The sequence below is a fragment of the Martinezella rhizogenes genome (assembly GCF_000799715.1).
GTDB lineage: Bacteria > Pseudomonadota > Alphaproteobacteria > Rhizobiales > Rhizobiaceae > Rhizobium > Rhizobium rhizogenes_C.
The window spans coordinates 572564-630234 of the sequence record NZ_JUHG01000013.1; the positions used below are offsets into that span (position 1 = coordinate 572564).

The 57671-nt window shown below is 59.1% G+C and carries 52 protein-coding genes (2 of these 52 running past the window's edge); 34 read left to right on the plus strand and 18 right to left on the minus strand.

Translation table 11 applies throughout. The features are described from left to right. Together EX00_RS14585 and EX00_RS30815 are read left to right on the plus strand one after the other, a co-directional pair. On the plus strand, positions 1-1970 hold the 3' portion of the coding sequence (locus EX00_RS14585; protein ID WP_052210742.1) for a glycosyltransferase. The gene continues 1003 nt to the left of window position 1, outside the view; the window shows 1970 of its 2973 coding nt (coding positions 1004-2973); its start codon lies beyond the left edge, outside the window; the stop codon is at positions 1968-1970. 35 nt (positions 1971-2005) lie between these two features. Then, positions 2006-3910: a class I SAM-dependent methyltransferase gene (locus EX00_RS30815; protein ID WP_202903714.1), complete on the plus strand. Its 1905-nt coding sequence runs from the start codon at positions 2006-2008 to the stop codon at positions 3908-3910. A gap of 273 nt (positions 3911-4183) precedes the next feature. Here the strand turns inward: EX00_RS30815 and EX00_RS14595 are convergent, their stop codons facing one another. The 4 genes from EX00_RS14595 to EX00_RS14610 form a co-directional block, all read right to left on the minus strand. Then, a complete protein-coding gene (locus EX00_RS14595) occupies positions 4184-5053 on the minus strand; it encodes a shikimate dehydrogenase (protein WP_080761248.1) in 870 nt (289 codons plus the stop codon). Between the two features lie 126 nt (positions 5054-5179). Next, entirely contained in the window at positions 5180-5848 is a 669-nt protein-coding gene (locus tag EX00_RS14600; RefSeq protein ID WP_047458972.1) for a TetR/AcrR family transcriptional regulator, read from the minus strand. Positions 5849-5925: 77 nt separating this feature from the next. Next, positions 5926-7815 (minus strand): bifunctional sugar phosphate isomerase/epimerase/4-hydroxyphenylpyruvate dioxygenase family protein, encoded by a 1890-nt coding sequence (locus EX00_RS14605; protein ID WP_047458975.1) that lies wholly within the window; start codon positions 7813-7815, stop codon positions 5926-5928. 110 nt (positions 7816-7925) lie between these two features. Beyond that, positions 7926-9263 (minus strand): MFS transporter, encoded by a 1338-nt coding sequence (locus EX00_RS14610; protein WP_047458978.1) that lies wholly within the window; start codon positions 9261-9263, stop codon positions 7926-7928. A gap of 477 nt (positions 9264-9740) precedes the next feature. On the opposite strand from EX00_RS14610, the gene EX00_RS14615 reads away from it, so the two are divergent. The 9 genes from EX00_RS14615 (at position 9741) to EX00_RS14650 (ending at position 16838) form a co-directional block, all read left to right on the plus strand. Next, positions 9741-10019, plus strand: coding sequence for a DUF982 domain-containing protein (locus EX00_RS14615; protein WP_047458981.1), 279 nt, complete (start codon positions 9741-9743; stop codon positions 10017-10019). Positions 10020-10192: 173 nt separating this feature from the next. Continuing rightward, positions 10193-11200 (plus strand): sugar ABC transporter substrate-binding protein, encoded by a 1008-nt coding sequence (locus EX00_RS14620; protein WP_047458984.1) that lies wholly within the window; start codon positions 10193-10195, stop codon positions 11198-11200. Between the two features lie 59 nt (positions 11201-11259). Next, on the plus strand, positions 11260-12810 hold the full coding sequence (locus EX00_RS14625) for a sugar ABC transporter ATP-binding protein (protein WP_047458987.1): 1551 nt from the start codon (positions 11260-11262) through the stop codon (positions 12808-12810). Further along, positions 12800-13822, plus strand: coding sequence for an ABC transporter permease (locus EX00_RS14630; RefSeq protein WP_047458990.1), 1023 nt, complete (start codon positions 12800-12802; stop codon positions 13820-13822). Before EX00_RS14625 ends, EX00_RS14630 begins: the two co-directional genes overlap by 11 nt. A 2-nt stretch (positions 13823-13824) precedes the next feature. Further along, complete coding sequence (locus tag EX00_RS14635; RefSeq protein ID WP_047458993.1) at positions 13825-14823, plus strand: ABC transporter permease; 999 nt, start codon at positions 13825-13827, stop codon at positions 14821-14823. Between the two features lie 77 nt (positions 14824-14900). Then, positions 14901-15122: a YjiS-like domain-containing protein gene (locus EX00_RS14640; RefSeq protein WP_047458994.1), complete on the plus strand. Its 222-nt coding sequence runs from the start codon at positions 14901-14903 to the stop codon at positions 15120-15122. 57 nt (positions 15123-15179) lie between these two features. Further along, positions 15180-16016: a helix-turn-helix transcriptional regulator gene (locus EX00_RS14645; protein ID WP_047458996.1), complete on the plus strand. Its 837-nt coding sequence runs from the start codon at positions 15180-15182 to the stop codon at positions 16014-16016. Between the two features lie 88 nt (positions 16017-16104). Beyond that, entirely contained in the window at positions 16105-16266 is a 162-nt protein-coding gene (locus tag EX00_RS31735; RefSeq protein ID WP_202903715.1) for a hypothetical protein, read from the plus strand. Positions 16267-16430: 164 nt separating this feature from the next. Beyond that, a complete protein-coding gene (locus EX00_RS14650) occupies positions 16431-16838 on the plus strand; it encodes a lysozyme inhibitor LprI family protein (protein ID WP_047458998.1) in 408 nt (135 codons plus the stop codon). A 79-nt stretch (positions 16839-16917) separates the two neighbouring features. Here the strand turns inward: EX00_RS14650 and EX00_RS14655 are convergent, their stop codons facing one another. Continuing rightward, complete coding sequence (locus EX00_RS14655) at positions 16918-17721, minus strand: class I SAM-dependent methyltransferase (protein ID WP_047459001.1); 804 nt, start codon at positions 17719-17721, stop codon at positions 16918-16920. Between the two features lie 176 nt (positions 17722-17897). On the opposite strand from EX00_RS14655, the gene EX00_RS14660 reads away from it, so the two are divergent. Continuing rightward, on the plus strand, positions 17898-18977 hold the full coding sequence (locus tag EX00_RS14660) for an ABC transporter substrate-binding protein (RefSeq protein WP_234709039.1): 1080 nt from the start codon (positions 17898-17900) through the stop codon (positions 18975-18977). Between the two features lie 349 nt (positions 18978-19326). Further along, on the plus strand, positions 19327-20316 hold the full coding sequence (locus tag EX00_RS14665; RefSeq protein ID WP_234709019.1) for an EF-hand domain-containing protein: 990 nt from the start codon (positions 19327-19329) through the stop codon (positions 20314-20316). 172 nt (positions 20317-20488) lie between these two features. On the opposite strand, the gene EX00_RS14670 is transcribed toward EX00_RS14665, so the two are convergent. Next, positions 20489-20710, minus strand: a complete 222-nt coding sequence (locus EX00_RS14670; protein WP_234709020.1) for a hypothetical protein — start codon at positions 20708-20710, stop codon at positions 20489-20491. A gap of 381 nt (positions 20711-21091) precedes the next feature. On the opposite strand from EX00_RS14670, the gene EX00_RS14675 reads away from it, so the two are divergent. Then, a complete protein-coding gene (locus tag EX00_RS14675; protein ID WP_047459011.1) occupies positions 21092-23179 on the plus strand; it encodes a putative bifunctional diguanylate cyclase/phosphodiesterase in 2088 nt (695 codons plus the stop codon). Positions 23180-23210: 31 nt separating this feature from the next. On the opposite strand, the gene EX00_RS14680 is transcribed toward EX00_RS14675, so the two are convergent. Further along, complete coding sequence (locus tag EX00_RS14680; RefSeq protein WP_047459013.1) at positions 23211-24359, minus strand: ROK family transcriptional regulator; 1149 nt, start codon at positions 24357-24359, stop codon at positions 23211-23213. Positions 24360-24546: 187 nt separating this feature from the next. Here EX00_RS14680 and EX00_RS14685 point away from each other — a divergent pair, with 187 nt between their 5' ends. Further along, positions 24547-25428, plus strand: a complete 882-nt coding sequence (locus EX00_RS14685; protein WP_047459016.1) for a glycerophosphodiester phosphodiesterase family protein — start codon at positions 24547-24549, stop codon at positions 25426-25428. After that, positions 25428-26216: an inositol monophosphatase family protein gene (locus EX00_RS14690; protein ID WP_047459018.1), complete on the plus strand. Its 789-nt coding sequence runs from the start codon at positions 25428-25430 to the stop codon at positions 26214-26216. Before EX00_RS14685 ends, EX00_RS14690 begins: the two co-directional genes overlap by 1 nt. A gap of 72 nt (positions 26217-26288) precedes the next feature. Here EX00_RS14690 and EX00_RS14695 read toward each other — a convergent pair whose 3' ends face one another. The 8 genes from EX00_RS14695 to EX00_RS14730 all read right to left on the minus strand — a co-directional run bounded on the left by EX00_RS14695 (position 26289) and on the right by EX00_RS14730 (position 33632). After that, positions 26289-26528, minus strand: a complete 240-nt coding sequence (locus EX00_RS14695) for a ribbon-helix-helix domain-containing protein (protein ID WP_047460331.1) — start codon at positions 26526-26528, stop codon at positions 26289-26291. 78 nt (positions 26529-26606) lie between these two features. Then, entirely contained in the window at positions 26607-27365 is a 759-nt protein-coding gene (locus tag EX00_RS14700; protein ID WP_047459021.1) for an ABC transporter ATP-binding protein, read from the minus strand. Then, a complete protein-coding gene (locus EX00_RS14705) occupies positions 27362-28219 on the minus strand; it encodes an ABC transporter ATP-binding protein (RefSeq protein ID WP_047459024.1) in 858 nt (285 codons plus the stop codon). The genes EX00_RS14700 and EX00_RS14705 overlap by 4 nt, the downstream gene beginning before the upstream one ends. Next, positions 28216-29151 (minus strand): ABC transporter permease, encoded by a 936-nt coding sequence (locus EX00_RS14710; RefSeq protein ID WP_047459027.1) that lies wholly within the window; start codon positions 29149-29151, stop codon positions 28216-28218. Before EX00_RS14710 ends, EX00_RS14705 begins: the two co-directional genes overlap by 4 nt. 5 nt (positions 29152-29156) lie before the next feature. After that, positions 29157-30248: an ABC transporter permease gene (locus EX00_RS14715; RefSeq protein WP_047459030.1), complete on the minus strand. Its 1092-nt coding sequence runs from the start codon at positions 30246-30248 to the stop codon at positions 29157-29159. Positions 30249-30254: 6 nt separating this feature from the next. Next, complete coding sequence (locus EX00_RS14720; protein ID WP_047459031.1) at positions 30255-31841, minus strand: ABC transporter substrate-binding protein; 1587 nt, start codon at positions 31839-31841, stop codon at positions 30255-30257. Positions 31842-31920: 79 nt separating this feature from the next. After that, positions 31921-32820 (minus strand): dihydrodipicolinate synthase family protein, encoded by a 900-nt coding sequence (locus EX00_RS14725; protein ID WP_047459034.1) that lies wholly within the window; start codon positions 32818-32820, stop codon positions 31921-31923. Between the two features lie 98 nt (positions 32821-32918). Beyond that, positions 32919-33632, minus strand: coding sequence for a FadR/GntR family transcriptional regulator (locus EX00_RS14730; RefSeq protein WP_047460333.1), 714 nt, complete (start codon positions 33630-33632; stop codon positions 32919-32921). 213 nt (positions 33633-33845) lie between these two features. Here EX00_RS14730 and EX00_RS14735 point away from each other — a divergent pair, with 213 nt between their 5' ends. The 8 genes from EX00_RS14735 to EX00_RS14770 all read left to right on the plus strand — a co-directional run bounded on the left by EX00_RS14735 (position 33846) and on the right by EX00_RS14770 (position 42975). Further along, positions 33846-35786, plus strand: a complete 1941-nt coding sequence (locus tag EX00_RS14735) for an ABC transporter substrate-binding protein (RefSeq protein WP_047459037.1) — start codon at positions 33846-33848, stop codon at positions 35784-35786. A gap of 128 nt (positions 35787-35914) precedes the next feature. Then, positions 35915-36901: an ABC transporter permease gene (locus EX00_RS14740; RefSeq protein WP_047460337.1), complete on the plus strand. Its 987-nt coding sequence runs from the start codon at positions 35915-35917 to the stop codon at positions 36899-36901. 9 nt (positions 36902-36910) lie between these two features. Then, a complete protein-coding gene (locus tag EX00_RS14745; RefSeq protein WP_047459039.1) occupies positions 36911-38032 on the plus strand; it encodes an ABC transporter permease in 1122 nt (373 codons plus the stop codon). Between the two features lie 7 nt (positions 38033-38039). Then, complete coding sequence (locus EX00_RS14750; RefSeq protein ID WP_047459042.1) at positions 38040-39761, plus strand: ABC transporter ATP-binding protein; 1722 nt, start codon at positions 38040-38042, stop codon at positions 39759-39761. Between the two features lie 79 nt (positions 39762-39840). After that, on the plus strand, positions 39841-41028 hold the full coding sequence (locus tag EX00_RS14755; protein ID WP_047459044.1) for a galactarate dehydratase: 1188 nt from the start codon (positions 39841-39843) through the stop codon (positions 41026-41028). A gap of 181 nt (positions 41029-41209) precedes the next feature. Continuing rightward, positions 41210-42235: a glycoside hydrolase family 25 protein gene (locus EX00_RS14760; protein WP_047459047.1), complete on the plus strand. Its 1026-nt coding sequence runs from the start codon at positions 41210-41212 to the stop codon at positions 42233-42235. Positions 42236-42358: 123 nt separating this feature from the next. Further along, positions 42359-42616 carry a ribbon-helix-helix domain-containing protein gene (locus tag EX00_RS14765; protein ID WP_047460340.1) on the plus strand — a complete coding sequence of 86 codons (258 nt, stop codon included), beginning with the start codon at positions 42359-42361 and terminating at the stop codon, positions 42614-42616. A gap of 2 nt (positions 42617-42618) precedes the next feature. Further along, positions 42619-42975, plus strand: coding sequence for a type II toxin-antitoxin system RelE/ParE family toxin (locus tag EX00_RS14770; RefSeq protein WP_047459050.1), 357 nt, complete (start codon positions 42619-42621; stop codon positions 42973-42975). Positions 42976-43013: 38 nt separating this feature from the next. Here EX00_RS14770 and EX00_RS14775 read toward each other — a convergent pair whose 3' ends face one another. Beyond that, positions 43014-43766, minus strand: a complete 753-nt coding sequence (locus tag EX00_RS14775) for a GntR family transcriptional regulator (protein WP_034522229.1) — start codon at positions 43764-43766, stop codon at positions 43014-43016. 207 nt (positions 43767-43973) lie between these two features. Here EX00_RS14775 and EX00_RS14785 point away from each other — a divergent pair, with 207 nt between their 5' ends. From EX00_RS14785 to EX00_RS14805, 5 genes are all read left to right on the plus strand, one after another. Continuing rightward, complete coding sequence (locus tag EX00_RS14785) at positions 43974-45230, plus strand: ABC transporter substrate-binding protein (RefSeq protein ID WP_047459059.1); 1257 nt, start codon at positions 43974-43976, stop codon at positions 45228-45230. 114 nt (positions 45231-45344) lie between these two features. Next, complete coding sequence (locus tag EX00_RS14790) at positions 45345-46445, plus strand: ABC transporter ATP-binding protein (RefSeq protein ID WP_047459062.1); 1101 nt, start codon at positions 45345-45347, stop codon at positions 46443-46445. Further along, complete coding sequence (locus EX00_RS14795; RefSeq protein WP_047459064.1) at positions 46442-47332, plus strand: carbohydrate ABC transporter permease; 891 nt, start codon at positions 46442-46444, stop codon at positions 47330-47332. The genes EX00_RS14790 and EX00_RS14795 overlap by 4 nt, the downstream gene beginning before the upstream one ends. 5 nt (positions 47333-47337) lie before the next feature. After that, entirely contained in the window at positions 47338-48231 is an 894-nt protein-coding gene (locus EX00_RS14800) for a carbohydrate ABC transporter permease (protein WP_155294070.1), read from the plus strand. 19 nt (positions 48232-48250) lie between these two features. Beyond that, positions 48251-48751, plus strand: a complete 501-nt coding sequence (locus EX00_RS14805) for a GNAT family N-acetyltransferase (RefSeq protein ID WP_047459066.1) — start codon at positions 48251-48253, stop codon at positions 48749-48751. Positions 48752-48858: 107 nt separating this feature from the next. On the opposite strand, the gene EX00_RS14810 is transcribed toward EX00_RS14805, so the two are convergent. Continuing rightward, positions 48859-51420 carry a GcvT family protein gene (locus EX00_RS14810; protein WP_047459068.1) on the minus strand — a complete coding sequence of 854 codons (2562 nt, stop codon included), beginning with the start codon at positions 51418-51420 and terminating at the stop codon, positions 48859-48861. A 480-nt stretch (positions 51421-51900) separates the two neighbouring features. Here EX00_RS14810 and EX00_RS14815 point away from each other — a divergent pair, with 480 nt between their 5' ends. From EX00_RS14815 to EX00_RS14830, 4 genes are read left to right on the plus strand one after another with little or no spacing between them, the layout of a single operon-like run. Further along, complete coding sequence (locus tag EX00_RS14815) at positions 51901-52398, plus strand: Csu type fimbrial protein (protein WP_047459071.1); 498 nt, start codon at positions 51901-51903, stop codon at positions 52396-52398. Positions 52399-52419: 21 nt separating this feature from the next. Then, the gene (locus tag EX00_RS14820) at positions 52420-53139 is read left to right on the plus strand and encodes a fimbrial biogenesis chaperone (RefSeq protein WP_047459073.1); all 720 of its coding nucleotides are present in this window, start codon (positions 52420-52422) and stop codon (positions 53137-53139) included. Next, a complete protein-coding gene (locus EX00_RS14825) occupies positions 53111-55525 on the plus strand; it encodes a fimbria/pilus outer membrane usher protein (RefSeq protein ID WP_047459076.1) in 2415 nt (804 codons plus the stop codon). Before EX00_RS14820 ends, EX00_RS14825 begins: the two co-directional genes overlap by 29 nt. Positions 55526-55540: 15 nt before the next feature. Beyond that, positions 55541-56488: a Csu type fimbrial protein gene (locus EX00_RS14830; protein WP_047459079.1), complete on the plus strand. Its 948-nt coding sequence runs from the start codon at positions 55541-55543 to the stop codon at positions 56486-56488. 127 nt (positions 56489-56615) lie between these two features. Here the strand turns inward: EX00_RS14830 and EX00_RS14835 are convergent, their stop codons facing one another. Further along, the gene (locus EX00_RS14835; protein ID WP_047459082.1) at positions 56616-57383 is read right to left on the minus strand and encodes a 5-oxoprolinase subunit PxpA; all 768 of its coding nucleotides are present in this window, start codon (positions 57381-57383) and stop codon (positions 56616-56618) included. A gap of 233 nt (positions 57384-57616) precedes the next feature. On the opposite strand from EX00_RS14835, the gene EX00_RS14840 reads away from it, so the two are divergent. Then, positions 57617-57671, plus strand: the 5' end (the start) of a protein-coding gene (locus EX00_RS14840; protein WP_047459085.1) for a DMT family transporter. The gene runs 890 nt beyond the window's last position; only the first 55 of its 945 coding nucleotides appear in the window; its start codon is at positions 57617-57619; the stop codon falls past the right edge of the window.

Below are 57671 nucleotides of genomic sequence, written 5' to 3' on the forward strand. Positions count from 1 at the left end.
CAGATCATGTAAAACTGACGTTCGCCATAAAGGTGCCCGCCCCATATGAAAAACGGCATGAATGGGGTGATTTTCATTACGCAGATTCTCTCGCTGGCTCACTTAATCGACTTGGACATAAAGTCCGCATTGATTTTTACGGTCAGTGGGAGCGAAAGAACCCTGCCGAAGATGATGTGGTAATTATAATTCGGGGCTTGACCTCCTATGAACCTATACTTGGCCACATCAATATTCTGTGGAATATTAGCCACCCAGATCAGATATCCTTTGAAGAATATGAATCTTTTGATTTATGCTATGTTGCATCTTTGAGTTATAGCGAATTTTTATCAGCGACAACCAAAGCAAAAGTTAAGCCTCTTCTTCAAGCAACCGATACTAACCGCTTCAATCCCGGTAGGCGCCCTCCAAAATCCTCAGCTAAAGTATTATTCGTCGGAAACTCTCGGAACGAATACCGAGAAATCGTCAGATGGGCGGTCGACGCGAAGCTCGACCTCTCCGTCTATGGTACTCGGTGGGAGCAGTTTATTCCAAAGACCTATCTTAAAGGCACAAATATACCTAACAAAGAATTGGGCGGACATTACCATTCAGCAGTATTTGTTTTGAACGACCATTGGCCTTCAATGCGGGATTTCGGGTTTATTTCTAACCGAATATTCGATGTTCTCGCAGCTGGAGGAAATGTTATCTCCGACCGGATCCCAGCAATATCGTACGTATTTGGCGAATCCGTAACACAAATTAAAAGCCAAGATGAGCTTGTTGAGGCAACTAACGTCGAGGGGAGAACCCAACGGCCAAGCATAAGCCGTGAAGTCTCTCGCGCCCACAGCTTCGATCAGCGTGCAAAGACAATTCTGGGTGATATTTTCAATTTGCTCGGACTACCGCAGTCACACGATAGGCCATCTTCCCCTTTCATCCTTCGCAACAAGCGGTTGGTCGTCAATGGCGTTGTCCGCCAAGACAGAGAATTCCCACAGAGTAGCGCTTTCATCCGCCTCCTGTGCCCCCTCACAACAGATGAAGCATATGGTGAAATTGACTTCAACCTCGTTCCGGCAAAAGCGGCCAGCCACAGCAGAAACGCAGATATCACGATCGTACAACGCACAGCATACGACACTATGGAGGACGCCAGTGCTTTCTTAGATTTGTGTAAGACAACAAACTCAAAACTGATTGTCGACAACGACGACGCGTTTTGTTTCATTGATGAAAGCCATCCCGAGTTTGATCTATATAAATCCAGAATTGCTGGTCTGAACCTGCTCCTCGAAAACGCCAACGCCAACTGGGTTTCGACGAATGTTTTGAGAGCCGCATATTCGAACTTGTCGAAGCGCCCAATCGTTGTTCAGAATGCAATAGATCCCCGGCTTTGGCGCAACTACAGAAAGCCAAAGTATAATCCACAGGGCATCCCCCGCCTCGTCTACGCAGGATCCGCTACACACGACGACGACTTCGAGATGATCCTAGGCGCCCTTGATTCCGTTTCCCAAACCTACCGCTTCAAGCTCACCATCATTGGTGCCGTCCGCAATCCACCAACACGTGACTGGATTGAAATCTTGCCCCCACCGCGAACGGCTCAATCATACCCGCGATTTGTCCGCTGGTTTAGAGAACAGGGGCCATTCGACATCGGGTTGGCACCACTTAAAGATACCCCTTTCAACGCCGCTAAATCTGATCTCAAGCTCCTTGACTACGGGGCACTTGGTATTTTCCCCGTAGCCTCGAAGGGCCCATCATACACTGAAACTTTAAACCGTCTCGGTAGCGGCGCCCTCGTCGAAAACACTACCGATGCGTGGACCGCAACGTTAACTGAGTTGTTGGCAGATCTGGATATAATTGCAGACAAGCGGGCTGTGGCCGAGAATTATTGTTTTGAAAATCGTAACGTATCAAAAGCCTATGCAGAGATGCGTGAGCTCTTATTAAATCTTCAGTAAGTTGTCAGCACATTCAAAGGAACAGGATGAACCAAATGACAGATATGCGGATGACTCCAAGAAGAGTGCTTCAGGCAGCCGATTCTGAAAGAGCTAACGGGCTTTTAGAATGCAGGTCCATGTTTTGGAGACCGCACTATCTGGCAAAATCAGCCTGGATTGAGCATATACCTTTTGCATTTTGGGTTATGCAGGCACATCAACCAAAAGTCTTCGTCGAACTGGGCACTCATTATGGAACGTCCTATTTCGCTTTCTGCCAGGCTGTAGACCGGCTTGCACTCGATACGCGTTGTTTTGCGATAGACACATGGAAGGGTGACGAGCATGCCGGGTTTTATGATGGGGCTGTGTTCGCAAAGGTTAGGGAACACAACGACGCCAACTTCTCTGGTTTTTCCCGCCTCATTAGAAGCACGTTTGACGAAGCGCTCAGTCATTTTTCCGAAAGCTCGATCGATCTTCTTCACATAGATGGTCACCATACGCTCGAATCCGTGCAGCATGATTTCGATGTCTGGTTGCCCAAGCTCTCACCAAGAGCTGTTGTGCTTTTGCATGACACCAACGTTCGTGAGAAAGGATTCGGTGTCTTCAAGTTCATGGAGGGGTTGCGTGATCGATATCCTAGCTTTGAATTTGTCCACGGACACGGTCTTGGTGTCGTAGCAGTTGGGAAAGAGCAATCTGAAATCATGAATGATTTCTTTGATGCGGAAGCTCACACTCACAACTACCAAGAGGCGCGAGAGACATTCAGTCGGCTGGGCCATGCGTGCGCCGACGCTATGCAAAATGCGATTTTGAGGGAGCAAGAGACCATTTTAGCTAAGCAGGTGACCGATCTTCAAAAACGCGTCACGGACATTTCGACAGAAAAAGAGAAGATCGCTTCGGATCTCAGCATACGAGCACTTGAGCGTGATGCCGCTCGTCAGGAGGTGCTAAAAGCAAGAGAAGAGACGGCTGCGGAGCGTGCTCATTTGACGGCACAAACTGAATTCCTACGTACCGAACTCGAGAAATTGCGAAGCCTTGTGAAGGAAGCAGAGGCTGAGGCCCGCACCTTGCGCAATGACGCAATGTCCGAAAATCGCAAGCTTCACGATACCGCGGTAGAAAATGCTGTAAGCACTGCAGAGGCTGGTATGTTGCGGCGTGAAGTTGAGATTGCTCGATCAAGACTTGCTGAGTTTGAACAGAATACGAAGCGTCTGGAGACTGAAAATGCAGCTCTTGCACACGCTCATTCACAGAACACTCAAAAGCTCGAAGCACTCATGAATGAGTTGGTAGAGAGCCAGACGGCTCTCAACTCGTTGAACGATACTTTAGAAAATGATCGTAGGGTGATCGGAACGCTGACGCAGGCGATTCAGGAAGAGAAAATAAAGAACGATGAAGCAGCTCGTCAAGATGAGGAGCTGCGCAAGAAGCTTAGCGATAGCCAACGTGAAAGTGGTGTCCTTAAGGCCAACAATAGGGAGCTCGAGAACAATGTCGAAATACGGTTCCGCGAGATCGGAACACTGACACAGGCGCTTCAAGAGCAGCAAATGAAGAACGATGAAGCAGCTCGTCAAGAGAGCGGTCTGCGTAAGAAAATTTTTCGAGAAAACGTGAGACTTGTGGGAGGAATAGCAAAATACTCTCCGACTTTTAAGAAGAATAATTTTCTTTTCCGGAAGAAACTGCGAAAGGCTGCCATATCATCTGGAATTTTCGATCATAATTGGTATATTAATACATACAAAGATATCGGCGACGCCGGAGTTGATGCTTTTAAGCATTATATCCGATATGGTGCGGCAGAAGGGCGTAATCCATCTCCTTTTTTTTCAACAAGCGCATATTATAAAAAGCGACCGGAATTAAAAAAACAGGATATTAATCCCCTCTTTCATTTTCTGTTAGATGAAAACGGCAATGAAAATTATTAGGGTGAGTTTTTCAATATTATTTCGCTGGAGGATCTAAGCTCGGTGACCTGACCTAAGTCCCTTCTTTCCTCCGGAATGCAGCCACTGCTCTACCCTGCATTGTACTTTCTCTTGTGTCCCGTGGTCCAGCCCTAGGGGTTCACTCCGATCCTGGGTTAGCTCTCAGTGCAAATCAACAACCTTCGGGCTACTGGGCATCTTCCGAGAAGAGATGAGGCAGGCTCCCGCCACGATATACCGCTGCGTGTAAGGCGAGCGTTGTGTTCCGACAGTCTATCGCGCTTGCAGCGATTTGAAATGCGCGATCATGCGGCTCGAATCCGCTTGGCTGCCGGTGAACAGTTCGAAGGCGCCGACGGCCTGGAAGACCGCCATGCCGCCGCCGTCCAATACCCGACACCCTTTGCTTTTGGCGGCTTTGACAAGCTGGGTCTCAAGCGGGAAATACACGATATCGGCAACCCAGAAGCGCGCATCTATTAGCGTCTCGCCCAGCGGCAATCCGGGATGGCCCAGCATGCCGGTCGGGGTGGCGTGGACCAGCCCGGTCGCCTCCTGCAGCGCGGCGGGCAGATCCGTGCCCGCGACGAAGTCGCAATGCGGATGCGCCGCTTGAATCTGCGAGATCAGCGCGCTCACCTTCGCCTGATCAAGGTCATAGATCTCGACGGACTTCGCACCCATGCCGGCAACAGCATGTGCGACGGCAACGCCTGCCCCACCTGCGCCGAGCTGGACAACGCGCTCAAGAGAGGCGCCCGGCAGACCGCGGCGGAAGCTCTCGGCAAAACCCCACCAGTCGGTATTGTGCCCGAACCGGCGCCCGTTGCGAAAGACGACCGTATTGATCGAGCGCAGCACAGCGGCGTCCGCAGACAGTTCGTCCACGAGCGCTACGGCAGCCTGCTTGCAGGGATGCGTGATGTTGAGCCCGGCAAAACCATTCTTCTCGGCATTGTCGATGAGCTTAGGGAGGTCCGACACCGTGCAGCCGAGTTCCTGCAAGTCGATAATGTCATAGGTATAGTCCAGCCCGAGACGCGCGCCTTCCTGCATATGCATGGCCGGGGAAAGAGATCCACCGATACCCGATCCTATGAGGCCAACACGCAACACTCGCGGTGCGATCAATACTTCCGACACAACAATCCTCCCACTCTCTCCACGGCATCATCAACAAAATGACGATTGTAAGAAAATGTACGAACTAGTTCGTATTGTCAATGCAAAGCACATTAAAACGCGCCTGACATCCCGAAGAAAAAAGGCTTATCCGTCAGTCCCAGGCGTCTTCAGAAAGGCGATTATGGCGTCGCAAATCATTGATTTATGGCGCCGTTTTATATCTTCCTCGGCAAGGTCGCGATTGAAGATGGCGCCGAAAGTATAGCGGTTCGAAACGCGAAAGAAACATTGGGCGCTGATCATCATATGGAGGTCGATGGGGTCGACCTTCCGCAGGAAGCTGCCGTCCTCATAACCCCGCCGCAATATGTCGGAGATGATGTCGATGACGACGATATTCATCTCGGACAGCACGCTTGAGCGCTTCATATGTTCGGCACGATGGATGTTTTCGACGCTGACGAGCCTCACGAAATCGGGGTTCTGATCATCGTGGTCGAAGGTGCTTTCGATCAATTTTCGCATCGCCTGCACGGGCGACATGTTTTGCAGATCGAGCGCGCCTTCTAGTGTACGGATCTTGGTGTAGGCCTGCTCCAGCACCGCAAGGTAGAGCCCTTCCTTACCGCCGAAATAGTAGTAGATCATCCGTTTTGAGGTCTTCGTGCGCTCAGCGATCTCATCGACGCGCGCGCCCGCAAATCCCGAGGCGACGAATTCCTCCGAGGCTATGCGAAGAATGTTTTCCTTGGTGGCGTCGGGATCGTTCTTTCTCGATCGGCTTTCAATTTTCACCGATTGGGTCTTGCGCATGCTGAACTCGCCTCAAGGGGTGGAATCGAACCGTTCACACGAGTATCCCCAGCATTGGCAACCAGTCAAATAAGGCGCTATTGCTTCGGCATGCCCGCCGGGCGCAGATGCCGCCTCAAGGCAGCGATCCGGAAGATGGCGTTTGCCGCGCCATATCCGCGATAACCGTCGCGCTGCACGATCTCGAAGAAGAACCCCTCTCCGTAAGTGGGACTGTACATCTGGAAATACTCTCCGTGCTCATCCTTGTCATAGAGAATATTGCGGGACTTGAGACGGTCGGTGAATTCGGGATCCAGTCCGAAGCGGGCCTCGAGATCATCATAGTAGTTCGGGGAAATCGACAGCGTCACGAAGCCGTTTCGTTTCAGCGTATCGGCGGTCGCGAAGATATCCGTCGTCGTGAATGCAAGGTGCTGGATTCCCGAACCGAGGGTCTCGGCGATAAAATGACCGGCAAGCGTGTTGCGGTTTTCAGCGCCATTCAAGGTAATCCGCAACGAGCCGGCGCTGTTTTCGACGACCTGGCTGCGCACGACCCCTGCAGGATCGATAATATCGACCATTGGCGTCTTACGAGCATCGAGGATCGAGGTATAAAACAATAGCCACGTCAGCAGCTCCTCATAGCGCATGGTCTGCGCGACGTGATCGATCGTTTTCAGACCGGCCGGCTCGGCGCTGCCGGCATCCTTCACGGCGGTAAATTCTATCTCCCAGATCCGTTCGAGTTCGGATTTACGGTCCAGGAAGTAAATCAGACCGCCACCGACACCATGAATGGCCGGCATTTCGATCTCGCCGGCATCAAGCGGCTGCTGGAACCGCTCGGCCCCGAGCGCTAGGGCGCGCTCCAATGCCTCCTGGGCGTCCTCAACCCACAGTCCCATCGCATAGGCCGATTTCCCGTGGACGAGATGGGAGGCGCCCGCAAATCCCCGCTCGTCGGTATTGATGACGAGGTTGATGTCGCCCTGCCTATAAAGGTCGACCTGTTTCGTCCTGTGGTGCCCGACCTTCTTAAAACCGAGCGTCGCGATCAGGCCGGCAAGCTGCGACGCCTCCGTCTCGTCGACCGCGAACTCCACGAAGGCGACCCCTTTGACATCGGCCTTGGCCGGCATTGCCGGCACGGAGAGCGAGCTGTCACGTTCGATGCGCCTGACCTCATCGCCGAGGCAGATCAGCGAGCGGCGGCCATCGACGGCAATCGCTGTCGGCGACCCACCGCGAAACTGGTCGTTGAAGATCTCCAGCGACAGATAGCCGTCGTAACCCGTCGCGGCCACAGCTCTCATGAAATCGAGGACGGGCAATTCGCCTTCGCCCGGCATGTTGCGGAAATGGCGGCTCCAATAAAGGAGATCCATGTCGATCAGCGGCGCGTCGGCAAGCTGGATGATGAAGATTTTCTCTTTCGGGATCGAACGGATCGAGTCGACGCTAATCCGGCGTGACAGCGTATGGAAGCTGTCGAGGATCAGTCCGATATTGGGATGGTCGGCCCGGCGGACGATCTCCCAGGCATCGCGGTGATCGTTGATATGCCGACCCCAGGCGAGCGCCTCGTACCCCACCCGCAGCCCGCGTTTGGCGGCGCGCTCGCCGAGTTCGTGGAAATCGGCGGCGGAACGGTCGAGCCCACCCAGCGCCGCCGTCGACACATTCGAACAGACGAGCACCAGATCGGTGCCCATTTCCTGCATCAGGTCAAACTTGCGCTCCGCCCGATCGAAGGTGCGGCTGCGTAGCGGCTCGGGCATGCCCTCGAAATCGCGGAACGGCTGGAACAGAGTGATCTCCAGCCCGTGATCCCGGACGATCCGGCCGATGTCGCGTGGACTTTCGTCGAAGGCGAGGAAGTCGTTCTCAAAAATCTCCACGCCGTCGAAGCCGGCTTTCGCAATCGCATCCAGCTTCTGCTTCAGGTCGCCGCTGATCGATACAGTCGCAATCGAGGTCTTCATCTCAATTCCCGTTCCGGTAACGCGTGGGCGGCTTGGACGAGGAGCGCCGTCGCCTTGATGTCTGGTGGCGGCGCCGTCTCCATGACGAGAACGGCGCCATCATCTCGTCGTCAGATGGATTGCTTTCTCGCCGATGCCGGCAAGCCCCGGTTCTTCTGTCTGCCGAGCTCAGCCATCGGCGTTTTGAAGGTCTCCAATGCCGTCGCAGCGGAAATCGCCGCAATCACCGCCGTGATCGAGGTGAAGGCTGCGACAGGCATCCAGCCGGTTGGGCCCGTGCCCAGCAGGGCGGCACTGATGGTCGGCGCGAAGCCGCCGAGAGCAAAGCCGATCTGTGTTCCGATCGCCATGCCCGACAGGCGCACGCGCGTATCGAACATTTCGCCGTAGAGTGCCGGCCATACACCGTTCGAGGCGCTATAGACGATGCCCGACAGCAGGATACCGAGGACGAAGATCAGCATCAGGTCGCCCTGGCTGATCGCCCAGATGTAAGGCCAGATCAGAACGGCGCAACCCAGGGCGCCGAAGATGAAGACCGGCTTGCGGCCGATCCGGTCCGCGAGCAGCGCCCAGAGCGGAATTGCGACAAGCGCGGCAACGTTCGCAAGGACGAGCACCGTCAGCATCAGCGATCGGTCGATATGCATGGTGTTGACAGCGTAAGACAGCGTGAAGACGCTGAAGATCGTGCTGACAACGGAGATCAGCGCGGCAAAGATGATACGAACCACATCCGTCCAGTAATTGCTGAACAGCGTTATCAGCGGCACGCCGTCCACCTTGCCCTTCGTGGCCTCCTCGACGAAAACTGGCGTTTCCGAAAGCGTCCGGCGCACCCAGAACCCGACGAAGACGACGATGACGCTCAGGAAGAACGGGATGCGCCACCCCCACGCCAGGAGATCTGCTTCCGACAACCTGGAGATCGGTATAAACACGAGCGTCGCCAGGATGAGACCGGTTTGCGTACCGCTGAGGGTAAAACTGGTGAAAAATGCCCGCCGGTGTTCTGGCGCATGTTCGAGCGTCATCGAGTTTGCGCCCGCCTGTTCTCCAGCAGCTGAAATCCCCTGCAGCAATCGCGCGATGACCAAGAGGATCGGCGCGAGAACGCCGACATGATCATAGGTCGGCAAACACCCGATGATGAAGGTGGAAAAGCCCATCAGCAGCAGCGTGAAGGTCAGAACCTTCTTGCGGCCGAACTTGTCGCCGATATGACCCAGGATGACCGCGCCAAACGGCCGCGCGATATAGGCGACGCCGAAGGTCGCGAACGATGCCATGGCGGCAGCTTGCGGATCCGCGGATGAAAAGAAGATCTTCGGAAAGATCAGGGCAGCCGCGGTGCCATAAACAAAAAAGTCGTAATACTCCACCGCGCTGCCCAGCCAGCTTGCAAGCGCTGCGCGCTTCGGTGTCCTTATTCCCGTTGATATCTGCATGACGTCTCCTCCCAATGGACTATTGGATAAACCGTCGTGCCCAGCCAGCCGACGGCGAATGGAAGGAATGATTATGGCGCCGGCCCTCCAACGCACGACCGGCCAGACGTCAACTCCTCCCAAGCTCCCGCAATAATAATGTACGAACTAGTTCGTATTGTAAACTCTCATTTTAGGGCGGCTGGACGAGCGCTAAGAGTAAGCTGTCGAATAGAGCTTCAAATGCATCCAGAAGTGTAGTATTTAGATCGTAGAATTTTATCATAAGATGCAGATCGGCGTCTGCACTTCGGCAAAGATGTCGGACCTCGGCCTCCGTGTTCATACGCGTGGCCTCATTCTCTGCCGATCTTCAGCAATACGCTTAGCCGTCTTTCACCAGTAGACGTCGGCTGCCAAACAGCTCTTGCGCAGCGACCCGCCTGGAACGGTTCTTGCTTAGTTACCAATGTTCTAACGATTCGGAGACCATGCGTTATGAAATGGCACACTTCGCATCAGTTTCCCGCGCTGAGGCTCATCGTGCGTGGCAGAGAAAAATACAGGGTCATCAAATCGGTCCGAGATGCGGCAGTAACGCTGATTTCGGATTGGCCGAGCGATGACGGCGAAGAATACGTCGTGGCAGTCAGAACCTGTCTGGACGCCTTGCACAACGTCGTCCCCCCGGAAGCGGTCAGGGAAGCCCTTATCCGTGCCGCAAACGAGGAGAGGATCTCGTATATTTCGGTTGTTGCGTCGGCTTATCCGGAATAGTTCCCGGTCATTCCGCTTCTCTCGAAAATTGGTGGCGTGGAATTTTGTCATTGCAGCCATATTGCCTTTGATCAGAGAACTTTTCTTTCGATCGCACTCTTTTGGAATGCTGTTCCTCTCAAACCCCATAAATCCATATATTTTGTGGGGTATAAACACGGAGAGGATATTCCATGACAGAACAAGACAGGTCCGGCCTTGGCCGCCGCGAGATCCTGAAGCTCGCAGCCGTCACGGGCGCGACATTTGCCGGCGCGGGTCTTTTTGCCAGCCAGACGGCCGCAGCCGACGAAGGCCTGTCGCTGAAGGGCAAGCGTATCGCCATCAGCGCGACCGGCACTGATCACTATTTCGACCTACAGGCCTATAATGCCCAGATCGCCGAGGTCAAACGTCTCGGCGGCGAACCGATCGCTGTTGACGCCGGTCGTAACGACGGCAAACTGGTCTCGCAATTGCAGACGCTCATCGCCCAGAAACCCGATGCCATCGTGCAGATTCTCGGCACGCTCAGCGTTATCGACCCCTGGCTGAAGAAGGCCCGCGATGCCGGCATTCCGGTGCTGACCGTGGATGTCGGCTCGACCAACTCGATCAACAACACGACTTCCGATAACTGGGGCATCGGCAAGGATCTGGCCCTGCAGCTCGTGTCCGATATCGGCGGCGAAGGCAATATCCTCGTCTTCAACGGCTTTTACGGCGTCACGCCTTGCGCCATCCGCTATGACCAGCTCGTCAACGTCATCAAGTATTTCCCGAAGGTGAAGATCATCCAGCCGGAACTGCGCGACGTGATCCCGAACACAGTTCAGGATGCCTTCACGCAGGTCACGGCACTCCTGAACAAATATCCGGAGAAGGGCTCGATCAAGGCGATCTGGTCCGCTTGGGACATCCCGCAGCTTGGCGCAACGCAGGCGATCGCCGCAGCCGGTCGCACCGAAATCCGCACCTATGGTGTCGATGGAAGCCCGGAGGTCCTGCAGCTGGTCGCCGATGCGAATTCGCCGGCGGGCGCTGACGCGGCGCAACAGCCGGCCGAGATCGGCCGTACCGCGATCCGCAATGTCGCCAAGCTTCTGGCCGGACAGACCTTGCCGCGCGAGACCTATGTGCCAGCACTTCTGGCCAACAAGGCCAATGTCAGCGAAGTCGTCAAGAAGCTCGGTATCGGTTGACTTTTCCCTTGGTGATGCGGCCGGCGGCCGTATCACCATGATTCCATCGGAGCCTCCCAATGACGGCATCTTCGCCTTCGGCGCTCGTACAGTCGGATGATCATGTCATTCGCTTCGACAGGGTCGTCAAACATTTCGGCGGCGCCCAGGCGCTTGCCGGTGCCTCGCTTGCCGTGCGCCGCGGCACCGTCCATGGTCTCGTCGGCCAGAACGGCGCCGGAAAATCGACGCTGATCAAGCTGCTCGCCGGCCTGCACAAACCAGACGAGGGCCGGATAGAGATTGAAGGACAATCCTTCGATCACCTGACCCCACACCTCGCCGAAGCACTCGGCATTCATTTTATCCATCAGGACCGGTTGCTGGTGCCGACCTTCACCGTCGGGGAAGCGCTCTTCCTCGGCCGTGAACCGCGCATCGGCCGCACGCCCTTTCTCGACCGCCGTCGCATGCAGCGGCGTGCGGGCGACTTGCTCGCCAATTATTTCGGCATCAGCCTGCCGAACAAGGCCCTGATCAGCGAGCTTTCCACAGCCGAAAAGCAGATCGTGCAGATCACTCGCGCTCTTCTGAACCAGCCGAAGGTTCTGGTCTTCGACGAGCCGACAGCGGCGCTGATCCGGCGCGAGGCCGATATCCTCTTCCGGCTGATCCGGCGCCTGCGCGACGAAGGCGTGACCATCATCTACATCTCGCATTATCTCAACGAGATTGAAGAACTGTGCGACCATGTGACCGTCATGCGCAACGGTCTCGATGTTGCCTCGCTGCCGATTGCGGAGACCTCGGCCGGCGCCATCGCGCGATTGATGGTCGAGCGCGATATCGCCGACATGTTCCCGAAGCGCCAGATCGAGCTCGGCGAGGAGATCCTCAAGGTCGAGGGGCTGACGGCGACGAACCGCTTCTCCGATATCAATTTCACCCTTCGTCGCGGCGAGATACTCGGCATCACCGGCTTGCTCGGCTCCGGCGCCAAGGATCTCGTCCGCACGCTTTTCGGCCTGGAGAAACCCTCCTCCGGCCAGATCGAGGTTGCCGGCAAACCGGCACGCAGCGTCAGCCCGACGGAGGCGGTCGATCGGCAGATCGCCCTGGTGCCCGAAGACCGGCGCGGCCACGGTGTCGCGCTCGATCTGAGCCTCGCCGAAAACATCACGCTATCAAGCCTTGCCCGCTACACGCGCTTCGGCTTCCTCGATCGCAAGCGCGAACGCCGCGACACCGACGATCTCATCAAGCGCCTTCAGATCAAGGCGGCCGGACGCGAAGCGCTGGTGCGTACGCTCTCCGGCGGCAACCAGCAGAAGGTAGCGATCGCCAAATGGCTGAGCCGACATTCGGAAATCTATCTGCTTGACGAGCCGACAGTCGGTGTCGATATCGGCTCCAAGGTGGAAATCTACACACTGATCGGCGAACTCGCCGCTCGAGGCGCGGGCATCATCGTGCTCTCCTCGGACCTGCCCGAATTGATCGGCATCACCGATCGCATTCTCGTGCTCTTCCGCGGCCGCGTGACCCGCGAATTCGTCTCGTCGGAAACCATAACGGATGAGGTATTGGCGGAATCGTCCGGCGCCTCGGGAGGCTTGCGCCATGTCGGCTGACATTCAATATGCTCCGGTCACAGGCTTTGAGGCCGAGAAAACGGCGGGGCGGACAGGTGGCAATATCGCGGCGACGGCCCTGCGCTTCGGCTCGCTGATCACCTTTGCCCTGATCCTCATCGTCTTCTCGCTGACGGCGCCCTATTTCCTCAGCATCGGCAATATCGGCAATGTGCTTGGCCAGTCCGCCATTTCGGGCGTGCTGGCGATCGGACTGACCATCGTGCTGATCGCCGGCGGCGCCAATGTTGTCACCGGCGGCATCGATCTGTCACTCGCCGCCAATATGGGCCTCAGCGCCGCCATCTATGCGACGCTGACGCAGCTCGGCTATGGCGATGCCGTGGCGATTGCCGGCACATTGCTGACCGGCCTTGCGATCGGCGCGGTCAATGCCGCAGCCGTCGTGCTCGCCGGCATCGTACCGCTGCTGGCCACGCTTGCCGTGATGAATATCGTCGCCGGTCTAGAACTGGTGCTGACGCAGAACACGGTGCTACCGGCGTCTACCAATCTGCTGACGCTACTGTCGGCCTCCGACAGTTTTGGTATTCCGGTCCTTGCCTATGTGCTCCTCGGCTTTACGGCGATCGTGACAGCGATCGTGCAATATACGCCGCTCGGTCTCAGGCTTTACGCCGTGGGTGAGTTTCCGGATGCGGCGCGCGCCGCCGGCCTGCCGCTCAAGCGCCTGCTTGCCGGCGCCTTCCTCGCCAGCGGCCTGTGTGGCGGTATCGCCGGTATCCTCTCGGTCTCTTATCTCAGCGGCAGCACGACCGGTTCCGGCGAAATGCTGCTACCGGTCGTTGCCGCCGCCCTGCTCGGCTCGGTCTTTTCGCGACGGCTGGTTCCGACGATTGCCGGCGCGCTGCTCTCCACCCTGCTCGTCGGCTTCCTTGTCAATGGCTTCCAGCTGCTCAATCTGCCAAGCACGCTGGTCAACGGCATTCAGGGCCTTCTCATCCTGATCGTCGTTTCGGCAACGACCTTGTTGCGCAAGCGGGAGATCTGACCATGTCGCTTTCGAACCCCGCCGTCCCATCGCAGGCCTGGCCACGTCGCGCGGTCGCTGTCCTGGCGCGGTATGGCCTGATCCTGGCACTCCTGGTCGTCTTCGCAATCTTCTCGGCCGCTGCGCCCACCTTCCTGACGCCGGGCAATCTGCAAAGCATTCTCGTCAACAATTTCACGCTGCTTGCCATCGTCTCGATCGCCATGACTTTTGCAGTCTCCTCCGGCGGGATCGACCTTTCCGTCGGAACGGCGGTTGATTTCGCAAGTTTCGCCTTCGTCTCGCTGGTTCTTGCCGGCCAGCCGGTGGCGCTTGCTGTGTTGGCGGGCCTTGCAGCCGGTGCCGCAGTCGGCGCCTTCAACGCCATCCTGATCTCGGGGATCGGCGTGTCGCCGTTCCTCGCAACCCTCGGCACGCTTTTCATCGGCCGTAGCCTCCAGCAATTGCTGACGAATGGCGGCAATCCGGTCTACCTGCCGCCAACCGGCGTGCCGGAAGCCTTCCGGTTTCTCGGTCATGGCGCGATTGTCGGTATTCCCGTGCCACTGATCATCGCGATCGTCATCATTGCCGCCGCCGCCACGCTCTTTGCACGTACCCGCTTCGGCCGCGTGGTGCTGTCGATCGGTATCCAGCCAAGCGTCGTGCGCTATTCCGGCATCAGGCTTCGCAGCCACGTTGCCGTGACCTTCATCCTCGTGGGGTTGATCGCCGCTATCGCCGGCCTGATCCTGACCGCAACGGTCACGGTCTATATCCCCTTCTCCGGCAACGCCTTTCTCCTCAACGCGATCGGCGCGACCTTCATCGGCACGACGCTTTCGCCGCTTGGCCGGCCGAATGTGGCGGGGACCGTGCTCGGCGTGCTTCTGCTCAGCATCGTCGCCAACGGGCTGCTTTTGACGGGGCTGAATTTCTACTGGCAGCAGGTCGGCACCGGCGTGCTGATCTTTGCCGTACTCGCCTTCAGCTTCATCAACAAGAAGGCTGGAAACGGATAATCGCTAAATAATCCGACAGCGCACTTTGCCGCGAATGGTCACACTGCCTCATCGAAACAACCTCGATGGAGACGACAATGACCACGAATGCGATTCCAGCATCCTTCCGCCGCGCCGAACGAACGGCCTATCCAGCGCTGCGGCGGATGATTGCCATACCAATGTGGATTGCCGCGAAACTGAAGGCACGCGGAAACCGCAACGCCTTGCTTGAACTGTCCGACGACCAGTTGAAGGACATAGGCCTGTCACGAGGCCAGGCCTATAGTCATGAGCATATCTACACACGCTACAGATAAATGTGCTAAGACGTGGCGAGCTGAGAGGCTCGCGCGCGGCTGATATCGGACTATGCCATGTCAGGTTTTTCAATCGACCTTCTACTCCAGACGAAGACCGTCACGATAAGGGATGTCATCTGCGATGGCGCATGCCGGCACAAAAGCGCCGAGGAATGCGCGCGCTCGACCAGTCTCGTTTACCCTTATCGAGGCGTCTTCATGCGCCATGTCGGGCGCAAGGATGTCGTGGCCGAAGCAAACCAGGTTCTGTTTTTCAACCAGGAGCAGGAATACAAGATCAGCCACCCGATCGAGGGTGGCGATGCCTGTATTGATGTCGCCATTGACGAGGCATTGCTCGACGAACTGGCACCGAAAGATCAGGCACAAACCGCGGAGGCGCTGATCTTCCGCCGCCAGCGCCGACGGATCGATCCGCGCGCGCAGGCACTTGTCGCCCTGTTGCGACACAGCCTCAAGCGCGGAGCTGCCGAAACACTCGAGGCGGAAACGCTCGCCCTGACCTTGGTGCGGCGCTCGCTCGGCGAGCGCACCTCACATGCCGCCGGCGCGACGACCGGACGGCAGAAGCTGGTCGATCGGGCAAAACTCGTATTGTCTTCCGATCTCGCTCGCCGATGGACACTGGCCGACATTGCCCATGACGTCGGCGTGTCCCCAGTTTACCTCACCCAAGTCTTCCAGCAGGTCGAAGGCATTCCGCTCTATCGCTATCAGTTGCGCCTGAGGTTGGCGCGGGCGCTCGACCTGCTCGGCGAGTATGACGATCTGACCGCCCTTGGCCTGGACCTCGGCTTTTCCAGCCACAGCCATTTCAGCGCCGCTTTCAAGCAGGCTTATGACCGTACCCCCGCCGAGTTCCAGCGGCTTGCCCATTTGCGGGCGCGATAGATCGCTAAAGAATCCGACAGCGACGACATCGGCAAACTGATTTCCTCACACCATCCCCAAACCGGGGACATCAAACGGAGGAACTGACATGTCTCAACGTACCTGCGCGGCCTGCGACTGCGAGATCGATGCCAGCGCGATCAAGGTCAAGCTCGGCGGCAAGACCGTCGAGGTTTGCTGCGAGGAATGCGCCCAGGCGCTCAATGAAGCGGAAACGGCCATGACGGCTACCGCAAACGGCGAAAGCTGAACACGATCCGCCGCGGCATTCCCTCTGCTGCGGCGGATGCGCTTGCCTTGGGTTCAACCCATATAGGCGAAAGAGACAACAATCCTTGCTACCGCAAGATGGTGCGATATATTCGGCGCGTGTAAAATATCGTTTGCTATCGGCCTAATTGGGGGAGAGTACGAATGAGAGTTACAACCTTTGCTGCCGCGCTGATTTTGGTAACCCCCAGTTTTGTTCTTGCCGAGCAAAATTGCGGCGACATCACGAACCAAACCGACATGAACATCTGTGCCGGCAAGGCCTATGCGAAATCGGACGCCGAATTGAATGTCCTCTACAAACAGATTGAGGCGCGGTTGAAAGACGACGCAGATACCAAGAAGCTGCTGGTATCCGCCCAGAAGGCATGGATCGGCTATCGCGACGCCGAATGCAACTTCTCAAGTTCCACGGTTACAGGCGGTACGGTCTATCCATTCATCTCCAGCACCTGCCTCGATGGCATGACGAAAAGCCGCATCGAAGATCTCAAAGGGTATCTGAAGTGCCCCGAAGGCGACATGAGCTGCCCGGTGCCATCCGCCAACTGAGATATCGGTCGACGCTATGAAAAAGGCCAAGCATTCGGGCGGCCGAGTTCCGAACCTCTATCTCGGCTCAAACCCGGTGCTATTTGCTCGCACAAATGGCGTAGCGATGCTGCGCGGCGCGTTCCAGTCCTTTCAGGAAGTCGAAATTCCTGCGCTGGGTCCGGTGGATGGCACTCATGTCGGTGTCGATGACCACGGATGAAAAGCCAGCAGCCTTCAGGAGATCGGCCACTGCTTCGGCACGCGCCCCCTCGGAAAAATAGACGCGGGAAAGAATGCTGCGGTGGGTTTCGGCAAGTGCTGCGCCCGGCCCGTTCTGCGACCGGGTATTTCGACCACCGAAACGTGCGAGAAGCGCGGAAAGCTTGCCAGCGATCTTCGCAACGAGGGTCGGATTGACGAAATCGCCGTCGATGACCAGCAGCTTCCCACCCGGCTTCAGCACGCGATGCCATTCCTTGAAGGCGGCCAGCGGATCGACCAGGGTCCAGACCAGATGGCGATTGATGACCACGTCGTAGATACCATCCGGCTCCATGGTGTTTTCGGCGTCTCCCATCAGGAAACGGATCGACCGGCCACGGGCCTTCGCCTTGGCGCGCGCCCGCTCCAACATCGGCTCCGCCCAGTCCATGCCCGTCACCCTGTAGCCGAGATCGTCTAGCAGGTGCGAGACAACGGCCGTGCCACAGGCAAGGTCGAGAGCCGCCCGGCCCGCGCACTCGCCGAGATGGCGCCGAAGCAGCGCGTGCCATGCCGCTCGCTCTTCCTCCGAAAAGATCTCATGCCCCGGCTGGCTATCGAAGGTCTCGGCCCGAATCGACCAATAGGCCTTTATCTCGTCGCGTAATTCGTGATTGGAGCGCAGGTTAAGTGTCTGCATTTCCTATTTCTTTCCAAGAGGACAACCAAGCATAGAAGGCTTCTAAAAGATAATTCTTGACTGTAAAAGTCATAAAAACATAAATCGCGTCCGAATTTATCGCTCAGGAGAGACAAGTGTTCAACCTCAACAAGGTGGCTTCGGTCGCCACGCTCGTGTTTTCCCTTTTTTCCGGCATGGCTATCGCCGGTGAGAAGGTCACGGTCAAGGATATTACCGGCCGCGACGTCCAGGTCAGCGTTCCGGTGGAGCGCGTCATTCTCGGCGAAGGCCGTCAGATCTATTTTACCGCGGCCCTCGACACGGAAGCGCCGTTCAAGCGCATTATCGGCTGGCGGGACGACTTCCAGAAGGCGGATCTCGACGGTTACAACGCCTATCTGGAAAAATATCCGGAGATGAAGAAGATCCCGACCTTCGGCGGCATGAAGGACGGCACCTTCGACATCGAGCAGGCGGTGACACTCAAGCCCGATGTCATCATCATGAACATCGATGCCAAGTCGGCGACGGAAGAAAGCGGCTATATCGACAAGCTTGCGAAAGTCGGCATTCCTCTCGTCTATGTCGACTTCCGCGAAAAGGCGATGGAGAACACCACGCCGTCCATGCTGCTGATTGGCAAGCTGTTCGGCAAGGAAAAGCGCGCCGAGGAATTCGTGAAATTCCGTGATGATCAGCTAGCGCGCGTCACCGACGTGCTTGCCAAGGCCGGCGACATCAAGAAGCCGATGGTGTTCATCGAACGCGCCGGCGGCTATAGCGACGATTGCTGCATGTCCTTCGGCAATGAGAATTTCGGCCGCATGGTCGAACTCGCCGGTGGCATCAATCTCGCCAAGGACATCATTCCCGGCACGTTCGGCACGGTCAATCCGGAGCAGATCATTGCGTCCAACCCAGACCAGGTGATCGTTACCGGTGCGAACTGGGAGCTCTACGTTCCCGGCGGCGACTGGGTCGGCGTCGGTCCCGGCGCGGACAAGGCCCTGGCCACCTCGAAGCTGGAAAAGCTGATGCATCGCCCGGCCTTTACCGACATTGCGGCAGTCAAGACCGGCAATGTCCACGCCATTTGGCATCAGTTCTACAACAATCCCTATCAGTTCGTCGCCATCCAGCAGATCGCCAAGTGGCTGCATCCGGACCTGTTCAAGGAACTCGATCCCGAAGCGACGTTCAAGGAATTGCACGAGCGCTTCCTGCCGGTCGAATACCGCTCCGGTTACTTCGTATCGCTGAACGCCAGCCTTTGATCCGACAAACCGGCGGGCGACAAGTCGCCCGCCATTCTGATGTGATGCGCCGAGAACAGTCAGCTCACCTTCAAAGCTGCTATCGATGGACATATTGATACTCGCCAGATCCGAGGGATCTCCGCGCCGCCTGTCTTCGCCTCCCAATGGCTTGGAGACGATCTGAAAATCCACAGAAGAAATCGTCTCCGAGAGCGTATGCCCGGCTCCTATAAGCTACACGCAAGTTTACTCGTGCAGCATTGGCTCGTTGGGAAGTGCCAGATCGAAAATGTGCGGATGCCGATAACGCCATGATGGCGTTTATCTGTCGCGGTCAATCTTGAACTCATGCGTCGCGGGGGCGCGCGTGGGCATTAAAGTGAGAACGCCAGGAAAGCTGGATTTACAGCACTCGGCAAATCCACCCGCCCATATCGACGTCAAAGGTCGTGCCGCCGCAGCTCATGCGGTCTGGCGCGGTGGCAATGTGTTCACGACGAGTACGCGTAAGAAACCGGAGTCATTTCAACGCTCGCATCCGGAGGCCCCCATGACGAGCATTACGTCCATTAGTTCAAGTAGTTATTATCAATCTTTGCGATCCCGCTCGGCATCATCATCAACGGACGATGCCCTTTCTTCTCTCCTGAATGGCGGATCGTCCAGCAAGAACTCGTCTTCCTCATCCGACGATCAGTCTTTGGCGACGACGGCACAGCAATTGGCCGCGCAGCTGATGTCAATGATGCTCAATCTGCAGTCCGGCGGCAGCGACGATGATGATTCAAACTCAAGCTCGGATAGCGCATCCACCAGCAGCAGTACATCGAGCACGCAAGCTGCTTCCAGCACCAGCGATCAGACCAACATGATCAAGGCTATGGATACGGATGGCGACGGCAGCATCAGCGAAGCGGAGTTCGTCGCGGCTCGTCCATCCGACGTGAGCGAGGAGCAGGCAACAAATCTGTTTGCAAGCTTCGATAGCGAGAATACCGGATCGCTCACGGAATCGCAGCTGGCAAGTGCCATGCAGTCCGGCCCGCAGCCACCACCACCACCGGCGGGCGGACCGCCGAGCGACGAGCAGCTGTCCAGCATGTTCTCCGACATGGATACGGATGGTGACGGCAGCGTCAGCGAGGCGGAATTCGTCGCCGCACGCCCGTCTGACGTGAGCGAGGAGCAGGCAACGTCGCTGTTCGGAAGCCTCGACACGTCCAGTTCCGGGTCGCTGACGCAAAGCCAGTTCGAGACGGCCATGAAGGCGCAACAACCGCCGCAGCCGTCAGACTTTGGCAGCCTCTATGCCTCGAGCGAGCAGGTCGATACGACAAGCGAATTGCTTGCCCTCTGATGGAGGTCGACGACAAGCATTCGTTTCCGACGACCTGAATGGGCGGCGGCTTGGGCAAGAGATGTTGGGCCTCTGCCTCAAGCCTGCCGTCCATTTTCAATTGCTACTCTGCGGATAGTTGACTTCGTTCGGCCTGGCGTCGTCCCAGCAGCCCTGGGCCTGCTTCAGAGGATCAGCCTTTAAGGGTCGGATACTCCCAAAGGCCCGCCAAGCGGCCTCGCGCGTCGTTTACAACCTGATGGTAGTCTTCCTTGAACAGAGCGACGAGTTGTCTCTCAAGATCGCCGAGAACACCGTTGAGCACGGCGCACTCTGCGGTGCTTTCAAAACATAAGCTGCCGGGGGTATGCATCGCTTTCGGATCACGCCAGCGAGACAGAAGCTCGAAAAGCACGAGAGCCTCGTCAGGGCTGAGGTGGATTTCTGCATCATCATGCGAATCTGAAGCGCTAGCCATAGATTAATTTAACACGGGGAGTGTCCGGCTTCCAGGTTGTGCCTTCCCTCTGGATCACCTCTATGGCCCGGCCTTGAACCAATAGAGATCGACAACCAGGTCTCTTGATTTCCCAGTACTCTTGTTGTGCTTCATGGAAGACCCTCTCTGTGACGGAACGATGAATTTACGCGCAAACATGCCCTTTTCCCCAGGCTGGGCATTCCGTCTTTACCCGATCTTTATTGTTGTCCTCGAAAGAATTGGTCCGCCGATTGTCGGCGTGGCGAGCGACCATCTGGGGGCGTTCGTTGCCATCCATAGGCTTGGGATTTTCGAGTGCGGGTCATTTCATGCATCGCCACGGAGCATAATCTGTGGCTCGTTCTACTTGCGGCGTTTATCTGTATCAGTGGCGGCTGGATAGCCCTCAACCTGCTGCGTCGCGTCGAGACGACTCGAGGGCTTCAGCGCGGCGGATGGCTTTTCCTGACGTCCGTTGCTGCCGGATCCTCGGTGTGGTGCACCCATTTCATCGCCATGCTCGCCTATAAGGCCGAAGCGGCAATCACTTTCGATCCGATCCTGACCATGGTGTCGCTGCTGGTGGCGGTGGCGGGCTGCGCCTTTGGCTTCACGACCGCCTCGCTGCGCCGTTTCAAAATCGCACCGGAAGCAGGTGGCATAGTGATCGGCTTGTCGATCTCAGCCATGCATTACACCGGTATGATGGCCTATCATGTCGATGGCATCGTCGAGTGGAATCTGGACTACGTGGTCGGCTCGATCGTGCTGTCCATGGTTATCGCGGCCTTCGCCTTCAGCCAGGCCATCCGTCGGCCCTGGCGCCATTCGCCACTCCTCGCGCTCGCTCTCTTCGTCCTGGCCGTCGTGACGCTCCATTTTACCGCAATGGCCGCCGTATCGCTCACCCCATTGGCGACGGGTGCCACGGGCACCGATCCGCATGTATTGCAGGCCATGGCGATTGCCGTCGCTGGCGTTGGCCTGCTCATCGTCGGCACCGGTGTCGCCAGCTACATGATCGACGAACGCGCCGCGCAGGAATCCATCCAGAAGCTCCAGCACATGGCGCTCAATGACCTGCTGACCGGCTTGCCCAACCGGGGCAGCTTTGCCGACCATCTCAACCAGGAGATGGAGCAAGTGGAGCGCGAGAATGCGAAGCTTGCCGTCATCGGCATCGACCTCGACCGCTTCAAGGAAATCAACGATCTTCGTGGACACAAGGCCGGCGACCAGGCCCTGAAGGCGATCGGACGCAGGCTCGCCCGGCTGGTGAAGGACGGCGAATTCGTCGCCCGCGTCGGTGGCGACGAATTTGCGGCCGTCAAGCGGTTCAACGGGCAAAACGAGCTGCTGGACTTCGTCGCGCGGCTGGAAAAGACCATGTTCGAACCGATCCGGATCGACGATTTCGAGACGGTGACGGGCGCCAGCATCGGCGTTGCCGTCTATCCGGATGACGGACGGGATCAAGAACGCCTCGTCAGCAATGCCGATCTGGCGATGTACCGCGCCAAGGCCGATGTCGGGCGCGTCGTCTGCTTTTACGAATCAACAATGGATGAAGCCGCCAGGGCACGTCACACCCTCGCCCAGGATCTGCGCCGCGCGGTCGAACTGGATCAGCTCGAGCTGCATTATCAGGTGCAAACCTCGGTTCGCACGGGCGAGGTCTGCGGATATGAGGTTCTGGCGCGCTGGAACCATCCGGAACGCGGCAAGGTGCCGCCGGCGGAGTTTATCCCAATTGCCGAGGAGAGCGGCACTATCCTCGCGATCGGCGAATGGGTGCTACGCACGGCTTGCAAGCAGGCTGCGTCCTGGGACAAGCGCTACAAGATCGCCGTCAACCTCTCGCCTGTCCAGTTTGCCCATGCCGATCTTGCCCGGCTTGTGCACGAAATCCTGCTCGAAACAGGGCTCTCGCCAAGTCGGCTGGAGCTCGAAATCACCGAGTCCACCATCATCGCCGACAAGACCCGCACGCTGCATGTGCTGCGTCAGATCAAGGCGCTGGGGGTGACCATCGCGATCGACGATTTCGGAACGGGCTATTCGTCGCTGGATACGTTGCGTTCGTTCCCTTTCGACAAGATCAAGCTCGATCGCTCCTTCATGAGCGAGGTGGAGGGCAGCATCCAGGCGAAAGCCATCGTGCGGGCCGTGCTGACGCTTGGCCGAAGCCTTGAAATCCCAGTTCTTGCCGAAGGCGTCGAGACAAACCACCAGCTCGAAATCCTGAAGGTCGAAGGCTGCGACGAAGCCCAGGGCTTTTTCCTCGGGCGGCCAAAGCCGGTCGGGCAGATATTTTTGCCTGAGGAAACCATCGATGCCGAATTTCCGGCATCGTTTTCCGGCCGCATCCCGCCTGTCCGGATTAGACGTCGCTCGATCGCTTGAAACAAGGCCAATGCCGCGTGGGAGCGAGCCGTTAGAGGAAATACCGCAGCTTCAACGGTAACAGGGCGGCGCCGATCGCAGCGGCGTCCCCTCGCGCTTCACCCAGCACCAGCTTCGCCTCCCGCGGCCCGACGTCATAGCGATGGGCGCGCGAGGAGGGCATATGCACCCGCTTGATCATCATCCGCCCGAGCTCTCGCGGCAATTGCCCTCCGAACACGATCGCCTGCGGATCGAGTATGGCAATCAAACTTGCAATCAGCCGGTCCAGCATGGGCATTGTCTGCTCTAGCCACGCCTCCACGCCGGGCCAGGACGGATCGAAGCGCTTGTGCAATTCATGAACCGAATCGATATCGATGCCGTTCTCCTGCAGTGTCCGGATCAGATACTGCAAGGCAGGCCGCTTCGGCGATTCATCCGGATTGTAGATACCGCTCACTTCCCCGGCATTGCCGTGAAAGCCGTAAAAGGGCTTGCCGTCGAGGATGAGGCCACCGCCAAAACCGTAGTTGAAGGAAAGATAGGCGAAGGTGGAGCACCAAAGGCCGGCGCCGCGCAAGCTCTCGCCGATGGCGCCCGTCGTGCCATTATTTTCCAGCCAAACGGGAAGCTCAAAGGCGGCCTCGAGATCCGGACGCAGATCGATGAGCGACCAGTCCCGCAGCGGCTCCGGTGCATTAAATTTGCGATTGTCCAGGACGAAAAAGCCGGACATCGAAAAACCAAGTCCCAGTAGACAGTCACGCGCTATGCCATGTCTTCTCAGGATTGCGTGCAGCGTTTCCGAAAGAGCGCGAAGCGTCGTTTGTCGATCGCTCGGCATCATCCCCAAGGTCTCTTCCGCAACCACATTGCAGCCGAAATCGGCCAGATACAGGGTTGCGGAATCGGTGTTGATCGAGATGCCGACAGAATAAACTGCCTCTTTCACCAGTTCGATCGTCGGGCTCGGCTGACCGCGCCCGCCCCTGAGCGGCGCGCCAGCGCGAAGAAGGCCGCGCTCTATGAGCGTTTCCACAAGGCGGTGAACGGACTGCTGGGTCAGATTGGTATGGGCCGTGATCGTGGAGCGCGCGATCGGCTCGTGACGGCGCACGATATCAAGGATCATCCGTTCGTTGTCGCTGGCCAGCGGCGACATGTCGAACCTGGTCGCGGAAGCAGTCCTGAGTGTCATGCGTCTGGCTTAGCCGCTCGGACGAGGGCTCGCAATCCATCCTGTAATGCCCAGAGAGGCTTTTTTGCTGGACTTGTCATAAATATTACACCAAAAGTGTAGTAATTGCGGCGAGAGCAACAGTCCACCGGAATGGGCAAGATCTGATCCTCCTCCCAAACCCCACCAAGACCCGAAAGTTCTCCCCATGCCCAGCCAGATAGCTGTCACCAGCTCCGCCCGTTTTTCAGACATTTTCACGCTCGTTTCGCGCAGCAACCCGGATATTCTCACCATCGCGCATCGCGGCCTGTGGACGGCCGCGCCGGAAAACTCGCTGACGTCGATCCGCGACGCCGCTGCGCTCGGTGTCGAAATCGTCGAAATCGACACGCAGGCGACGTCCGATGGAAAGCTTGTTGTCATCCACGACGCAACACTTGATCGGACATCAACCGGCGCCGGCGTTGTCAGCGCCTGCGATCTCGCGACAATCCGCAATGCCCGTCTTCGCACCGGTGGCGGTGGAGAGACGGCGATTGTGACCGACGAGCGCATTCCGACGCTGGAAGAAGCGCTGGAAGAGGCCCGCGGCCGCATCTTCGTGAATATCGACACGAAATATCCGCGTGACTTGCCGCTGGTGATCGCCACGATCAAGCGCCTCGCCATGCAGGACCAAATCATCATCAAGACCGATATCGAGCCGGCGTCCGGCCATTTCCCGGTGATCGACGCCGACTGGTTCGGCTCCATCCCGCATATGCCGATGTTCCGCGTCAGGCCCGGACAGTTCGCCGAAGACCTGAAGCTGATTGTGCCGCTGCGGGCGCCGATGGTGGAAGTCAAGTTTTCTGACATTACCGATCTCGCCGCCGGGCGCGCGGAGCTTGAACGCCAGAACATCCGTCTCTGGATCAATACACTCGACGTCTCCCACAACCTCGATTTCAACGACAGCCGCGCGCTTGGTGATCCTCAAGGCGTCTGGGGCGCACTGGCTGACGCAGGTGTCGGCGCCGTCCAGACAGATACGATTGCGCCATTCAAGCAATGGCTCGCCGGCCATGGGACCAAGAGGAACGCGTGATGGCCGTCGCCAACCAGCGTCTTTCGCAGGCCAGCGCCATCATCGAGGAGGCTGCCGATAGGGCGCTGCATTTCTTTGCAGCGCACCAGACCGTTGTCACCCATGCCAAGGGCGTACAGGACTTCGTCTCCGAAGCGGATACGACTGTCGAAAACTTCATCCGAGATCGGCTTGCCACCGCCTTTCCCGGCGAAGCAATCGTCGGCGAGGAGTTTGGCGGACAATCCGAAGGCGCGTACTGGATCATCGACCCGATCGACGGCACGTCGAACTTTCTCCGGGGCTCGCCGCTGTGGGGAATCTCGCTCGGCTTCGTGCGCGACGGCCGTCCCGAACTCGGCGTTGTTGCCATGCCGGTCATGGGCGAGATCTATGCGGCCGCCGATGGCAGCGGCCTGCTGATGAACGGCAAGCCGCTTGCCCGGACCACCCCCTTGGAGGATGTCCGCGTCATGTCGCTCGGCGACAACCCCGCAGAGGATTTCGACGATGCTGCCAGGTTTCAAACCGGATTAAGACGCGCCGGCTGGGTCGTCGAAGCCTTCCATTCGACATCCGTCTCCCTCGTCTTTGCCGCACGCGGCATTTTCGATGGGCACCTGCAAAAGGTGACGACGATGTGGGACATCGCCGGCGGTGCCGTGCTTGCCCGCGAGGCCGGGCTCGAGGTGCGCTTCGGTGAAGACCGCGAGAACCATGTACCGTGGATAGCAGCCGGAACACCGGCCTTGTTGGCGGCGACGGAACCGCTCTGGCCGGAGATCAGCGCAAGCCATACGAACAGCTAGGAATGGTGCGGTTCCTGCATCCATTGTGGAATGTCATGTTTGGCGTGAAGCACGCGCCAAACGTCAATATGCCTAAACGCCCTGCTGCCGATGCACACGCTCACGCAAGCTGGCGAAATAAGCCGCATCGACCGGTTTAGTCACCGGCGACGACGATCCGTCAAACAGCAATTTACGCAGATTGGATCGGTCCTGATCCTGACGGATCAATTCGCGGATATATTCGCCGCTCGTCGCGCAGCCACACGCTGAAGCCTGCTCGTCGACAAAGCTCCTCAAAGCGTCCGGCAGATAGATACTCATAGCGCTCATGGCGAAACGATACGAGCATCGGCAGGAAACGGCAAGGATCCCTGCCGCACCTTTGGCCGAAGTTGATATCGCCATTAATTACGCAAGGACTTCCCGCTGCCTACCATACATCCGGCTCGCTCGCAGCAGGCGCTGCGAATAAGGATGCTCGACCTTCCCCTTTCGCAGCCTTTCGATATCGACCTCTTCGACGATCTCCCCCGCCTCCATGATGGCGACGCGGCTGCACATGTGGGAGACGACGGCAAGATCGTGGCTGACGAGCAGATAGGTCAGACCGCGCTCGCGGCGCAGGTCGTCCAACAGATTGAGGATTTCGGCCTGGACCGAGACGTCGAGCGCGGAGGTCGGTTCGTCGAGCAGCAGGACGGCCGGGTTCAGAACCAGGGCGCGGGCGATGGCGACGCGCTGGCGTTGTCCGCCGGAAAGCTGATGTGGGAACCGGAAACTGAGCGCGGGATCGAGCCCGACGGAACGCAGCAGGGCATCGACGTCCAACGAACCGGTCGCGATCCCCTGGTTGCGGAGCGGCTCCTTGAGCTGCGAACGGATGGTCTTACGGGGATGCAGCGATCCGTAAGGGTCCTGAAACACCATCTGCACCCGTCGGAAGAATGGCCGGTCACGCCGCCGGTCCAGAATGTCGCCGTCCAGCTCGATACTGCCTTGGTAATTCGGATTGAGACCGGAGATGGCGCGCAGCACCGTGGATTTTCCGCAGCCGGATTCACCGACCAAACCGAAAGCCGCGCCTTTCTCGACGCCGAAGCTGACATTCCTCACGACCGGCCTCTGACCGGCCGCGAAACGGATGGTGAGATTGTCGATTTCGATCATCGCGTTCTCTCCAAGATCTTACTGTCGAGCCAGGATGGATCGCGTTTCAAGATCGGCAACCGGGCCGGTGGATCATCAATCGACGGCAGCGACGCGAGCAGACCCTGCGTATAGGGGTGCCTGGCCTTGTCGAGGTCTCGCGCTTCAAGAACCTCGACCACCCGTCCGGCATACATGATCAGTACGCGATCGCAGAAGTTCCGCACGAGATTCAGGTCGTGGCTGATGAAGATCAGGCCGAGATTGCGCCGCGCGACCAACTCGTCCAGCAAGGCGAGGATTTCAAGCCGCACCGTGACATCAAGCGCGGAGGTCGGTTCGTCGGCGATCAGCACCTCGGGCTCGGCAATCAGCATCATGGCGATCATCACGCGCTGGCCCATGCCGCCGGAGATCTCATGCGGATAGAGCCGGGCCACCCGTTCAACCTCACGGATCTTGACCGCGTCGAGCATCTCAAGCGTTTGCCGATAGGCCTGCTTCGCGCTCGCCTTGGGATAGTGCAGGCGATAGGTCTCGGCGATCTGCTCTCCGATGCGCATGACCGGATTGAGCGAATATTTCGGGTCCTGCAGGATGAGCCCGATCCGTCGCCCGCGGATCGTCATCATCTTGCGCTCGTCCACTTTCAGCAGATCCACGTCCCGAAAGCTCATCCGCTCGGCACTGACCATTGCCGTCGGCGGCAGCAGCCGCATGATGGCACGACCGACCGTCGACTTGCCCGAGCCGGATTCGCCGACAATCCCGAGCTTTTCCTGGCCGAGCGAAAAGCTGACGCCGCGCACGGCCCGCACGGAGCCGCCGCCGAAGGCGATCTCGAGATTACTGACGTCAATGAGGTTAGAAGTCATTCCGCACCTCTTGGATCAAGGACATCGCGCAGCGCATCGCCGACGAGGTTGAAAGCAAGGCTCACCATCGCGATGGCGATGCCGGGTGCGGCAATGACCCAGGGGCTATCGAGCATGAATTCGCGACCGGTGGCTGCCATCGACCCCCATTCCGGCCAGGGCGGCTGTGCGCCGAGACCGAGAAAGCCGAGACCGGCGGCGGTGATGATGATGCCGGCCATGTTGAGGGTCACGCGCACGATAACCGAGGGGATGCACATCGGCAGGATGTGGCGGGTGATGATCGCAAGCGACGACGCGCCCTGCAGACGCACGGCGGCAATGAAATCTGCCTTGCGCAGGCTGAGCGTTTCGGCGCGCGCAAGCCGGGCGATCGGCGGCCAGGCCGTCAGCGAAATCGCGATGATCGCATTGGTGATGCCGGGGCCGAGCGCCGCCGCAAACCCCAGCGCCAGCACCAGCCCGGGAAAAGACAGGAAGATATCGGTGATCCGCATCAGGATTTCATCGACAATCCCGCCGAAATAGCCGGAGCAGGTGCCGATCAGCAGGCCTAAGGGCGCGACGATGACCGAGACGAGCATGATGATATAGAGCGTCGTGCGCCCGCCATAGACGATGCGGGCAAAGACATCGCGGCCGAAATTATCGGTGCCGAGCCAGTGCTCCGCCGATGGCGGCGCGAGCCGTCCCGCCATGTCCTGCACGATCGGATCGTACCGCGTCAGCAAGGGCGCGCCGATAGCAACGAGGATCAGCAGGACGATGATAGCAAGCCCGACAAGACCGAGCGGATGCAGGCGGAACTTCAGCCAGCCCTGATGGAATTGCTGCGCGGACGACTGGAACCAGCCCTGAGGCTCGGGCGCGAGCAGCCATTTGCGAAAGCTGCTGGCGCTGGCGCGATCGGTGTGTTCGGCGGAGATCGTCATCGGCGTCACCGTGTCCTTGGATCAAGAATGCGATAAAGCACATCCGAAATGATGTTGATGGTCAGGAAGACGGCGCCGATCGTCAGCACGGCGCCCATGACGACGTTCATGTCGTTCATCTGCAGGCCGCGCGTCAGGTACTGGCCGAGCCCAGGCCAGCCGAAAACCGTCTCGATCAGCACCGCGCCTTCCAGCAGGCCGCCGAAGGTCAGCGCCATGATCGTCAGCAATTGGACGCGGATATTCCGGAAGGCATGGCGCCAAACGACCTTGCGCCGTCCAAGCCCCTTTGCTCTCGCCGTCACGATATATTCCTGGCCGAGCTGCTCCAGCATGAAGCTGCGTGACATGCGGCAGATAGAGGCCACGGAATAATAACCGAGGATCGCCCCCGGCAGGATGATATGGTTGAGCGCGCTTTGAAACACGTCCCACTGGCCGTCCATGGCCGAATCGATCAGCAGGAAGCCGGTGACCGGCGTGACAAGCCCCTCGTAGAGAACGTCCACGCGCCCCGACGCACCGACGAGCTGGAGCTTGGCGTAGAAGATGAAAAGCGCCATCAGCCCCATCCAGAAGATCGGGATGGAATGGCCGGCAAGGGCGACGATGCGCGCGATGTGGTCGATGATCGTGCCGCGCCTGACGGCTGCGGTGATCCCGAGCGGAACCCCGACGACGATGCCGATGATCATGGCGATGATGGCAAGCTCGATGGTCGCTGGAAAAATGCTCAGGAGATCGGTCAGGATCGGCTGGCCGGTCGTGGCAGACGTGCCGAGATCGCCGGTCGCGACCTTGCGCACATAGGTGAGGAACTGCATCCAGATCGGTTGTCCCAGCCCAAGCTCGTTATAGACGCGATCATAGACCGCCTTGCTGACCTCCGACCCAGTGATGGCAAGCACCGGATCGGCGGGAAGCAGGCGCCCCATCGAAAAGGTGAGGAACAGCAGGCCGAACAGCGTGGTGACGATCGCCACGATGCGGCCCGCCAATCGCCGAAGGACGGCGATCAGCGGATGCGGCAGCGTATCCGCGAACGCATCCTGATCCACTCGGGAATCGCGTTTCGATGTCAGCTCGGCACTCGTCACGGGCGATTACTCCTTCGTCACGTCATGCCAGCGCGTCGACCAGGTCGTATGCCCATGGTAGCCCTTGACATTGGCGCGCATGACATAGGGATCGGTGCGCTGGAAAAAGATGATCAATGGGGAATCCATGCCGCTATAGATGCCGTCCATCTTCTTGAAGATGTCGGTGCGCTTGGCCGTGTCGCGTTCTTTCATCGACTGATCGACGAGCGTGTTGAGATCATCCACCTTCATGCCGGCCCGCCAGAGATAATAGCTGCCGAGACGCGCCTCATCGCTGTTGTCAGGATTGTAGGCGTATTGCGTGGCAACGGCGAAAGGATCCGGAAGCCGGGCACCGGAATTGCCGAACAAGACCTGGTATTTGCGCTCGCGAAACGCGGGAATGAACTCGCCCGGCACCAGATCGAGATCGATACCGGCGACACGGGCGCTCGCCTGCAGTGCCTCAGTGAAGGGCAAGGCCGCCGCACCCGAGGGATTGAGCACCTTCTTCAGACCATTCGGATAGCCTGCCTCGGCCAGCAATTGCTTGGCCTTGGCCGGATCATAATCATAGCGCGATGTCGGGTTCTCCGGCGCCCCGATCATCCCGCGCGGGATCATCGACTGCCATGGAAAGCCGGTGTAGCGCATGATGTTGCCGGAAATAGCCTTCCAGTCGAAGGCATGCTGAAACGCCTCGCGGACCTTGGGTTTTTGGAGATCCGGATCCTTTTGGTTGAGCGCGATATAATAGAAACCGAGGCCTGGAACATTGTCGATCACCATGGCCTTGTTGGTGGCGAGCGCATCCAGATCGCCGCTTGAAACATATTGGCCGATATCGACGTCACCGGCCTCCAGCTGCAGCCGCAGATTGCCCGATTCTGGTATGTGGCGGGCAACGACGCGCGTCATGGCCGGCGTGCCGCCCCAATAATTCTTGCGCGCATTGAAGATCGCGACATCGTTCGGCCGCCACTGCGCCAGCGTGAACGGCCCGCTGCCGGCCGAATTGGCAGAGAGCCATGTGCCGCCGAAATCGCCATTGGCCTCGTGCGACAGGGCCGTCTTCTTGTCGATGATGCCGATCGACGAGCCGGCGAGCGAATAGAGCACCAGATCGGTATTGACGACCTGCGGCAGCTCTATCTCCAGCGTGTGGGCATCCTTGGCCCGGATCAGCTTGTCGACGTTCTCGGCCGTGAAGCCCCAGGGCGCGATATCGGTCGAGCCGACCTGCCCCATCTTGATAACACGCTGGATCGACCATGCGGCGTCTTCCGCCGTCACCGGATTGCCGCTCTGGAAGGTCGCATCGTCACGCAAAGTCAGGCTGATGATCTTGCCATCGGGCGAAACGCTCCATTTCGTGGCAAGCATCGGCTTCAGCGTCTGGAGATCGTCCGGAGAGAGCTGCAACAGATTGTCGTAAAGATTGGAAATCAGCTCGGACACCGTGCGTGCATTGTTCTGCGCCGGGTCGAGCGTCCGAATGCCGGTGAGATTGGTGCCGATCACCAACATGTTCGGCGGCGATGCCGCCAGGGACGGTTGCGCGGCAGCCAAGGCAGCGGCGATTGCGACTGTTGTCAGCAAGCTCTTCAACATTTCAAGACCTCCCAATCTTTTTTGCGCGGGCAGCGCCCACGCCTTTTGCAGTCTGTAGCAGCGGGCAGGCTCGGTGCGCTTACCCCTCCCAGTCCCTCAGCAGACGATGCAACTCCTCCCGATCCTTCTGATCGAGCTGCGGCAGGCCCGGCACACGCACGGGGCCGACATTGAGACCCGAATAGGTCACCGCCTCCTTCACCACCGTGACATTGGCGCCGTTGCGGAATTTCGTACGCATGCGTTCGAACGGCTCGAGCTTATTGACGATCGCGCGCGCGGCGGCGAAATCGCCCCTATCCAGCGCATCGAGGACGGCAAGCGACAATTGCGGCGCGACATTGACCAGGCCGGAGGTGAAGCCGCGTGCACCGGCGGCGGTGAAGGTCGGCGCCCAACTCTCAGCGAGACCGCAGACGAAGAGCGCACCGGCCGGGTCCGACGCCGCGATCGCCCTGGAGAGAAGCATAAGATCCGTCGTCGCAAACTTGATGCCGGCAATGTTGGCATGCCCGGCAAGGCGCACCATGTCGTCGACGCTGAAACCGTCGGCGCGAACATAGGCCACCAACGGCAAGGGAGACGCTTCCGCGAGGTCACAGAAATAGTCGATCTGCGCTGCCGGTGCGGCGAAGGGATCGACGGGCTGATGCGACATGACCGCGGATGCACCGATCACAGCCGCATTCTTTGCCATTGCAATCGCCTCGCGCAGAGATCTGCCAATTGCCGCCGTCACCGGCGCCTTGCCGTCGACGCCCGCAACCGCTGCCTCGTGGACATGGCGGATTTCCTCGAGCGTCAGGGCATAGAACTCACCCGTATTGCCCGCAGCGACGATATTGTGGATGCCGGCAGCGGCGACCCGATGATAGACCTGTGCCGTAATCCGGGGTTCGACCTGGCCCCTATCGTCATAAGCCGTCACGGGGACGCCCGACACACCTTTCAGCGCCTGACGTATGGTTGCGATGCTCATCTTCTTCCCCTTGTTAGCTCTCCACCGATGATCGAATTGGAAGGGCGGGGGCATCGGTCACAGCCGGTCGCCACATCATCCCTTCCTCCCACTGCTGCTCAGACCCCCTGGAACATGCGGGCGCGAGCGTTCAATATGTGCCGCTTCATCGCGTCATGCGCCTCGGTCTCCAGCCGCTCGAAGATCGCCTTGACGATCACCGCATGCTCGTCCTGGACGGTGCGTATCTGCTCGGCGGTGCGCTTGAGGCTCAGGCTTCGCGTGACGGAATGCCCGATGGCGAAATGCGGCTTGAACCATTCGCGGAGCGTGATGTGAAACTGGTTTCCGGTCGCCATGGCGATCGCGTCGTGCAGCGCTTGGTCCTCTTCCGCTCCGAGCTTGCCATCACTCAAACACTGCTCGATGTTGAGAAGAGCGGCTGAAATTCGCTCCTTGTCCGCCGGCTGCCAGTTGCGCGCGGCAAGTTCAGCCGCTTCCGCCTCGAGACCGGCGCGAAATTCGAAAAACCGCTGCACATCGGCAAGGGAGCCGACCGGCACCATCTTCAGCACGGACGAATCTGGTCGTTGTCGCACATAGGAGCCCGACCCCTTGCGCGAGACGATCAGGCCGTCGCCCCTCAGACGCTCCAGCGCCTCGCGAATGACGGGCCTCGATGCCCCGAACATGACGGCAAGCTTTTCCTCCGACGGCAATCTTTCGTTCACCGGGAAGTTTCCGTCCGCGATCATGCCCACGATCTTCTCGTAGATGATGTCGCCGAAGCGCGTTGCGCCCCCGTCCGGTTCAGTGACGGCCGACAATGTCATCATTATCCTTTGTTTTGCCGCGCAGCGACAAGGTTCAACCCATTTTCTAGGCGGCAGGGCTACTAAATCTGTCAATATCTGTCAACTCTTGTAATTATCTGAGAACGTATCTATGGTCTGCTCGCGGCGCCAAAAGGACGCCTTGCGGTGGGTCGGGAGCCTGTCGCGCCGGTTCAGACAAAGTCATGCCGGCATCAAACGGGAGGGATATGGATGCGCGATAAAATACTGTCTCGCGGCGTGACACGTCGCGCCGTTCTCGGGGGCATGGCGGGTGTTGCGGCCTTGTCCCTTGCCGGCCGAGCCGCTGCCGCAGGCGGCGAAGCCCCCGCATTGGCCGAGCTCGTCAAGGGCGGAAAGTTGCCGCCTCTGGCCGCACGACTGCCGAAAAAGCCGATGATCGTGACACCTTTCGAAAAGGTTGGCACCTATGGCGGAACCCTTCGTCGCGGTCTGAGAGGCTCGTCGGACCATAACGGTATCCTGCGCATGGTGGGCAATCAGAGTCTCGTGCGCTGGAACATGGAATTCACCAAGGTTCTGCCCAATCTTGCCGAGCGTTGGGACGTCAACGACGATGCCTCGCAATTCACCTTCCATCTGATCGAGGGCGCGCGCTGGTCGGACGGCCATCCCTTTACCGCCGACGACGTCGTTTTCGCGATCGAAGACTGCGTGAAGAACACCGACCTTTATAGCGCGGCACCTGCGCAGTTGTCGGTGGCGGGCAAGGTAGTCAATGTCGAGAAGATCGACGACTTCACGGTGAAATTCACCTTCGCGGCACCCAATGCGCTCTATTTGGAAAATCTCGCAACGCCGCTCGGCCAGCATCCGACGCTGTTTCCGAAACATTACTGCAGCCAGTTCCTGCCGAAATACAATCCGAACGTCGCCGAGGACGCTAAGAAGGCGGGTGCTAGCAGCTGGCCCGAGCTTTTCCGGGCGCGCTGCGGCGATATCGAAATCCCGTCGCGCTGGGGCAATCCCGACAAGCCGACGCTCGATCCCTGGGTGGTGAAAGAGCCCTATACCGGCGGCGCCACCCGCGTCGTCATGACCCGCAACCCTTATTTCTGGCAGGTCGACACCGAAGGTAACCAGCTTCCCTATATCGACGAGATCAACTTCGGCATTTCGCAGGACGTCGAATCCCTGATGCTGAATGTCATCTCCGGAAAAATCGATATCCAGGAGCGTCATATCAGCGTGCTCGCCAACAAGCCGACGCTCTCGCAGAACATGAAGAAGGGCGATTATCGCCTTCTGACGCTCGTGCCCGCCACCTCGCAACAATGCCAGATCTATTTTAACATCACCCACAAAGATCCGGCCATGCGCAAGATGTTTGCGGACAAGTCGTTCCGGCAGGCGCTGTCTCTCGGCATCAATCGGCCGGAGGTGATCGACATCGTCTATTTCGGCCAGAGCGAGGGCTATCAGGCCGGGCCTCGTCCCGAACATCCGTGGTATCACGAAAAACTCGCCCGCCAGTTTACCGAATACGATGCCGACAAGGCGGGTGCGATGCTGGACAAGGCGGGCTACGACAAAAAGGACGGCAATGGCTTCCGTCTGAGGCCGGACGGCCAGAAGATCTTCTTTGCCGTCGACGTCATTCCGACGCTCTATCCGGATCTCGTCGATGCTCTGGAGCTGGTCAAGGCGCACTGGGCGCAGATCGGTATCGACATGAAGGTCAATACGATCGAGCGAGCGCTTTACTATACACGCGGCGACGACAACGCCCATGATGCGCAGGTCTGGCCGGGGCCTGGCGGCCTCGATCCCATGCTCGACCCACGCGACTTCTTCGCCTTCCACCCGCAAGGCTCGCGTTACGCCATTCCGTGGTCGGTCTGGTACACCTCGAACGGCAAGCAGGGCGAGGAGCCGCCGGAGAGCCAGAAGAAGCGCATGAAGCTCTTCGATGAGGCACGGGCGACCGCCGACCTCGACAAGCGCGGCGCGGTGATGAAGCAAATCTTCGAGATCGCCGCCGAGGAATTCGAGACCGTCGGTCTCTGCCTTGCCGTCGGCGGCTTCGGCGTCATTCGCAACAATCTGCGCAATGTCCCGGAAAAGCAGCCCGATAGTTGGTCCTGGCCCAATCCGGGGCCGGCCATGCCGCAGCAATTTACCTTCACGAGCTGATTTTGCAGATCGAGCGCCGCCCCGGCGGGCGGCGCTATTTTCAAGCGCGCCGCGCGACGCCGATGATGGGCCTTTCCGGGCCTGCCAGTTTCGAAGAGCGGCGTTCAATGCAGGGACAGGGACGCTTCATGCTGGCCTTCATCACCAAACGACTTCTGTGGATGATCCCGTCGCTTTTCGCGATCAGCTTCCTCGCCTTCGTGTTGATCCAGTTACCGCCGGGCGACTACGTGACGACCTATATCGCCACGCTCGCCTCCTCGAACGAGATCGTCGATCAGAATACCGCGGCGCAACTGCGCGAGCGTTTCGGCCTCGATCAGCCGATGATCGTGCAATATCTGAAATGGATATGGGGCATCCTGTCGCGCGGCGATTTCGGTATCTCCTTCGAATGGCAGCAACCGGTCTCCGGCCTCATCTGGGAACGGATGGCGCTGACGCTGGTTCTTGCGCTGGCGACGCTGATCGCCACCTGGGCGATCGCATTGCCGATCGGCGTCTACTCCGCCGTCAAGAAATATTCGATCGGCGACTATCTCTTCACCGCCTTCACCTTTCTCGGCCTTGCCATTCCATCCTTCCTGCTGGCGCTGGTGCTGATGTATGTCGCGGCCGTGGAGTTCGGCCAGGATGTCGGCGGCCTGTTTTCGTCCGAGTACGAGACAGCGTCCTGGAGCATCGCCAAGATGCTCGACCTTCTCAAGCATATATGGCTTCCGGTCATCATCCTTGCTGTCTCCTCGACGGCAAGCCTCATCCGCGTCATGCGCGCCAACATGCTCGACGAACTGCCGAAGCCCTATGTGACGACGGCCCGGGCAAAAGGCCTGTCCGAGTTCAGACTGCTGGTGAAGTATCCTCTGCGGATCGCCCTCAATCCGTTCATCTCGACGATCGCCTGGCTGCTGCCCAACCTCATTTCCGGTTCCGTCGTGGTGGCGATCGTCCTCAATCTGCCGACGGCGGGACCGCTGCTGCTGCAATCACTGATGGCGCAGGACATGTATCTCGCCGGCGCCTTCGTACTTTTGATCTGCGCGCTGACGCTGATCGGCTCGCTGATCAGCGACATCCTGCTCGCGCTGGTCGATCCCCGCATCCGGTTGGAATAGGAGCCTCCCATGGCCGACATCGCCGTCACAAATATTCCGCCGGACCGCGCCGCCGTCGCCTCGCAATGGCAGCTGATCTGGTGGGCCTTCCGCCGACACAAGCTTGCCATGGTGGCCCTCTTCGTCACCGTGGCGATGTATCTCGTCGCCATCGTTCCGGGCTTCTTCGCCATAAACGATCCTTACCTGCAAAATGCGCGGGCGACGTTTCATCCGCCGCAGAGAGTGCATTTCATCGAAACCGATAACGGCTTCTCCCTCGGCCTGCACTATTATCCGCTGAAGCTCAGCCGCGACCCGGAAACGCTGGCCGCCATCTTCAAGGAAGACAGGACGAAGCGGGTCGATGTCAGCCTGTTCGGCTGCGGCTACGAATATTCGGTGCTGGGCCTTTTCAACTCCAACATCCATCTGCTCGCCTCTTCCGACAAATCGACGCCGCTGCTCCTGTTCGGCGCGGACCGACTCGGCCGCGATGTCTTCAGCCGGACGGTGCAGGGTTCGCAGATCTCGCTGTCGATCGGTCTTGTCGGCGTCTTCTTCTCGCTGCTGCTCGGCATCGTGCTCGGCGGCGTCTCCGGCTATTACGGCGGCCGGCTCGATTTCTTCATCCAGCGACTGATCGATTTCGTGCTGTCGCTGCCGACGATCCCGATCTGGCTCGCCATGGCTGCTGCTCTTCCGCAGGGCTGGCCCGCAGCACTTCAATACATGATGATCACCATCATCCTGTCGCTGACCGGCTGGGCGCAGCTCGCCCGCGTCGTCCGGGGCCGTTTCCTGTCCCTGCGCACGGAGGAATTCGTGGCAGCAGCTAGGCTCGACGGCGCCCGCGAGAGCCGGATCATCTTTCGCCACATGCTGCCGAGTTTTGCCAGCCATATCATCGCCTCGATCACGCTCGCCGTGCCGGCGATGATCCTTGCGGAGACGTCGCTGTCCTTCCTGGGGCTCGGCCTGCAACCACCGACCATCTCGTGGGGGGTATTATTGCGCGAGGCCCAGAACATCCGCTCGATCGCCACGGCGCCATGGCTCTTCATGCCGGGCCTTGCCGTCGTTATCGCCGTCATGGCGCTCAACCTTCTCGGCGATGGCCTGCGCGATGCGGCCGATCCCTATAACAAATGAGGCCGGCATGACCGATATCGTTTCCATGACGGGCGTCAGGCCGCTTCTGCAGGTGAAGAACCTGAGCGTCGACTTCCCCTTGCGTACCGGCAATTTCCGCGCGGTCGACAACCTCTCCTTTTCGATCGAACCGGGAAAGACGCTCTGCGTCGTCGGCGAGAGCGGATCGGGCAAATCTGTGACGGCGCGCTCGATCCTCCAGATCGTTGATGCACCCGGCTGTATCGCCAGCGGCTCCATCATTCTGAACGGGTCCAACGGAAGCTCCATCGACATCGTCGGCCTCAATCCGCGCGGCCGTCAGATCCGCGCCATCCGCGGGCGCGACATCGCGATGATCTTCCAGGAGCCAATGGCCTCGCTCTCGCCGGTGCATACGGTCGGCGACCAGATCATCGAGGCGCTGCGCCTTCACACCAGGATGAGCAAGGCGGAGGCGCGCACAGAAGCCATATCGCTGCTCAAACAGGTGGAGATCCCCTCGCCGGACAAAGCGGTGGATCGATACACATTTCAATATTCGGGCGGCATGCGCCAACGCGCCATGATCGCCATGGCGCTCGCCTGCAAGCCGCAACTCCTGATCGCCGACGAACCGACCACGGCGCTCGATGTGACCACGCAGGCCGAAATCCTCGACCTGATTGCCCGGCTGCAAAAAGCCTACGGTATGGCGGTGCTTTTTATCACCCATGACATGGGCGTGGTGGCACAGATCGCCGATGACGTGCTGGTCATGCACAATGGCGTCGCTAAGGAATATGCACCGGTCGAGCAGATCTTTCACGCGCCGAAGGACGACTATACGCGCATGCTGATCGGCTCCGTCCTGAAGCTCGAGGAGAAGGCCGAGATCAGGCTGGCACGGCCGCCGCTCGACAGGACGGCGGCCCCTATTCTCGAACTGCGCAACGTGTCGATGGCCTTCGGTGAAGTGAGAGCGCTCGACGATATCTCCATATCGCTGCTTCCGGGCGAAACGCTCGGGATCGTCGGGGAGAGCGGCTCCGGCAAGACCACCATGGGCCGCTCGATCATGCGTCTCCTCGATCCGACAGCCGGCGAGATCCTCTATCGCCGCGCCGATGGCGGCATCATCGATCTGGCGACCGCGAAGGGAGAAAGTCTCGCAGCCGCGCGGCGTGAATTGCGCATGGTTTTCCAGGACCCCTTCGGGTCCCTCAATCCCCGCATGACGGTCTCGCAGATCATCGGCGAGCCGCTGCTCGTCAACCATATCGCCAAGGGCCGAGCCCTCGACGAGCGCGTTTGCGACCTGATGGAACAGGTGGGCCTCGATCCGAAGACGCGCGAACGATATCCGCATGCTTTCTCCGGCGGTCAGCGCCAGCGCATCGGCATTGCCCGCGCCATCACCCTCAACCCGCGCATCATCGTCGCCGACGAAGCAACCTCGGCGCTCGATGTATCCGTTCGCTCCCAGGTGCTCGACCTGTTGATGCGGCTGCAGGACAAGCTTGGCCTTGCCTATATCTTCATCAGCCACGACATTGGCGTCATTCGCTACATGTGCGACCGCGTCGGCGTGATGTACAAGGGGCGGCTCGTCGAGGTCGGCGATGCGGACAAGGTCTGCAACACGCCTGAGCACGCCTATACGCAAGCGCTTATCTCCGCCATTCCCCGCCCAGATCCGCGCGATCGGGATCACTCGCGGCGTTTCCGCTACGTCGAACCGGACGTGCTGAAAAACGGCAGTGCCGCGTGATGACGATCGCGCCGATACCCCTCATGCGCGGAGCTCCCTTCCGCGCCATGATCGTTGCAATCGATAGAAGGACAGACAGATGAAGATCGACCGCATGCGGGTTTTCATGACCCGGGACAAGGACCGCCCCCGCGTTATCGTCGCACTCGACACGGATGATGGTCTGACGGGCTGGGGCGAATGCTACAATCACGGCCCCGACAAGGCGTTGCCGCCTATCCTGGACTATCTCTACGGTTTCCTGTCCGGCGAGGACCCGACCCGTATCGACTATCTGGTGAACCTGCTGATCCAGCAAAGCCGATTCCCGCCGGGAGCACTCGGACTTTCCGCCATCTCGGCGCTCGACCATTGCCTGTGGGATCTTTCCGCCAAGGCCGCGAATGTTCCGGTCTACAAACTGCTCGGCGGCGCCGTCCGCGACCGCATCAAGGTCTATGCCGGCGTCTACACCGCGCCGGATGCTCCGGCTGCGCGCGACGAGTTCGATCGCCTCAACGCCGAATGGGGCTTCACAGCCTTCAAGCTCAGCCCCTGGCGCGTCGACATCCACGCCCATCGCTGGGGCAATGTCGTCAAGGCGTCAGCGGATTATTTCCGCTCGCTGCGCGAGACCGTGCGCGACGATTATGAGATCGCCTTCGACGCGCACGCACAGATTTTCGAGCCGGTTGCCGCAAGGCAGCTCGGCAATGCGCTGGCACCTTACGATCCGCTATTCTACGAGGAGCCGCTGCGTCCGGAAAACATCGACATGTGGGGCGACCTCAAGCAGGGGCTGAATTGCGTGCTGGCGACCGGGGAGTCGCTCTACAATCGCAACGAATTCCTGCGCCTGCTTCAGGTCAAGGGCGCCGACCTCATCCAGCCCGACATCTGCGTCGTCGGCGGTATCAGCGAGATGCGACGCATCGCGACACTTGCCGAAGCCTATTTCGTCGGGGTGGCGCCGCACAATCCGATGGGGCCACTGGCAACTGCCGTCAACGTACACTTCTCGGCGGCCACGCAGAACTTCCGCATCCTCGAATACCGGCTGCCCAAGGGCCAGGCCTATGTCTATGGCGGCAAGGATATCGAAAAGCGGCAGGGCGAGACGCGTTATGTCGTCGACCCCTATTTGCCGAAGGACGGCTATCTGGAGCTCAGGCCCGACAGGCCCGGCTGGGGTGTCGAGATGGACGAAAAGGCGATGGAAGAGGAAGGCTACATCCATTGGCAGCGTCGCGTCCCCAAACGCCCTGATGGTTCCTATGCCTTCGCTTAAGTGAGTGGTTGGGTCGGCATGCTGCCTCGATGGCCATCATGCCGACCCCGGCTCACGCTTATCGCGAGCTCATAAAGATTGGATTCAGTCTTTTTTCGTAATTCTCCGTTAGCAATACATGCTGGTGAACTCCCGATAGCATGGATCGTGCTGTCGACCCTTGTTTTGCGTGCGGGCTCCTATGCGTCTTTCGGCTGTATCAGCAATCCTTCTTGCTTCCCTGGCATTGTCAGGTTGCTCCACCAGTTCCGGTGCGGGCGACCTCGCGGCCGGGCTGCCCTCACCCGAAACAACCAACTCCATCACCCGCTCAGACGGTCCCGTACCCGCGGCCAGTGTCGGCGAAGTGATTGCGCGGTCGGAACAGCAGCAGGGCCTATACGCTTCGCCAGGCCCTCGCCCGCAAGCGTTCCTGTCGGTGAGCAAGACGGAGAGCACGCCGCTCCCCGCGGAAAGGCCAGTGGCCTTGCTAATGCCCGCCAATCCCAGGATCAGCAGCATAGCGCCGCAGACACGCTCACCGATCTATAGTCACCGTTTTCGCGACGCCAAGCCGATCAATTTCGGCGTCTCCTCGCCAAGAAAGCTTGCCGTGCATGGAGTCGACGTTTCGCGCTGGCAGGGTGATATCGACTGGCAAACGCTGCGAACGCAGGGCGCGAACTTCGTCTACATCAAGGCAACCGATGGCGGCGATCATCTCGACCCGATGTTCAGGCAGAACTGGCGCAAGGCCAAGGAGGCTGGGCTAAAGCGCGGCGCCTATCACTTCTTCTACTGGTGCCGGACCGCCGGCGAACAGGCCGACTGGTTCATCCGTAACGTCCCGAAAGAAGCGGGCGCCCTGCCGCCGGTGATCGACGTCGAGTGGAACGGCGAATCGAGCTGCAAGCAGCGTGTCTCGCGGGAGCGTGTCCTCGACAAAATGCAGGTCTTCATGGACAAGCTCGAGCGATATTACGGCCAGCGTCCGATCATCTACACCGCACCGGACTTTTATCGTGACAATCTGAGGGGCGCGTTTCTCGAACACCCCTTCTGGCTGCGTGCGGTGGCCGAACATCCCTCAAAGGTCTATCCGGGCCGCAAGTGGCTGTTCTGGCAATATTCGGGTTCCGGCCTGTCGCACGGCGTCGAAGGCCGAATCGACCTCAATGCCTTCCATGGCAGCGAAGACGAGTGGCAAAATTGGGTGGCGACGAACTGAGCTCATCAATCCCGATACCCCACCTGAGCCGGATAACTCCACCGCGATTGCCTCACCGTAGCAAATATTGACATATTGTTCTACGAATCCCATAATTAATGGGTGGAAAGGAAGGGTATGCAGATGACATCGGAAAGCATTCATGTCCGCGTGGGCGGGCCGCTTCAGGCCCATATCCGGCAACAAATCGGCGAGAGCGGTCTCTACGAAAATGCCAGCGAATACATCCGCGCACTTATCCGCAAGGATCTGCAAAGCCAGGATCACGCTTGGGAATGGCTGCGCAAGCAACTGGAACCCGCCCTGCGGGCTGATGAAAGTGAATTTAAGGCTGTTTCGGCCGAAGATGTGATCCGGCGGAACCAGAAGAAAACCCGTTAGACATGACCGGATACCTTTTCTATCCGACTGCGGACGCTGCGCAGGATCGTATTTGGAACGACACAGTCGCGACTTGGGGGGAGCAGCAAGCCGCGAGCTATATCCGTGGCTTGCACGCGCACCTGCAGAAACTCTCCGAAACTCGAGCGCTCTGGCGCAGGCTTCCCAATAATCTCGTTATACCTGCTGACCTCGGAACGCTCGCCTACTTCAGCCGATACGAACGGCACTACGTGTTTTTCCGGGAACTCCCAAGCGGCATGATCGGCGTCATGAGCATCCTGCATGACCGGATGGACGCACCCGTTCGTCTTGCCGAAGATCTTGCCACACTCGCCTCGCACCCCATTGAGGAATAGCCAAGTCAAACAACTCATTCAATTCGCCGCCAAGCGCTTCAATACTGCGTGAAATCGCCGGTTTCCGACTGCAACAACGTCAGAGGATAGCGGGCCGGATGGTGCACGAGCGCCGTCATGTTCACCGGCCGATTGCGATCGTCGAAGGCGATCTGATCGACAGTCAGAACTGCGGCTGGCGGCGTAAGCTCCAGGATAGCCGTTTCTTCATCGGTGGCGATGCGCGCGCTTAATGTCGTCTGTCCGCGCTTCGGATAAATCCGGTAGCGTTCGCGCAATTCCGCATAAAGAGAACGGTTGGCAACGCCCCAGTCGAGATCCAGGAGACCGGCGACGCGGCCAGCGGGAATCCAGTCGGTCTGTATGACCGCCGGTATATTGTCGATCAGACGCAATCTGGTGAGTACGACCACTTCCGCACCAGGCGCGAGGAACAGCGGACGGCTTATGTCGAGTGGCGCGCGAACGATGCTGGCCTCAATCAGGCGATGGCCGGGATTGCGGCCGTTGGCCAATGCGGTGCTGGTAAAACTCTTCAAGACCTGCAGCTCGAACCCACCACCATGCTCGGTGACGTAGAGCCCCTTGCCCGGCTGGCTTTGGACCACGCCCTGCTGAATCAGCTCGCGAATCGCGTGGCGAACCGTGATGCGGCTGACATTGTAAAGATCGACGAGTTCTCGCTCGGACGGCAGCTTGCCGCGCAAGGGAAGCTTGCCGTCGCGGATGGACGCCAGCAGCGCTTCGTACACTTGCTTGTGCAGGGGGCGCGGATCGCCTCGATCAACCATGTCTTGTGTTTCAATCAACGTTCCCTTGCTCTGGCGCGTGTTCAAATGCCGTTTCCCTCGTGACCTCATTCAGGCCTTCGCCATCTTTGACGCAAATCTCTTGAAAGTCCATATTGACATGACTGGTCATAACCAGTCCTATTAACGCCAAGGAGCCGTAGAGTTCCGCACGATGCCAAAGCGTTATCACAATCAAGGGAACGGTTCATGTTTAAGAAAAGCCTTGCTGCCCTGTCGCTCTGCGCTGGCCTTTGGACGGTCTCGGCCCATGCCGAGACAATCTCCGTCTTCTGCGCGCCGACAGAATTTGAGTTGTGCACCAACGTCGCCAATGCCTGGAAGGAGAAGACAGGCAATGAGGCAAAGATCAACAAGATGCCCGCGCTGCTGGACGATGCGATCCCGCTCTACCAGCAGCTGCTTGCGGCGAAATCGACCGATGTCGACGTCCTGTTTCTCGACGTCATCTGGCTCGGCATGTTCAAGAGCAACCTGCTCGACCTCAAGACGCTGATCCCGCAGGCCGATCAGGACAAGCATTTCGCATCGACGCTTAACGCCGCGAAACTGGGCGGCAACCTTGTCGCCATGCCCGCCTATATGGATGTCGGGCTGATGTTCTACCGCAAGGATCTGCTGGAGAAATACGGCAAGCAGCCGCCGAAAACCTGGGACGAACTGGCGACGACCGCCAAGGAAATCCAGGACAAGGAACGCGCCGCCGGCCACCCCGACATGTGGGGCTATGCCTGGCAGGCAAAGAGTTACGAAGGGCTGACCTGCGATGCCATCGAGCTCATCGCCTCGAATGGCGGCGGCACGATCATTTCCGATGACGGCAAGGTGACGATCGACAATCCGCAAGCCGCCGAGGCAATCGGCAAGGCCAAGGGCTGGATAGGTTCAATCAGCCCGGACGGCGTGCTGAACTATGACGAGGAAGCGTCGCGGGCGATCTTCGAATCGGGCAACGCGGTCTTCCACCGCAATTGGCCCTATGTCTGGGGGACATCGCACCAGACAGGAAGCGCCATCATCGACAAGGTCGGCGTCATGCCGCTTCCGGTCGGTAAAGAGGGGCAAAAGTCCAGCGGTTGCCTTGGGCCGATGTATTACGGCGTGTCGAAGTACTCCGCCAAACCGAAGATCGCCGCCGACTTCGTCAACTTCATCACCGGCCCCGACATGCAGAAAATGCGAGCCCTCAAGGATGCGGTCAATCCGTCCATCCCAGCGCTCTATAGCGATTCCGAGATCCTGGCCAAGATCCCCTTCCTCAAGGACAACCAGCAGGCCTTCGCCGACAGCGCCGTGCGCCCGTCGGGTTACACCGGCACCAGCTACAACAGGGTGTCACAGGCCTTCTATCGTACCGTCCATGACATGCTGTCCAGCGGAACCGATATCAAATCCGGCCTGACGTCGCTCGCGGGCCGGCTAGAGAAACTCAAGGAAAGCCGCTGACACCACCTTGAGCGCCGGCGGGAGGATATCATCTTCCCGCCCGCCAAACGTGCCGCTGTCTCGCCGCCGCCTTGAGGTGGCGAGCCTTCCATGATCATAAGGCCCGGGTGTAAAATGGCATCGGTTTCGCTTGAATCCGTTTCAAAGAACTTTGGTACGCATAACGTCATTCAAGACGTCAATCTCCAGATCAACGACGGTGAGTTCGTCGTCTTCGTCGGCCCTTCCGGCTGCGGCAAGTCGACACTTCTGCGCATCGTCGCCGGGCTCATCTCCGCGTCGAAGGGCGTGGTCAGCATCGGGGGTGACGATGTCACCGATGTGCCCGCCTCCAAGCGCGGCGTCGCTTTCGTCTTTCAGTCCTATGCGCTCTATCCGCATATGAGTGTCGCGCGCAACATCGGCTTTGCCCTGGAAACCCTGGGCATGGGGCGCGATGCGGTTCGGCAGAAGGTAGCATCGGTCGCCCGCATGCTGAAGGTCGATCATCTGCTCGAGCGCCGGCCACGGGAATTGTCCGGTGGCCAGCGCCAGCGCGTGGCGATTGGCCGTGCGCTGGTGCGCCAGCCGGAAATATTCCTTTTCGACGAACCGCTTTCCAACCTCGATTCCGACTTGCGGATGGAAATGCGCATGGAGATCGCCAAGCTCCATGACGATCTCAAGACGACGATGATCTATGTGACGCATGATCAATCCGAGGCCATGACGCTCGCCGACAGGATCGTCGTTCTCAACCATGGCCGCATCGAGCAGATCGGAACGCCGCAAGAACTCTACCATGCGCCCGACAACCGCTTCGTGGCGGGATTTATCGGCAGTCCGCGCATGAATTTCCTGCCCGTCGCAATGCGCCATGCGGCAGGCGCCGACCGGATCGAAGGCCCTGGTGGCCTTTCCATCGGAGCGGCGGTGCAGGCTTCGACTGAGCCCGTCGCCGCAATCGGTATCCGGCCGGAGTCCTTGCGCCTCGTCGATGCGCTCGAGGGCCGCATCGTCGGAACGCTGGAGCGTGTCGAGGATCTCGGGCACGAGCATTTCGGCTATTGCCGCATCGCCGATGACGCCATCTGGGTGATCCGGCTTGCAACAGCGCCTGGGCAGCATCTCATAGGCAAACCTGTCGGACTGGATTTTGCCGACGCGGCCATGTTTGTTTTCGATGCCGACGGCAGGCGCCTGGCGCCGGATAGTCCGGAGGCAAGCGATCGATGAGCGCTCGACTTGCCCGCCGGGATCACCGGGCCGCATGGCTGTTTCTCGTCCCCATCATCGTGGTGATGCTGGTCGTCGCACTCTGGCCACTCGCCCGCACCTTCTTCTTCGCCTTCACGGACGCCTATCTCGACAATCCCTCCGCCTATTCCATGATCGGCTTCGATAATTTCATCGAGGTCATCCAGGATCATGGCTGGTGGGTCGCCGTTAAGAATACCCTCGTCTTCACCGTGATCTCTGTTGCGATCGAAACAGTTCTCGGGATCGCCATAGCACTTCTCGTTAACGAGGCGATCCCCGGCCGGGGGCTTGCCCGCGCCGCCATTCTCGTTCCCTGGGCAATCCCCGTCGTTGTCTCGACCAAGATTTGGGAATGGATGCTCAACGATCAGTTCGGCGTGATCAACAAGCTGCTCATCGAACTCGGCTTCATCGACCATGGCATTGCCTGGACCGCCAACAGCTCGCTGATCATGGGCGCCGTCATCTTTGTCGATGTGTGGATGACCACGCCCTTCATGGTGCTGCTGATCCTCGCCGGCCTGCAGCTGATCTCGCCGGAGATCTTCGAGGCAGCGGAAGTGGACGGCATTCCGGCCTGGAAACGCTTCTGGTCGATCACCCTGCCGATGCTGCGGCCGGCCATCGGTGTGGCGGTGCTGTTTCGTGTGCTGGACGCGCTCAGAATGTTCGACCTTGCCTATGTCATGGCCGCCAGCAACGAGAATGTCATGACCGTGTCGATCTACGCTCGCGACAGGCTGATCAGCTTTCAGGAACTTGGCGTCGGCTCCGCCGCATCGACCTGGGTATTTCTGCTCGTGGCACTTGCCGCAATCATCATCATCGGGGTGCTTCGCCTCGACCGGGCAGCGGGGCACTGACGCAGATGACAGACGCAATCATGCAAGGATCCGGCATCCAGAGACCCCAGCGCAAGTCGTCCTCCTATTATCGAATGAGGCGGCGGTGCGTCAGGGGCCTGCAGATCGTGGCACTCCTGTTCGTGCTCTTTTACACGCTCTTTCCCTATTATTGGGCTTTCGTCTCCTCGACCAAGCAAGGGGCAGCGCTTTACCACTCGGCGCTTCTGCCGGCCTTCGACTTCACCTACTACCGGCAATTGATCGACAATCCGGTGTTCATGCGGTCTCTTTTGAATTCCGTTTATGTCGCAACGACAACGACCTTTCTGTCGCTCGTCATCGGACTGAGCGCCGCCTACGCGCTCGGCCGCATCGATTTTCCGCAGCGCCGTGCAATGCTGATGATCGTGCTGATGGTCTCGATCTTCCCGCAGGTGGTCGTGCTGTCGGGCATGTTCGAGCTGATCAACTGGTTAGGGCTCTTCAATCGCCCGAGCGCGCTGGTGCTCACCTATCTGCTGTCGACCGTGCCGTTCACCACCTGGATCCTGACGACCTTCATTCGCGAATTCCCGCGCGAGCTCGAAGAGGCGGCGATCATCGATGGTTGCTCGCATTTCCGGATTCTCATGAAGATACTCCTGCCTTTGATGGGGCCATCACTCGCCAGCACCGGCATCCTCGCCTTCATTCTCGCCTGGAACGAGTTCCTCTTCGCCCTCACCTTCACCCTCACCGACGAAAATCGCACCGTCCCGGTCGCCATCGGCCTGATTGCCGGCACCAGCCGCTTCGAATATCCTTTCGGGCAGATCATGGCAGCCTCCGTCACCGTGACGCTACCGCTCATCATCGTGGTCCTCTTCTTCCAGAGACGGATCGTCGCCGGCTTGACGGCAGGTGCGGTAAAAGGCTGAGGCGGCAAAGGATAGACCGATGGACATGCTTGTTAAGCTCTACGAATTGAAGCCGGACCCGGCACTTCAGAAGCGCATGGACAGTGAGGGGATCGTCATCCGCAGGGTTCTGGCGCCGGAACTCAGCGCATTGACCTCCTGGATCCAGCCGCTATTCGGCGCTGGCTGGGCGGCGGAGGCGACGGCCGCCACCATGCGCCAGCCGCCGACCTGCTTTATCGCGGTCAAGGATGAGATGCTCGTCGGTTTCGCCTGCCACGAGGCAACCGCGAAGGGTTTTTTCGGGCCGACCGGGGTCGATCCGTCGATGCGCGGCAAGGGTGTCGGCCAGGCGCTATTGCTGACGGCGCTTCTGGACATGCATGCTCAGGGTTATGCTTATGGGGTGATCGGTGGAGCAGGTCCGATGGAGTTCTATCGCCGGAGCGTCGGCGCGATCCCAATCGAAGGCTCGGTTCCCGGCATCTATCGCGGCATGCTGCCGCTTGCCAATCCGAGCGAAGTGTCGGAATCCGACTGACATCGATGCCACCGTGACTGGAAAAATCAACGCCGCCTGGAGATCACCTCATCCAGGCGGCGTTGATTTATACTCGAGCTTTGACAGGCCTCTACGGATTGCTCCGCTTAGCTTCTGGGCTTCAGATTTTCAGGGTCATAGAGCGGCTTGTAGCCGATGCTGACAACCTCGACCGGATAGGTCTCGGCGAAATATTCTACGTTCAGCTTGCGGCCTTCCTGGCAATAGGCCCAGGGCAGGTAGGCAAGTGCTATATTCTTGCCGATCGTCGGGCCGAAGGCGATGGAGGTCGTATAGGAGCGGCGTCCGAGCTCATCGATCAGCACCTTGCCTGTTTCCGGATCCATGACCGGCAGATTGCCGAGCGGGTAGCGCTTGACGCCTTGTCCGTCGATATTGTCCGTCATGACCAGCGTGCAGAGCATGGCGGGCTGATGTTCGCGAGCCTTGTACTCCAGATGCTTTGCCTTGCCACGGAAGTCAGCTTCCTTGACTTTCGGACGGGCAAGATCCGCCTCGATCAGATTGTACTGGGTGAGAAGGTCGGCATTCTGCAGGCGCAGGCTCTTTTCCATGCGACGTGAATTCGCATAGGTCTCAACGCCGAAGGCCATCACGCCGGTAGAGCGCAGCGCATCCCAGACGGCAAGGCCGTCCTCGTATTTCATATGCAGTTCCCAGCCCTGCTCACCGACATAGGAGATGCGAAAGGCTGTAACAGGCTTGCCGCCGATCTCAATCTGTTTGATCGCGGCGAAGGGGAAGTTTTCCGCATCGAGCCCGGCCGGATCGGCCACGACCTTCTTCAGTGTCTCACGGGCATTCGGACCCCAGATGCCGATGGTGATGAACTTCTCGGTCACGTCGGTGATGGTAACGTCGAGGCCCCGATCTTCGGCGATGCGACGCATATAGTGGAAGTCGCGCGGGCCGGCATCGGCGCCGTTGATCAACCGGCAGCGGTCTGCCATGCGGATGACGGTAAAGTCGGCACGCACCATGCCCTCGTCGTCGAGGAAGTGGGTGTAGATACCCTTGCCGATATTGCCATCGCCGCCGATCTTTGCGGCGCACAGCCATTCCAGAAGCTCGACATGGTCAGGCCCCTCGATGTCGACCATGTGGAAATGCGAGAGATTGACGATACCGCAATCCTCGCTCATCGCGAGATGCTCGGCATTGGAGACACGCCAGAAGTGGCGGCTGTCCCACTCATTCTGACGCACCGGCACGCGATCGCCATACTTTTCCAGCAGATGCTCGTTTGCGGCATAACCATGCGCGCGCTCCCAGCCTCCGAGCTCCATGAAGTGACCGCCCAGCTCCTTTTCGCGCTCGTAGAAAGGCGAACGCTTGACGTTACGGCTCGAGGCGTAGGGTTCGCGTGTATGCACGGCCGGGAAGTAGATCTTCTGGGCGGCTTCATAGCAGCGGCTTTCGATGAACTCTTCCGTCAACTGGTGCGGATAGAAACGCGCATAGTCGATGCTGTTGTGGTCGATCTCGGTACGGCCATCGGTCATCCAGTCGGCGATGAGCTTGCCGTAGCCCGGACCGTCCTTCACCCAGATGGCGACGCAGTACCAGAGGCCGCGCACCTTTTGGCTTTCGCCGCAGGACGGACCACCGGCGGCGGAAACCTGCAGCAGGCCGTTGAAGGAATGGCCCTCATTGTAGCCGAGTTCGCCGAGAATTGGTGTCAGTTCCATGGCGCGCTCGAGCGGCTCGAGGATCTGTTCCATTTCGAGGTCGCGTTGCGACGGCGACAAGCGGGCTTCGTGCTTTTCAAGGATGTCGCGCGGGTGGCAGAGGCGAGGATTGGTGGTCTCGTAATAGCCCCACTCGATCTGGCCGCCTTCCGTCGTCTTCGGATCGCCGGTGTCGCGCATATAGGCGGAGTTGCCCTGGTCGCGCAGCAGCGGGAAGCCGATGTCCTTGCCCGTACCTTCAAACTCGTTATATGGCCCGAAGAAGGTGAGCGGATGATCGACCGGCATGACCGGCAGGTCTTCGCCGACCATCTCGGCGATCAGGCGACCCCAGATGCCGGCGCAGACGATGACATGGTCGGCCATGATCGTGCCGCGATGTGTGACGACGCCCTTGATGCGGCCACCCTCGACGATCAGCGATTGTGCAGGCGTATTGCCGAATACCTTCAGCTTGCCGGATTTTTCAGCTGCATCCACCAGCTTGCCGGCGACGGTCTGCGAGCGCGGGACGACAAGGCCGGCATCCGGATCGAACATACCGCCCTGCACCTGATCTTCTTCGATCAGCGGGAACATTTCCTTGATCTCGGAGGGCGTGACGAGACGAACATTGGTGCCGAAGGCCTTGCCGGACGAAGCCTTGCGCCTGATCTCTTCCATCCAGGTGTCGTCACCCGTGCGGGCAACCTCAAGGCCGCCAATGCGGGCGTAGTGCCCCATCTTCTCGAAGAAATCGATCGAATACTGCGTGGTCCAGACCGAGAGATAGTCGTGGCTGGTAGTGTAACAGAAGTCGGAAGCATGCGCGGTCGAGCCGATGTCGGTCGGGACGCCGGATTTATCGATACCGACGATATCGTCCCACCCACGCTCGATCAGATGATGCGCGATCGATGCGCCAACGATACCGCCCAGGCCAATGATGACGACCTTGGCCTTCTGGGGAAACTCTGCCATTGCTTGCGACTCCGAACTTTGGATTTGCCGAGACCTTAGCGCGAGCGGCGGCGCCATCGCTGCTTTTCTGCGACATTATCAAAATGCATCACGACCAGCCCACGGGTATATGGCGGCAAAATATTTTCAAGCTCTGAAATCTAGAATTGGTGTCGGGAAACGACAAACGATCCGAGTGCACGGGAATCAATCCTGACAGTTGCGAATCAATTTGCCGAACGAAGAGGCTGACCTGTGATTGGCCAAGGAAAATCGCTCCGACGAAGCCCCGATACTATAGTTTATATTTTGTTAATTTTTCCGCCCGTTTGAAAGAAATATAGTCCGGTATTTCTTCGATGAATATCATTTTACTGTAGATAAGCCCCACTTCCCAAAGAAAAGAACTCAATATCTTTTTGCCTTGTTGCCATGATGATCCATATATGATTAATTTAGGATATTAGCAGGTTCGTGGGGAAACTGCGGAGGGGAATACACATGCTGAAAGCGCTACGCGGTGCCTTACTCGTCGGTGCTGCAATTCTCGTCACAGAGGCACCCGTCATGGCTGCCACGGCGACCGGCAATATGACGGTCCGCATCGTCATCCAGGCAGAATGCAAAGTCCAGAGCGCCAGTGATCTCGATTTTGGCACCAAGGGCGTTCTCGATGCCACGAACGACCAGACCAGCTCCATCGGTGTTCAATGCACGACGGGACAGACCTATAATGTCGGTTTGAGCGCCGGTGCGGGCGCCAGCGCGACAACCGCCGTTCGCCAAATGACCGGCCCGGCGTCGGCGACAGTCAATTATTCCATCTACCGCGACAGCGGACACACCCAGCTTTGGGGCGTGACGGTGGGGACCGATACCGTAGCCGGCACGGGTAATGGCAACGTGCAGAACATCCCGGTCTATGGACGGGTTCCGGCGCAAACCACACCGGCTGCCGGCACCTATACCGACACAGTGGCGATTACCGTCACCTACTGAATTCATTGCTAGGAGGCTGCTATGCAACGCATGTTTACATGCCTTGCCACGACGGCGCTTGTTCTCTTGAATGCTTGTCTTGCAAACGCCGCCTCGTTGCGCGCGGCGCCCACCAATCTCGAACTCATCGCGCCTGACAGCACCGGTGTGCTCAACCTGACCAATGACGGCGACCATCCCATCAATGTACAGGTGCGTGTCTTCAAGTGGAGCCAGACAGGCGGCGTCGAAAAGCTGGAACCGACGACAAACGTCGTGGCCAGCCCGCCGGCGACCAAGATGGCGCCGAACGCGGGCTATACGGTCAGGGTGATCAGAACGACCAACGCACCGGTGCGGACCGAGGAGACTTATCGCGTCGTCGTCGATGAGCTGCCGGATCCCTCCCGCGCAAAAGCCGGCACCGTGACCTTGATCGTGCGCCACTCCATTCCCGTCTTTTTCAGGAATGCCGATGCCAAGGCAGCTGATGTCTCCTGGAATCTGAGCCGGCAGGGCGACAGCCTTTTCCTGACCGGCAAGAACAACGGCGGCAGTCGTTTTCGTCTGTCGAACGTCGTCCTCAAGCAAGGAGCCACGAAAATCGGCGGTCGCAACGGCCTCGTCGGGTACGTCCTTGGCGGCACAACAATGCAATGGCCGATCGGGAGCGCAAAATCCCTTTCCGGCGGCGCTGTAACTTTGCAAGGCCAGAGTGATCTTGGGCCGTTCAATGCCAACATCGCAATCACGAAACGCTAGTCTCGGGATCGCCGTTGCATGCTCCATTCTCTGTGTTTCGACGCTGCATGCGCAAGAAGTTCCAAGCGAGCCGGTGGCAGCTCAAACTGACAACAAGCCCGCCGATACGCAGGACCTTTTTCTTGAAGTATTCATCAACGACACCTCGATGAAGATGATTGGCAATTTCAAGCAGCAACCGGACGGTTCGCTGAAGGCAACGGCCGGAGAACTTCGCGAAGTCGGCATAAAGCCCCCGGCGGGTGCCGCCGACGACGAGTTGATTGAGCTCAGCGAGCTGCCCGACTTGTCCTACCGCATCGATGCGCAAAGCCAGCAGCTCTACGTGACGACAACGAATGGCGGCCGCGCGGCGCGCGTTATCAATATCGGGAAAAATCAGAGGAAAGACATCCCCGAACCTCAATCCGGGTATGGAGGCGTGCTCAACTACTCCCTTTTTGCCAGCTCCAACGGCCTGACCAACGGCGACGAAGGCCTGTTTCAAGGGGTCACCGGCTCATTCGACGCCCGCATCTTCAGTCCCTATGGCGCGCTGAGCCAATCGTTCATCGCCGGCTATTCCGACGGCAGCCTCGACGGCATAACCAGACTTAACACGGCCTGGAGCTACTCCGACCCGAAGAAGCTGATTACCTATCGGGTGGGCGACTTTACCACCGGCGGTCTTTCATGGACACGTCCGGTCTATTTCGGCGGCATTCAGGCGCAGCGCAATTTCGCGTTGCGGTCCGATCTGGTGACGGAACCCCTTCCCACATTTGCGGGAACGGCTGCGGTTCCCTCCACGCTCGAAATCTACACCCAGAATGTCAGGTCCTATTCCGGGGACGTTCCTGCCGGCCCATACCAGGTCACCAACCTGCCGGTCTTTTCCGGCGCCGGCGAGGCCCGCGTCGTCTTGCGCGACAGTCTCGGCCGCGAAACAACCGCAACACTGCCGTTCTATTCGTCAAACCGGCTCTTGCGCCAGGGCCTGTACGACTTCTCCGCCGAGGTCGGCATGCCGCGCCGCAACTTCGGCATTGAGTCAAACGACTATGATGGTCGTATCATGGGTGTTGCCACGGCGCGCTACGGATTGACCGATTGGCTGACCTTGGAGGGCCACTTCGAGGGCGGCGCCGATCTGCTCAATGGCGGCGTCGGCGCCGCCTTTCCTCTCGGGGCCTGGGGTGTCGCATCGGCGGCCGGGGCCGCAAGCTCGAGCGGCAGCCGCTCCGGCTCATTGTTCAACGCTTCGCTGGAAACGAGCTACAATGACTGGTCGATCTACGCCCGCATGCAGCGCACCTTCGACAATTACGATGATATAGCGTCTGTCACGGCCGAACCGACATCCAACGGCTCCGGGCAGTTCACTGTGTTCAGTGCCGGCGTGCCCCGCGCCATCGATCAGGTCACCTTGAGCGTTCCGACGCCGCTGGATCTGTCCAGCCTCAATCTTTCCTATACCAGGCTAGAAAACGCTAATGGCGACAAGAGCCAGATTGCCGGCCTCTCATACAGCCAGACCTTCAAGCGGGCGAGCTTTTACGCCACCGCATTCGCCGATCTCGACGATCGCAACAGCTTCGGGATTTTTGCCGGTCTCTCTATCCCGTTCGGAAACAACATCTCCGCCAGCACAGGCATTGAAAGCGGCCCGGATGGTTTCAATGTCGTCGCCGATATCTCCAAGTCGGAGCAGCCGGAAGAAGGCAGCATCGGCTGGCGCGCGCGGACCTCGGAAGGCAAGGACGCAAACCGGCAAGCGGCAATCAGCTACCGCGCGCCTTTCGCACGCTTCGAGGCCGGCGTTCAGCAATATGACGGAAACGTTCGCGCTACCGGCCAGATGGATGGCGCCATTGCCGTTGCCGGCGGTGACGTCTTTACCTCCACCCGTATCGACGATGCTTTTGCTGTCGTCGATGTCGGCACGCCCGGGGTCGAGGTCCAGCAACAAAACCGGCCGGTCGGCAAAACCAACAATAGTGGCCGAATCCTCGTGCCCAACCTCAACTCCTATGAACCGAATACCGTGTCCATCGATCCGAAGAACCTTCCCGTCGACGCCGACGTGCCGGCGACGAAAGAGGTCGTCGTTCCCGCTGATCGTAGCGGCGTCGTTGTAAAATTCGGCGTCACGAAAGCCCCGCAAGCCGCGCTGATCACCATCACCGACAAAAACGGGGCGCCGCTTCAAGCCGGTCTCAGCGGCAAGCTGCAAGGGACGAACGAGGAGTTTGTCATCGGCTATGACGGCCAAGCCTATATTCGCGGCCTGGGCGCGAGAAACGCAATCGACATTCCGCTCCAGGACGGAAACTCATGCCACGCCGAATTCCCCTACACGCCTCAACCGGGCAAACAAGTCGTCATCGATGACGTGAAATGTTTGTGAGCCAAGGATCAAGGAATGCTACGCGCCATCGGTTTCCTGCTTTTCTCGCTGCTGCCTTCCTTGTGCCTTGCGCAAAGTTGCAGCTTCAGTGCCACCGACCTGAGTTTTGGCCCCGTTGATACTCTGTCCGGTGGCCCGGTCAACTCGACTGCGACGATAAGCGCCAACTGCACCGGAGACCTTCTCACGCAGCGACGAATCCTGATTTGCCCTGGCATTGGCGCGGGCAGCGGCGGCGCGACTTCGGCGGCGGCTCGTCAGATGCTCAATGGAGCCCATTCGCTGAACTATCAGCTTTATTCCGATTCCGGCCGGAGCGTGATCTGGGGTTCGAATAATTGGGCCTATCCTGCCAAGCCACCCGCTTTCGCCCTGACATTGAACTTGCTCGGGTTCGTCAATGGCACCACCACCCTCTATGGCACCGTACTGGGCAGCCAGAGTGCGGCAGCGCCCGGGCCGTATCTTTCGACTTTTTCGACAGCCGACACTTACTTCATCTATCGCTACAGCAACGACACCACTTGCGATGCACCCGCGGGAACCCTCATAGGCGTGTCCTTCGCCATCAATGCCAGCGTTGCCGCAAATTGCCTGGTCAGCGTGGGGAATGTCGACTTCGGCACCAGGGGCGTTCTGAGCGCCAATGCCGACGCCACAGGCTCGGTAACAGCGACCTGCACGTCCGGAACGACCTATACTGTTTCGTTGAGCGGCGGCACCACGAATGCGGCGCCGACGGCACGCAAGATGTCGAAGGGGGCCGAAACCGTAACCTACGGGCTCTATAGGGACACGAACCGATCACAGCCCTGGGGCGATGCGACTACGCCGGGCAGCACGGTTGCGGGGACCGGAACTGGCGCTGCCCAGGTCTTGACCGTCTACGGTCGCGTACCGCCGCAAACCACGCCAACGCCTGGAACCTATACCGATACGGTAGTCGTGACGCTGACCTATTGAGCCCTCTTTCGAAATGCCGGTGCTGGTCTTACCGTCATCGTGCGGTGTATCCGCCGTCAGCTTCAGGCTCATGACGCTTCCTTCTCCCGCCTAGACGTCTGCGATTTGCCACGACAGAAACCATGCCTCAACTCAGCACGTCTCGCGCCGACACGATGCTTCCACCAGCCGATTCCACCTCACTGCGGACGATCCTGGCAAGTTCGAGGGAACCCGGCGTGTCGCTGTGAACAAGAATGGAGCGGGCGCGGACGGGAAGCGTCTCGCCCTCGATCGTGGTGACGGTTCCCTTCTCGATGAACTGCCGCACGCGCGCACGAACCTTCATCTCATCCTTGATCACCGAATTCGGCAACTTACGAGAGACGAGCTGGCCTTGGGCGTCATAGGCCCGGTCGGCAAGAAAAAGGGTCAGCGTCTTCAAGCCCGCAGAGACGGCGGCGCGCTCCACTTCGGTATCGGGCATCGAGAACACGATCAGATCCGGATCGACCGACTTGACGGCGCGCATCACCAGCTCCGCGAGAGCCGGATCGCGGCTGATCATGTTGCCCATTGCCGCATGGAAGCTGATATGGGACAGCGCGACACCCTCGCCCCGCGCAACCGCGGCCAAAGCTCCCAGCTGGTAGAGGACCTGCTGCTTCATGTCGTCGGCTTCAACCGGGAATTCGCGGCGGCCAAAACCCAGCCGGTCGGCCAGCCCGGGATGCGCGCCGACGCCGACGCCCCGCGCCTTGGCGAAGCGGACCATCCGGGCCATCGTTTCCGGGTCACCCGCGTGGAAACCGCATGCAACGTTTGCGGATGAAACGACGGCCATTAGCGCTTCGTCATCGCACAATTTATAAGGGCCGAAGCCCTCGCCCATGTCGGAATTAAGATCGATCTTCATTGACGCTTCCATGATTTGCGGAGGATCGCGCGCTCACCGGAACGCCCATTCCGCCAGGCATCGTCTTCGCACTGATCGGACCGGGCGACGCCTCGACTTCGATGAGGAAAACTAACACGCCGCCCCATTTGATGGGGTCAGACAAAGTTTCTATGGCGGCCCTTTAGCCGTTTTCAAAACGCGGGCGTCGTGTTGAAAGACAGGTGGGAGGATTAACGGCACGACGGACGGTTATGGATCCCAGAAAAGGAATTCTGCTCAAGGTACTGGCGGCTCTCGCCGCGACGT

Bases quoted from the DNA above. Each gene is read 5' to 3' on its own strand.
- EX00_RS14730 (WP_047460333.1), bottom strand. From the start codon at position 33,632: ATGACATTGTCGGCCGTCACTGAACCGGACGGGGGCGCAACGCGCTTC.
- EX00_RS14805 (WP_047459066.1), top strand. From the start codon at position 48,251: ATGGACATGCTTGTTAAGCTCTACGAATTGAAGCCGGACCCGGCACTT.
- EX00_RS14725 (WP_047459034.1), bottom strand. From the start codon at position 32,820: ATGAGCATCGCAACCATACGTCAGGCGCTGAAAGGTGTGTCGGGCGTC.
- EX00_RS14830 (WP_047459079.1), top strand. From the start codon at position 55,541: ATGCTACGCGCCATCGGTTTCCTGCTTTTCTCGCTGCTGCCTTCCTTG.
- EX00_RS14705 (WP_047459024.1), bottom strand. From the start codon at position 28,219: ATGACTTCTAACCTCATTGACGTCAGTAATCTCGAGATCGCCTTCGGC.
- EX00_RS14785 (WP_047459059.1), top strand. From the start codon at position 43,974: ATGTTTAAGAAAAGCCTTGCTGCCCTGTCGCTCTGCGCTGGCCTTTGG.
- EX00_RS14700 (WP_047459021.1), bottom strand. From the start codon at position 27,365: ATGATCGAAATCGACAATCTCACCATCCGTTTCGCGGCCGGTCAGAGG.
- EX00_RS14795 (WP_047459064.1), top strand. From the start codon at position 46,442: ATGAGCGCTCGACTTGCCCGCCGGGATCACCGGGCCGCATGGCTGTTT.
- EX00_RS14615 (WP_047458981.1), top strand. From the start codon at position 9,741: ATGAAATGGCACACTTCGCATCAGTTTCCCGCGCTGAGGCTCATCGTG.
- EX00_RS14640 (WP_047458994.1), top strand. From the start codon at position 14,901: ATGACCACGAATGCGATTCCAGCATCCTTCCGCCGCGCCGAACGAACG.
- EX00_RS14660 (WP_234709039.1), top strand. From the start codon at position 17,898: ATGGCTATCGCCGGTGAGAAGGTCACGGTCAAGGATATTACCGGCCGC.
- EX00_RS14810 (WP_047459068.1), bottom strand. From the start codon at position 51,420: ATGGCAGAGTTTCCCCAGAAGGCCAAGGTCGTCATCATTGGCCTGGGC.
- EX00_RS14605 (WP_047458975.1), bottom strand. From the start codon at position 7,815: ATGAAGACCTCGATTGCGACTGTATCGATCAGCGGCGACCTGAAGCAG.
- EX00_RS14825 (WP_047459076.1), top strand. From the start codon at position 53,111: ATGCCAACATCGCAATCACGAAACGCTAGTCTCGGGATCGCCGTTGCA.
- EX00_RS14745 (WP_047459039.1), top strand. From the start codon at position 36,911: ATGGCCGACATCGCCGTCACAAATATTCCGCCGGACCGCGCCGCCGTC.
- EX00_RS14600 (WP_047458972.1), bottom strand. From the start codon at position 5,848: ATGCGCAAGACCCAATCGGTGAAAATTGAAAGCCGATCGAGAAAGAAC.
- EX00_RS14755 (WP_047459044.1), top strand. From the start codon at position 39,841: ATGAAGATCGACCGCATGCGGGTTTTCATGACCCGGGACAAGGACCGC.
- EX00_RS14620 (WP_047458984.1), top strand. From the start codon at position 10,193: ATGACAGAACAAGACAGGTCCGGCCTTGGCCGCCGCGAGATCCTGAAG.
- EX00_RS14800 (WP_155294070.1), top strand. From the start codon at position 47,338: ATGACAGACGCAATCATGCAAGGATCCGGCATCCAGAGACCCCAGCGC.
- EX00_RS14815 (WP_047459071.1), top strand. From the start codon at position 51,901: ATGCTGAAAGCGCTACGCGGTGCCTTACTCGTCGGTGCTGCAATTCTC.
- EX00_RS14775 (WP_034522229.1), bottom strand. From the start codon at position 43,766: ATGGTTGATCGAGGCGATCCGCGCCCCCTGCACAAGCAAGTGTACGAA.
- EX00_RS14610 (WP_047458978.1), bottom strand. From the start codon at position 9,263: ATGCAGATATCAACGGGAATAAGGACACCGAAGCGCGCAGCGCTTGCA.
- EX00_RS14835 (WP_047459082.1), bottom strand. From the start codon at position 57,383: ATGAAGATCGATCTTAATTCCGACATGGGCGAGGGCTTCGGCCCTTAT.
- EX00_RS14680 (WP_047459013.1), bottom strand. From the start codon at position 24,359: ATGACACTCAGGACTGCTTCCGCGACCAGGTTCGACATGTCGCCGCTG.
- EX00_RS14645 (WP_047458996.1), top strand. From the start codon at position 15,180: ATGTCAGGTTTTTCAATCGACCTTCTACTCCAGACGAAGACCGTCACG.
- EX00_RS14740 (WP_047460337.1), top strand. From the start codon at position 35,915: ATGCTGGCCTTCATCACCAAACGACTTCTGTGGATGATCCCGTCGCTT.
- EX00_RS14720 (WP_047459031.1), bottom strand. From the start codon at position 31,841: ATGTTGAAGAGCTTGCTGACAACAGTCGCAATCGCCGCTGCCTTGGCT.
- EX00_RS14655 (WP_047459001.1), bottom strand. From the start codon at position 17,721: ATGCAGACACTTAACCTGCGCTCCAATCACGAATTACGCGACGAGATA.
- EX00_RS14790 (WP_047459062.1), top strand. From the start codon at position 45,345: ATGGCATCGGTTTCGCTTGAATCCGTTTCAAAGAACTTTGGTACGCAT.
- EX00_RS14760 (WP_047459047.1), top strand. From the start codon at position 41,210: ATGCGTCTTTCGGCTGTATCAGCAATCCTTCTTGCTTCCCTGGCATTG.
- EX00_RS14765 (WP_047460340.1), top strand. From the start codon at position 42,359: ATGACATCGGAAAGCATTCATGTCCGCGTGGGCGGGCCGCTTCAGGCC.
- EX00_RS14710 (WP_047459027.1), bottom strand. From the start codon at position 29,151: ATGACGATCTCCGCCGAACACACCGATCGCGCCAGCGCCAGCAGCTTT.
- EX00_RS14695 (WP_047460331.1), bottom strand. From the start codon at position 26,528: ATGAGCGCTATGAGTATCTATCTGCCGGACGCTTTGAGGAGCTTTGTC.
- EX00_RS14685 (WP_047459016.1), top strand. From the start codon at position 24,547: ATGCCCAGCCAGATAGCTGTCACCAGCTCCGCCCGTTTTTCAGACATT.
- EX00_RS30815 (WP_202903714.1), top strand. From the start codon at position 2,006: ATGACAGATATGCGGATGACTCCAAGAAGAGTGCTTCAGGCAGCCGAT.
- EX00_RS14770 (WP_047459050.1), top strand. From the start codon at position 42,619: ATGACCGGATACCTTTTCTATCCGACTGCGGACGCTGCGCAGGATCGT.
- EX00_RS31735 (WP_202903715.1), top strand. From the start codon at position 16,105: ATGTCTCAACGTACCTGCGCGGCCTGCGACTGCGAGATCGATGCCAGC.
- EX00_RS14650 (WP_047458998.1), top strand. From the start codon at position 16,431: ATGAGAGTTACAACCTTTGCTGCCGCGCTGATTTTGGTAACCCCCAGT.
- EX00_RS14630 (WP_047458990.1), top strand. From the start codon at position 12,800: ATGTCGGCTGACATTCAATATGCTCCGGTCACAGGCTTTGAGGCCGAG.
- EX00_RS14625 (WP_047458987.1), top strand. From the start codon at position 11,260: ATGACGGCATCTTCGCCTTCGGCGCTCGTACAGTCGGATGATCATGTC.
- EX00_RS14690 (WP_047459018.1), top strand. From the start codon at position 25,428: ATGGCCGTCGCCAACCAGCGTCTTTCGCAGGCCAGCGCCATCATCGAG.
- EX00_RS14735 (WP_047459037.1), top strand. From the start codon at position 33,846: ATGCGCGATAAAATACTGTCTCGCGGCGTGACACGTCGCGCCGTTCTC.
- EX00_RS14635 (WP_047458993.1), top strand. From the start codon at position 13,825: ATGTCGCTTTCGAACCCCGCCGTCCCATCGCAGGCCTGGCCACGTCGC.
- EX00_RS14820 (WP_047459073.1), top strand. From the start codon at position 52,420: ATGCAACGCATGTTTACATGCCTTGCCACGACGGCGCTTGTTCTCTTG.
- EX00_RS14750 (WP_047459042.1), top strand. From the start codon at position 38,040: ATGACCGATATCGTTTCCATGACGGGCGTCAGGCCGCTTCTGCAGGTG.